Annotated in this window: 45 protein-coding genes and 4 pseudogenes (1 of these 49 running past the window's edge); 27 read left to right on the top strand and 22 right to left on the bottom strand. The window is 60.0% G+C overall.

Annotated elements, in window-relative coordinates:
• Nucleotides 1–308, bottom strand: partial view of an IclR family transcriptional regulator gene (locus GWG54_RS09900; RefSeq protein ID WP_167937607.1) — the 5' portion only. The gene continues 511 nt to the left of window position 1, outside the view; only the first 308 of its 819 coding nucleotides appear in the window; its start codon is at nt 306–308; its stop codon lies off the left edge, out of view.
• A 156-nt stretch (nt 309–464) separates the two neighbouring features.
• Here GWG54_RS09900 and GWG54_RS09895 point away from each other — a divergent pair, with 156 nt between their 5' ends.
• Both GWG54_RS09895 and GWG54_RS09890 read left to right on the top strand, forming a co-directional pair.
• The gene (locus GWG54_RS09895) at nt 465–1,868 is read left to right on the top strand and encodes a dihydroorotase family protein (RefSeq protein ID WP_209438377.1); all 1,404 of its coding nucleotides are present in this window, start codon (nt 465–467) and stop codon (nt 1,866–1,868) included.
• 151 nt (nt 1,869–2,019) lie between these two features.
• Nucleotides 2,020–2,439, top strand: coding sequence for a DUF3830 family protein (locus tag GWG54_RS09890; protein WP_167937606.1), 420 nt, complete (start codon nt 2,020–2,022; stop codon nt 2,437–2,439).
• A 52-nt stretch (nt 2,440–2,491) separates the two neighbouring features.
• On the opposite strand, the gene GWG54_RS09885 is transcribed toward GWG54_RS09890, so the two are convergent.
• Nucleotides 2,492–3,760 carry a M20 family metallo-hydrolase gene (locus tag GWG54_RS09885; protein ID WP_167937605.1) on the bottom strand — a complete coding sequence of 423 codons (1,269 nt, stop codon included), beginning with the start codon at nt 3,758–3,760 and terminating at the stop codon, nt 2,492–2,494.
• 251 nt (nt 3,761–4,011) lie between these two features.
• On the opposite strand from GWG54_RS09885, the gene uraD reads away from it, so the two are divergent.
• The 4 genes from uraD to GWG54_RS21350 all read left to right on the top strand — a co-directional run bounded on the left by uraD (nt 4,012) and on the right by GWG54_RS21350 (nt 7,050).
• Nucleotides 4,012–4,533, top strand: coding sequence for a 2-oxo-4-hydroxy-4-carboxy-5-ureidoimidazoline decarboxylase (gene uraD / locus GWG54_RS09880; RefSeq protein ID WP_167937604.1), 522 nt, complete (start codon nt 4,012–4,014; stop codon nt 4,531–4,533).
• 55 nt (nt 4,534–4,588) lie between these two features.
• Complete coding sequence (gene pucL, locus GWG54_RS09875; RefSeq protein WP_167937603.1) at nt 4,589–5,563, top strand: factor-independent urate hydroxylase; 975 nt, start codon at nt 4,589–4,591, stop codon at nt 5,561–5,563.
• Nucleotides 5,560–5,910 (top strand): hydroxyisourate hydrolase, encoded by a 351-nt coding sequence (uraH, locus tag GWG54_RS09870; RefSeq protein ID WP_167937602.1) that lies wholly within the window; start codon nt 5,560–5,562, stop codon nt 5,908–5,910. The genes pucL and uraH overlap by 4 nt, the downstream gene beginning before the upstream one ends.
• 139 nt (nt 5,911–6,049) lie before the next feature.
• Nucleotides 6,050–7,050, top strand: a protein-coding gene (locus GWG54_RS21350; protein ID WP_167937601.1) for an IS630 family transposase whose coding sequence is annotated in 2 segments (ribosomal slippage) — nt 6,050–6,542 and nt 6,542–7,050 — 1,002 coding nt in all. Because the reading frame shifts where the segments join, the coding sequence is not laid out codon by codon here.
• 122 nt (nt 7,051–7,172) lie between these two features.
• Here GWG54_RS21350 and GWG54_RS09860 read toward each other — a convergent pair.
• Nucleotides 7,173–7,811: an NTP transferase domain-containing protein gene (locus tag GWG54_RS09860; RefSeq protein WP_167937600.1), complete on the bottom strand. Its 639-nt coding sequence runs from the start codon at nt 7,809–7,811 to the stop codon at nt 7,173–7,175.
• A gap of 359 nt (nt 7,812–8,170) precedes the next feature.
• Between GWG54_RS09860 and GWG54_RS21345 the strand changes: the two are divergent.
• Nucleotides 8,171–8,617, top strand: a pseudogene (locus tag GWG54_RS21345) (cytochrome P450); the annotation flags it as partial.
• Between the two features lie 53 nt (nt 8,618–8,670).
• Here the strand turns inward: GWG54_RS21345 and GWG54_RS09855 are convergent.
• The 4 genes and pseudogenes from GWG54_RS09855 to GWG54_RS09840 all read right to left on the bottom strand — a co-directional run bounded on the left by GWG54_RS09855 (nt 8,671) and on the right by GWG54_RS09840 (nt 13,302).
• Nucleotides 8,671–9,304: pseudogene (locus GWG54_RS09855) on the bottom strand (IS6 family transposase).
• Nucleotides 9,305–9,971: 667 nt separating this feature from the next.
• Complete coding sequence (locus GWG54_RS09850; RefSeq protein ID WP_167937599.1) at nt 9,972–10,931, bottom strand: Gfo/Idh/MocA family protein; 960 nt, start codon at nt 10,929–10,931, stop codon at nt 9,972–9,974.
• Nucleotides 10,932–11,041: 110 nt separating this feature from the next.
• Nucleotides 11,042–12,892: an ABC transporter substrate-binding protein gene (locus GWG54_RS09845; RefSeq protein ID WP_209438376.1), complete on the bottom strand. Its 1,851-nt coding sequence runs from the start codon at nt 12,890–12,892 to the stop codon at nt 11,042–11,044.
• Between the two features lie 149 nt (nt 12,893–13,041).
• Complete coding sequence (locus GWG54_RS09840) at nt 13,042–13,302, bottom strand: hypothetical protein (protein ID WP_167937598.1); 261 nt, start codon at nt 13,300–13,302, stop codon at nt 13,042–13,044.
• A gap of 194 nt (nt 13,303–13,496) precedes the next feature.
• Here GWG54_RS09840 and GWG54_RS09835 point away from each other — a divergent pair, with 194 nt between their 5' ends.
• From GWG54_RS09835 to GWG54_RS09815, 5 genes are all read left to right on the top strand, one after another.
• Nucleotides 13,497–15,686 carry an ABC transporter ATP-binding protein gene (locus tag GWG54_RS09835; RefSeq protein ID WP_167937597.1) on the top strand — a complete coding sequence of 730 codons (2,190 nt, stop codon included), beginning with the start codon at nt 13,497–13,499 and terminating at the stop codon, nt 15,684–15,686.
• 44 nt (nt 15,687–15,730) lie between these two features.
• Nucleotides 15,731–15,955 (top strand): hypothetical protein, encoded by a 225-nt coding sequence (locus GWG54_RS09830; RefSeq protein WP_167937596.1) that lies wholly within the window; start codon nt 15,731–15,733, stop codon nt 15,953–15,955.
• A gap of 69 nt (nt 15,956–16,024) precedes the next feature.
• Complete coding sequence (locus GWG54_RS09825; protein ID WP_167937595.1) at nt 16,025–17,047, top strand: ABC transporter permease; 1,023 nt, start codon at nt 16,025–16,027, stop codon at nt 17,045–17,047.
• Nucleotides 17,034–18,149 carry an ABC transporter permease gene (locus tag GWG54_RS09820; protein ID WP_167937594.1) on the top strand — a complete coding sequence of 372 codons (1,116 nt, stop codon included), beginning with the start codon at nt 17,034–17,036 and terminating at the stop codon, nt 18,147–18,149. Before GWG54_RS09825 ends, GWG54_RS09820 begins: the two co-directional genes overlap by 14 nt.
• Before the next feature lie 253 nt (nt 18,150–18,402).
• On the top strand, nt 18,403–20,466 hold the full coding sequence (locus GWG54_RS09815) for a hypothetical protein (protein WP_167937593.1): 2,064 nt from the start codon (nt 18,403–18,405) through the stop codon (nt 20,464–20,466).
• A 184-nt stretch (nt 20,467–20,650) separates the two neighbouring features.
• On the opposite strand, the gene GWG54_RS09810 is transcribed toward GWG54_RS09815, so the two are convergent.
• The gene (locus tag GWG54_RS09810; protein WP_167937592.1) at nt 20,651–21,862 is read right to left on the bottom strand and encodes an aminotransferase class V-fold PLP-dependent enzyme; all 1,212 of its coding nucleotides are present in this window, start codon (nt 21,860–21,862) and stop codon (nt 20,651–20,653) included.
• Between the two features lie 192 nt (nt 21,863–22,054).
• Here GWG54_RS09810 and GWG54_RS09805 point away from each other — a divergent pair, with 192 nt between their 5' ends.
• Complete coding sequence (locus tag GWG54_RS09805) at nt 22,055–25,804, top strand: heparinase II/III family protein (protein ID WP_245242775.1); 3,750 nt, start codon at nt 22,055–22,057, stop codon at nt 25,802–25,804.
• 78 nt (nt 25,805–25,882) lie between these two features.
• Here the strand turns inward: GWG54_RS09805 and GWG54_RS09800 are convergent, their stop codons facing one another.
• From GWG54_RS09800 to GWG54_RS09785, 4 genes are read right to left on the bottom strand one after another with little or no spacing between them, the layout of a single operon-like run.
• Nucleotides 25,883–26,647: a sugar phosphate isomerase/epimerase gene (locus GWG54_RS09800; RefSeq protein ID WP_167937591.1), complete on the bottom strand. Its 765-nt coding sequence runs from the start codon at nt 26,645–26,647 to the stop codon at nt 25,883–25,885.
• A gap of 24 nt (nt 26,648–26,671) precedes the next feature.
• Complete coding sequence (locus GWG54_RS09795; protein WP_167937590.1) at nt 26,672–28,735, bottom strand: S9 family peptidase; 2,064 nt, start codon at nt 28,733–28,735, stop codon at nt 26,672–26,674.
• 46 nt (nt 28,736–28,781) lie between these two features.
• Nucleotides 28,782–30,494 (bottom strand): family 20 glycosylhydrolase, encoded by a 1,713-nt coding sequence (locus GWG54_RS09790; RefSeq protein ID WP_167937589.1) that lies wholly within the window; start codon nt 30,492–30,494, stop codon nt 28,782–28,784.
• A gap of 31 nt (nt 30,495–30,525) precedes the next feature.
• A complete protein-coding gene (locus GWG54_RS09785; RefSeq protein WP_167937588.1) occupies nt 30,526–31,692 on the bottom strand; it encodes a HEAT repeat domain-containing protein in 1,167 nt (388 codons plus the stop codon).
• A gap of 127 nt (nt 31,693–31,819) precedes the next feature.
• Here GWG54_RS09785 and GWG54_RS09780 point away from each other — a divergent pair, with 127 nt between their 5' ends.
• Nucleotides 31,820–32,911 (top strand): Gfo/Idh/MocA family oxidoreductase, encoded by a 1,092-nt coding sequence (locus GWG54_RS09780; protein WP_312854271.1) that lies wholly within the window; start codon nt 31,820–31,822, stop codon nt 32,909–32,911.
• A gap of 33 nt (nt 32,912–32,944) precedes the next feature.
• On the opposite strand, the gene GWG54_RS09775 is transcribed toward GWG54_RS09780, so the two are convergent.
• Entirely contained in the window at nt 32,945–33,838 is an 894-nt protein-coding gene (locus tag GWG54_RS09775; RefSeq protein ID WP_167937587.1) for a Gfo/Idh/MocA family protein, read from the bottom strand.
• Nucleotides 33,839–34,032: 194 nt separating this feature from the next.
• Nucleotides 34,033–35,181 carry a GNAT family N-acetyltransferase gene (locus GWG54_RS09770; protein ID WP_167937586.1) on the bottom strand — a complete coding sequence of 383 codons (1,149 nt, stop codon included), beginning with the start codon at nt 35,179–35,181 and terminating at the stop codon, nt 34,033–34,035.
• Nucleotides 35,182–35,334: 153 nt separating this feature from the next.
• Between GWG54_RS09770 and GWG54_RS09765 the strand changes: the two genes are divergently transcribed.
• The gene (locus GWG54_RS09765) at nt 35,335–36,813 is read left to right on the top strand and encodes a sulfatase (protein WP_167937585.1); all 1,479 of its coding nucleotides are present in this window, start codon (nt 35,335–35,337) and stop codon (nt 36,811–36,813) included.
• 9 nt (nt 36,814–36,822) lie between these two features.
• Here the strand turns inward: GWG54_RS09765 and GWG54_RS09760 are convergent, their stop codons facing one another.
• On the bottom strand, nt 36,823–37,686 hold the full coding sequence (locus GWG54_RS09760) for a sugar phosphate isomerase/epimerase (protein WP_167937584.1): 864 nt from the start codon (nt 37,684–37,686) through the stop codon (nt 36,823–36,825).
• 116 nt (nt 37,687–37,802) lie between these two features.
• Nucleotides 37,803–38,165 (bottom strand): alcohol dehydrogenase catalytic domain-containing protein, encoded by a 363-nt coding sequence (locus GWG54_RS09755; protein ID WP_209438375.1) that lies wholly within the window; start codon nt 38,163–38,165, stop codon nt 37,803–37,805.
• Between the two features lie 129 nt (nt 38,166–38,294).
• Between GWG54_RS09755 and GWG54_RS09750 the strand changes: the two genes are divergently transcribed.
• Complete coding sequence (locus GWG54_RS09750) at nt 38,295–38,669, top strand: RidA family protein (protein ID WP_167937583.1); 375 nt, start codon at nt 38,295–38,297, stop codon at nt 38,667–38,669.
• A gap of 79 nt (nt 38,670–38,748) precedes the next feature.
• Here the strand turns inward: GWG54_RS09750 and GWG54_RS09745 are convergent, their stop codons facing one another.
• Nucleotides 38,749–39,999, bottom strand: a complete 1,251-nt coding sequence (locus tag GWG54_RS09745; RefSeq protein WP_167937582.1) for an Nramp family divalent metal transporter — start codon at nt 39,997–39,999, stop codon at nt 38,749–38,751.
• Nucleotides 40,000–40,279: 280 nt separating this feature from the next.
• Here GWG54_RS09745 and GWG54_RS09740 point away from each other — a divergent pair, with 280 nt between their 5' ends.
• Nucleotides 40,280–41,287: an LLM class flavin-dependent oxidoreductase gene (locus GWG54_RS09740; RefSeq protein ID WP_312854270.1), complete on the top strand. Its 1,008-nt coding sequence runs from the start codon at nt 40,280–40,282 to the stop codon at nt 41,285–41,287.
• A gap of 1 nt (nt 41,288) precedes the next feature.
• A complete protein-coding gene (locus GWG54_RS09735) occupies nt 41,289–42,401 on the top strand; it encodes a Gfo/Idh/MocA family protein (RefSeq protein WP_167937581.1) in 1,113 nt (370 codons plus the stop codon).
• Nucleotides 42,402–42,634: 233 nt separating this feature from the next.
• On the opposite strand, the gene GWG54_RS09730 is transcribed toward GWG54_RS09735, so the two are convergent.
• The gene (locus GWG54_RS09730; RefSeq protein WP_167937580.1) at nt 42,635–43,369 is read right to left on the bottom strand and encodes a fumarylacetoacetate hydrolase family protein; all 735 of its coding nucleotides are present in this window, start codon (nt 43,367–43,369) and stop codon (nt 42,635–42,637) included.
• A 277-nt stretch (nt 43,370–43,646) separates the two neighbouring features.
• On the opposite strand from GWG54_RS09730, the gene GWG54_RS09725 reads away from it, so the two are divergent.
• A complete protein-coding gene (locus tag GWG54_RS09725; protein WP_167937579.1) occupies nt 43,647–45,089 on the top strand; it encodes a hypothetical protein in 1,443 nt (480 codons plus the stop codon).
• Nucleotides 45,090–45,288: 199 nt separating this feature from the next.
• Entirely contained in the window at nt 45,289–46,050 is a 762-nt protein-coding gene (locus tag GWG54_RS09720) for an IclR family transcriptional regulator (RefSeq protein ID WP_167937578.1), read from the top strand.
• Nucleotides 46,051–46,059: 9 nt separating this feature from the next.
• Here GWG54_RS09720 and GWG54_RS09715 read toward each other — a convergent pair whose 3' ends face one another.
• Entirely contained in the window at nt 46,060–46,758 is a 699-nt protein-coding gene (locus tag GWG54_RS09715; RefSeq protein WP_167937577.1) for a PIG-L deacetylase family protein, read from the bottom strand.
• Between the two features lie 293 nt (nt 46,759–47,051).
• On the opposite strand from GWG54_RS09715, the gene GWG54_RS21340 reads away from it, so the two are divergent.
• Entirely contained in the window at nt 47,052–47,345 is a 294-nt protein-coding gene (locus GWG54_RS21340) for a transposase (RefSeq protein WP_167937632.1), read from the top strand.
• 589 nt (nt 47,346–47,934) lie between these two features.
• On the opposite strand, the gene GWG54_RS09705 is transcribed toward GWG54_RS21340, so the two are convergent.
• Both GWG54_RS09705 and GWG54_RS09700 read right to left on the bottom strand, forming a co-directional pair.
• Nucleotides 47,935–48,699 (bottom strand): IclR family transcriptional regulator, encoded by a 765-nt coding sequence (locus GWG54_RS09705; protein ID WP_167937576.1) that lies wholly within the window; start codon nt 48,697–48,699, stop codon nt 47,935–47,937.
• A gap of 130 nt (nt 48,700–48,829) precedes the next feature.
• A complete protein-coding gene (locus GWG54_RS09700) occupies nt 48,830–49,993 on the bottom strand; it encodes an acyl-CoA dehydrogenase family protein (RefSeq protein ID WP_167937575.1) in 1,164 nt (387 codons plus the stop codon).
• A 180-nt stretch (nt 49,994–50,173) separates the two neighbouring features.
• Between GWG54_RS09700 and GWG54_RS09695 the strand changes: the two genes are divergently transcribed.
• The 4 genes and pseudogenes from GWG54_RS09695 to GWG54_RS09685 all read left to right on the top strand — a co-directional run bounded on the left by GWG54_RS09695 (nt 50,174) and on the right by GWG54_RS09685 (nt 55,031).
• Nucleotides 50,174–51,220: a TAXI family TRAP transporter solute-binding subunit gene (locus GWG54_RS09695; RefSeq protein ID WP_167937574.1), complete on the top strand. Its 1,047-nt coding sequence runs from the start codon at nt 50,174–50,176 to the stop codon at nt 51,218–51,220.
• A gap of 11 nt (nt 51,221–51,231) precedes the next feature.
• Entirely contained in the window at nt 51,232–53,382 is a 2,151-nt protein-coding gene (locus tag GWG54_RS09690) for a TRAP transporter fused permease subunit (RefSeq protein WP_167937573.1), read from the top strand.
• 111 nt (nt 53,383–53,493) lie between these two features.
• Nucleotides 53,494–53,714 (top strand): annotated as a pseudogene (locus tag GWG54_RS21295) (long-chain fatty acid--CoA ligase); the annotation flags it as partial.
• A 177-nt stretch (nt 53,715–53,891) separates the two neighbouring features.
• On the top strand, nt 53,892–55,031 hold the full coding sequence (locus GWG54_RS09685; protein WP_167937572.1) for an acyl-CoA dehydrogenase family protein: 1,140 nt from the start codon (nt 53,892–53,894) through the stop codon (nt 55,029–55,031).
• A gap of 196 nt (nt 55,032–55,227) precedes the next feature.
• Here the strand turns inward: GWG54_RS09685 and GWG54_RS09680 are convergent, their stop codons facing one another.
• Nucleotides 55,228–56,364 (bottom strand): thiolase family protein, encoded by a 1,137-nt coding sequence (locus tag GWG54_RS09680; RefSeq protein WP_167937571.1) that lies wholly within the window; start codon nt 56,362–56,364, stop codon nt 55,228–55,230.
• Between the two features lie 89 nt (nt 56,365–56,453).
• On the opposite strand from GWG54_RS09680, the pseudogene GWG54_RS09675 reads away from it, so the two are divergent.
• Together GWG54_RS09675 and GWG54_RS21335 are read left to right on the top strand one after the other, a co-directional pair.
• Nucleotides 56,454–57,254, top strand: a pseudogene (locus GWG54_RS09675) (3-hydroxyacyl-CoA dehydrogenase family protein).
• Between the two features lie 83 nt (nt 57,255–57,337).
• Nucleotides 57,338–57,616 (top strand): hypothetical protein, encoded by a 279-nt coding sequence (locus tag GWG54_RS21335; protein ID WP_394352922.1) that lies wholly within the window; start codon nt 57,338–57,340, stop codon nt 57,614–57,616.
• Nucleotides 57,617–57,671 lie beyond the last annotated feature (55 nt).

Genomic DNA, 57,671 nt, shown 5'->3' with positions numbered 1-57,671 from the left:
CCTGTTTCTGTGGCTAAGTTGTCGACCTCGCTGTTCCCTATCGTATAGAGAAGGCTTTGATTCCGGACGTACTCCCCAAAAATCAGCATATCGTATGATAGTCGGTAGCAACCATTATCATGCCTAACGAGACCGCCCTTTTCAAGAGATTTGAGATAGGTATACGTCGTACTCTTCGACTCACCAAGATGATTAGCGAGCTCTGTAACACCTGCTCCATCCAGATGCATGAGAGCGCGTATGATATCGATTGCATTGAGTACGGTTGTTAATGTACGTGGATTAGACTTCGTGTTGTCAGTTGGCATAACACAGTATCCAAGGCAAACCCTCTTCAATATTTTGTCAGCGTTCAATATATACGAACGCTCTATTCGATGTCTGAGTACGACACACCTGATGGTCCAATCCGAACTGTCTAATCAGTGCAATCGATTATATACTTGTGTATAGAAAAACAGGTCATGACCATCGATACAGTAATTAGTGGAGGTACGCTTGTTACCAGCCGGAACACCCTTTCTAGCGATCTGGCGATAGATAATGGAACTATTGTAGGAATCGGCGACAAAGACTGTATGCCGGAATCCGAGGAAACTATCGACGCTTCGGGGCTTCTGGTGATGCCCGGTGTGATTGACCCGCATGTGCATATCGATGACCATGTTTCTCTCGACACGTACGAGACGGCCACCAGCGCTGCTGCGCTGGGCGGTGTCACGACGGTCATTGACTTCGCTTGGCAGTCGTATGTCAGTGAAGACAATCCCTGGGAGGAAGAAAAGACATTGCGGGAAGGCGTCACGCGCAAACGCGAAAAAGGGGAAAAAGCGTTTATCGATTTTGGATTACATGGTGGAATTCTCCGCGAAGATCCGGCTATATTTGACGAGCTAGCGAGCCTCGTTGAGTTAGGGATAACATCGTTCAAGATGTATACTACCTATGAATTTGGACTTTCGAACGGATTCATTCGCGAAATTTTTGAAGAACTCCAGAAAGTTGACGCAGTTGGTATCGCTCACACAGAAGACGATAGCGTCTGTGAATCGTTGACTGCCGAATTCCAAGCTGCAGACCGAGACGAACCGGTGTGGCTTCCAGCCGCTCGACCAGATTATGCGGAAGCCATGGCGGCAGACGATGTCGCCAGACTCGCACGGGAAACCGGAACCAAATACTATGGAGTTCACACTTCGTGCCGAAAGGCGGCAAACGCACTCGCGCAACATCAACATGATGGGAGCCTTATTCGAGGCGAAACTTGTACACATTACACGACCCTTACGAGGGATATTTATCAGGAATTAGGAAATCTTCCGAAGATTGCGCCACCGCTTCGTACCGGAAACGACAACGATGCGATGTTCGAATACCTCCGAAACGGGACACTGAGCGTTGTTTCAACTGATCACGTAGCGCAAACTCGTGAACGGAAAGAGGCGAGTGAGTGGTGGGAGGATCCATTCGGTGCAAATAGTCTCCAAGCGAGTCTACCTGTGTTTCATGACGAAGCAGTGAACAAACGCGGGTTCTCATACCCGTCCCTTGTTCGTCTGATGTGTACGAATCCGGCCCAGACGTTCGGGCTTCCAAAAAAAGGGACACTCGAGCCTGGAACCGACGCGGATATCGTGTTGTTCGATCCTGATGAAAAATATACGATCTCGGCTCAAGATAACGCTTCAGTTGCCGACTACACGATCTACGAGGATCGAGAAGTAAGCGGAAAAGTAAAGCGCACGTACCTTCGGGGCGAACTCATCGCGAGTGAAGGTGAGATTATCGGCAAGCCAGGTTACGGAGAGTTCGTTCGCCGCGAACGACCTACATGGGATGACGATTATACAACCGTGATCAGTAGCTGAAATCGGACGATGAACAGCCTCTCCTTGTGATACAGCGTTCGAGTGCTTTCTGCTGGAGATATACCTACTGAATGTAGGGATCACAATTGAGGGTCCGAAAGAGATAATTACGATGGTGTGAGAATGAGATACGGACACACAGTCAACAACCATGAATTCACTAGAACTTGAAATCGAAGAGCGGACGTTTACAGCGGAACTACACGAGGATGAAGCACCTGAATCAGTTGCTGCGATGCGGGAATTCCTTCCCCTGGAATCGGAACTGATGCACGTCCGTTGGAGCGGGCATGCGACATGGGTCAATATTGACGAGATTGAGCTTCCGGAGCTTCCACGGGAGAACCATACGGTGTACCCTTCCTACGGGGACATTCTACTGTACCCAGGATACAGGAACGAACAGGAAATATTGGTTCCATGCGGTTCAACCTGCTTCAAGAGTCCAGCAGGCGAACTCGCCGGTAACCATGTTGCGACGCTAGATGCAGAGCGGGAAGAACTCCGAGAAATGGAACAAGAGACACTCCGAACCGGGATGAAAGACGTAATTATTCGTCTGGAAGAGTAGACCACCGAAGAACTCACCACCAGTACACGCGGATTGTTTGGCTACCTGAGTCTCATTCAGCCGCCAGGTCATAGAGTGCTCCCGCAAGCAACCGCGTTGAAATGGCACAGTCACTCCAGTCGGTCCACTCCGCTGCGCTGTGCGAATATCCACCCTCCGAGGGGGCAAAAATGAGCCCGGCATCAGTTGCTTTCGCGATATGCATCGTATCGTGACCTGCACCGGAATGTAATTCTATAGTACTGATTTCTGCTCGTGTGGCTGCGCTGTGAAGCGCTTCAATACAGCGTTCGCTCATCGAGATAGGTTCGATATCGTACGGGCGGCTGAATGTCGTTTCAACGTCGCGCTCGTCCTCTAATCGATCTAGACACTGTCGAACACTCGAGACAATCCGTTCCATATACTCGCATTCGATATCCCGGATATCAACGCCGAGATGTACGGAGCCGGGGATAACATTGATCGAGCCTGGTTCAACATCAAACTGACCCACAGTCCCAACAGCTGTCTCACTGTGTGTCTTGACGATTTCGTTCGTTACTGACTCGATCTCGAGCGCCAGTTCGCTTGCTGCGGTCAATGCATCGATGCGAGATTCCATCGAAGTAGTTCCCGCGTGATTTGCCTCGCCGAGGATATCAATATGACAGCGGACAGTTCCGGTGATATGCGTCACTATACCAGCAGAAGCAGGGGCCTCTTCTAATCGAGTGCCCTGTTCAACGTGTAGTTCGAGCCATGAATTCCATTCGGTCGCGTCCAAGCGCTGTTCGCCCTTGAAGCCAATCTCCTCTAGCGCCTCACCCAACGTTACACCAGTGTTATCAGTAGTTGCAAGTGCATCTGCTACACTGCAGTCACCAATCGCTACTGAAGATCCAAGTACGCCATCAGAAAATCGTCCCCCCTCTTCTTCGGTAAACGCTACGACTTCGAGAGGAAGACTAGGAGATAGTTCAGCATCTTGCATGGCGCGAATCGCTTCAAGACCAGCGTATACGCCGAGTACACCATCAAACATCCCTCCATCAATGACCGAATCGAGATGGCTGCCAGTTGCGACTGAACGAGTGACTGGATCGACATTGTCCGGCACCCATCGACCGGTGATGTTGCCAACAGCATCGACGGAAACCTCCAGTCCCCGTTCCTCAAGTTTCTCTACAAAATATTCCCGTGCCTGTTTGTTGGCTTCTGTCCCAGTTAGAACTGTCCGACAATTACCTTCCTCGACAGGAACGAAGCCGAATTCGGCAGTTTGCATGATATCAGCCCGAAGTCTATCCTCGTCAATGTATTGATAGAGATGTTGATCCATTGTCTGTCTGTGGTATGGTAAATCACGCCTTCTTTTGAAGTTATCGGAAGAATAGATCCTTAAGAGCACTCAGAAACCACATCCATCTGTTCCACAAAAAATAGTACGAGCGGACCAAAGTGATACCACAGAATGCCATGACGGATAGTGATTAAGATAGGCTGGTAGAATGTAGGAATATTGTGCGTAGCTTCCAACGGATACTGCCCAAAGAAAGTTTTAAGTGAAGAGTAGTCTATATTTGAGATGCGATGACGAGACTCACGGTCGAAGATCTCAACCAAGCCGATAAAGGGCGATTTGTTGACATTCTTGGTGGCATATACGAAGAATCTCCCTGGGTAGCTGAGCGAGCCTGGTCGGAGCAGCCGTTTTCTTCTACCGAAGACTTACGGCAGACCATGGCGGATGCCGTTCGAAATTCATCACAGAAGAAGCAGCTAGACCTATTACGAGCCCACCCTGACCTCGGAGAACGTACTGAAATGACCGATGAGTCCGAAGAAGAACAAGCTTCTGCCGGACTTGATCAGCTGACTCTTGAACAGTACGAGAGGTTCCAACAACTGAATACAACCTACCGAGACAGATTTGGATTCTCGTTTATCATGGCGGTAAGAGAAGAATCAGTTGATACGATCCAGAACGCCATGGAAGAACGGATTGATCACTCTAAATCCGAGGAGTTCCAGACCGCCTTAGACGAAGTCAACATCATCGCAAAACTTCGACTCGAAGAGCTAGTAGCATCGAATGAGGAACAATACAGTTGAGAAGAACCAACCATTCGAATACAATGGCGAACACTGAGATATCGAGATACCACACATGAGCGATAGCAACGAAACCGATACCGACACTCGGAGTACTGACCGACGAACAATGAACTACGGGAAAGAAAAGGTTGCAGTCTACCGAACCTACGCCAATCCACTGGAAGGCGTTCGTACTATTCCGGAATCGTCTTTCGACGGGCGGGATAACATACTCTTCGGACTAGAAGTTCGTGTCCAGTTCGAGGGTGAGGAATTTCTGCCATCCTTCAGCGAAGCAGATAACAGCAAAGTAGTCGCGACAGACTCGATGAAGAACTTTGTCCTTCATCAGGCAGGAGAGTACGAGGGAGCGACAGCAGAGGGCTTCCTCCATTTCGTCGGAAAAGAATTTTTGGACACGTACTCACACGTTGAGGCAGTTAAAATGTCGGCGACTGAGTATCCGTTCGACGAGCGGCTCGTTCCCGGAGAGGACGGGTTTGAGCCAAGTGACCTCGTTTTCCGGGTCTCAGATGACGAATCGGCATTCGGAGAGATATACCTTGAACGGGATGACGACCGGATTGAGGTCAAAGAGCAGACAAGCGGCGTTACAGGGATCGAACTCATCAAAGTTAAAGATAACTCGTTCACGGGTTACGTCCAAGATGAGTATACAACGCTCCCAGAACGGGAAGATCGTGCGCTCTACATCTCACTCGATATTTTCTGGACCTACGACGAGCCGAAAGACGCGCTGGGGGAAGAACCACAGCGATATGTTCCAGCTGAGCAGGTTCGAGATATAGCTCAAGTAGTATTCCATGAGGTTGACTCAAACTCAATTCAAGATCTCATCTACCAGATCGGCCTTCGAGTCTTGGAGCGATATCCAGAACTCGAGTCCGTTAGTTTTGAGGCAAATAACCGAACGTGGATTGAGGTGCGTGATGACCTAGAAGGTGATGCAAGGGTATTCAGAGAACCACCCCGGCCAACTGGCTATCAACAATTCTCAATGGATCATAGCGACCTGAAGGAACAATGAGTGCAGAGTTGACTACACATGTCCTTGATACCAGCCGTGAAGGCCCTGCGTCCGGTGTCGACGTGACACTTCAACGATTAGACGATTCGGGAAATGCAGAAACAGTTAGCCAGGGAACAACCAATCATGACGGACGGCTCGATGAGCCACTCTTGACTGAAGATGAAATGGAAACCGGTACGTACCAACTCCTGTTCGAGGTCGGGGCTTACTATCGTCAATCGGAGTCGGAATCATCGTTCTTAGATACAGTCCCTGTTCGATTCATTATCGATGACGTCGATGAACATTACCATGTTCCACTTCTGTTGTCGCCAGGAGGTTACACAACTTACCGAGGAAGTTGATCGTCAGACGCTATACAAGGTCTAAAACAGATTCTTGTTGATTCTATATCTCGACCATGGTAAGTGACGTTTCAAGCTAAACAAGTCGAGACTATAGTAGTCGTTAGAACTTTCAGCTCGGAAGGTGTTGCCGTATGTAATGGACCATCTCGACGAAATTTCCGTCGAAGAACTTCAAGACGCCCTCAACAATGTTGAGGGAAACAAGCCGACACAGCGGTTGTTAGCCGCGATTGCGTACAAGAACGGCGTCACGCAGACCGAACTTGCCGAGTGGCACGATACCGGGCGAAGAACGATCTATAGCTGGCTGATACGACTTGATACGGACGAACCACTTGAGCAAGCCGTCTCTGATGCTCATCGATCCGGAAGAAAACGAAAGCTCTCAGAATCACAGCAAGAAGAATTCGAGCAAACCGTTCACGAACCGCCCGAGGAAGCCGGGATCGACGCACCGGCGTGGACGCCGGCGCTCGTTCAGGAGTTTCTCGAAGAAACCTACGGCGTCGAGTATTCTTATCCGAGTTGTCGGCGGTTGTTGAAAGAAGCTGGACTCAGCTATCAAAAACCGCGCCGTACAGCCGCCGAAGCTGGCGAAGACGATCAAGAAGCGTTCCGCGACGAGATCAAAAAAAGCGAGCGGAGATGGACGCCACAATAGTCTGCATCGACCAAACCAAGAAATCCGTGCAGGTCGAGCCGCGTGCCGCGTGGTACCCGCGCGGTACGCGGCCCTCCGTCGAATTCTCCGGGCAACGCGATTGGACGTGTTTGCTCGGCGCGATCACCGAAGACGGTGATCGCTTTTTCTCTCGATTCACCGAGTACGTCACGGCCGAGCACGCAAAACATTTCATTTTAGCATCATGCAAAGAATTTGAAGAAGACTTGATCATTGTCCTCGATGGAGCGCCGTATTTTCAGGCGTCGGCCGTCACGGACCTTGCGGACCATGACGACCTCGCCTTCGTGACGTTGCCGTCGTATTCGCCGGAGTTGAATCCTGTCGAGGAATGCTGGAGACAGCTTCAAGCGTCTCTTAGCAACCGCTTCTTTGATTCGCTTGACGAGCTGACGACAGCGATTGATACAGCTCTCGATCAACTCTCCACACCAAAAATGAGCAACTATTTCTAACTACTATAGATACATAGAGTACACCGTGCAATCATCCAATCAGTAGAGATATCGGAATGGAGTTTGAGACGTTGATACTAAGGATGAGAAATAGTATATACACTTATAATTAGTATGCTCTCCTATTTCAAATCATCAGAAGTGTTAATATCCTGAATGACACCCGGGTCTTCGGTTTCGACGAGAACAGCATCATTGCTTTCTAGAATAAAATGGCGAGCACCAGTGTCTCCAGAGACCGACGCTAGCGACTCAAGATATGATGTGTCAAAAAGAACTGGGTTGCCTCGGCGTCCCTGATAACCAGCTACGATGATTCCAGCAGCATCTGACTGATAAGTCGCTATAAGATGGTTGATTGTCGAGGAGGTAATAAACGGCATATCACCGAGAGAAATTAAAACAGCATCAATAGAGGTATGTTGACGGACAGCTCTAACCCCTGTTCTAATTGATGTTGCTTGGCCTTGCCCATATGCCTCATTAGTGATAGTCTGAACATCAAGATGGCCAATAGCATCTTGTACCCGATGGTGCTCATTTCCAGTAACCACGTATACTATGTCAACTTTCGATTCAATAAGATTTTGTATAGACTGTACAAGAACTGTCTTTCCATTGATCTCGGCAAGTAGTTTGTTTTCGTCACCAAACCGAGAACTAGTACCTGCAGCAAGTACTATTCCTGCGATAGTTGTTGAGCCGAGAGACTGTTGACAGTCGGGTGGCGAGACTATAGGAAGCGCAGTTCGGTCGGACATAGCGTATTACATTATTTGATTAGACGTCAGTGGTCATAAGACTGTACGCCGATCAGGAGTTGAGAGGGTAGTATTGGAAATCAAAACAGTGTAACTCTCGTCTGATCTCCTCCCATGACTGGAGTCGTGGGATTCCCGTTACGGACGGGGGACCCACGAGCGGAGACGTTCGCGGGTCCGCTCTATCCGTGTCCAAGAGCGACCCGTGTTCTGGGTCGGGTCAGTACGACCCCTGGTCGAGATAGCGGACTTCATCTCCTCTCTCAGGTACGTACCCTTTCCTCGACCTCGGCACGTAGTAGTACGTTTCGAGGTCGTTTCAAACTGACACGCTTCCTCCCACGAATGAACTCGTGGGCTTGAAGACGATGATCACGACGGATCCATCGGAACACAATCGGCTTCGGGGATTCGTCGACGAGTGTTTTCAACCGGGATCGATACGGGAGTACCAACCTAGCGTAGAGTGGGTAACTGAAAACTAACAGGTACAACGGGAACGGCAATAGTCTCAACAGGAGATGGGGCGGTATTTTATGAAGTTACTCGCAGAACGCCAAGGGGGTAGTGGCGATGATCATATCACACTTGCAGCGAACACGGAAGATCTGTCCAGAGAAGAAAATTGGATTCTGCGTGTTACTGCTCCTTGCTGGAAATATTACGATAACCAATCTTCTCACGAACGCGATCTAGTTGTTCAAAGAACAGGGAATTACGGAGGATATTCGTACAGATCACAAGCAAGCTCTCGAGAAGGTTCTTCGTACCGGTTACCAATCCAGTCATTGAAGCGTATTGCTCTCGAGGCATGCGCTGCGGGTAATGCACGACGTTGACCGCAGTCGGATTATCGTGTTTAGTTAAGCGAATTCCACCAGATGGCAAAGGATTGGAGCCACGTTTCGGAGGTCGTCGGCTCGACAGGACTAAAGCTATTGCTGAGCGAGGAAGTTCGATGTTTTGTCTCTATAAAAATACGTTCGATAGCATTTCGATTTCCGTGTTGAACGGAACGAAATCGGAGCTCTGCTCGTTGTAGTGCAATCGCTAGATGCTGGGCGTGATCAACGAGAACACGGCGTCAGCAACGTCATGTTTCTCACGAAACTCTCGAAGGAACTGTTATGCCAGTGCCGTCGTCCTAGTCGTAAAGAGTCATACGTGCAAGAATTCGTCGAATGAGGATTGACGGCCGCGTACAGCCAGAACTGCTGACCATTGATTCGGATCACCGTCTCGTCGAGCGCGGCATGATCCGGACTCACACCGCTGGCAGGCTGTAGATCGGCCTTCTGCACCCAGTCGTGAACAGCTTTTCGCGATCGATCGACATCGAAGTTCTAAATTTAATTGATAGTATTCGAAAGAGGTAATTAGCGGAGGTGGAGTCGAATACCCAGCTCTATCAGCTGACGCGGTGTCTGCTCTCGTTCCACAAAATCTAATTCGTTCCAGTCGCTACAACCACTGAGGCGGGTGATCTCTGCCATGAACCAACTGAAAATCATCCCACCTCATCCTTCAGCCTTAACTAAACACGACCTCGTTCGTTCTCCCAACATTCTTCTAAATCCCCGTCGTAGCTCTCGCTGGGCAGGTCTGTGAGCATTTGATCCAACAAATTTAATGACATGCTCACTTCTCAAATGGGCTCAGCTAGACAGTGCCTTTCGTTTAACTTTATCAAACATAGTTATAGGTAGAATTATTTGGAAAGTTATATATAACTAGCTAGTGTGATAGGAGCAGATGTTTACATGAGTACGCTCGTAATTTAACGAATCAGTTACTAGTATTGCGATCAGATTTTAACGGAATTCTATTCAATAGTGTCGATAGACGATCAAGGGAATCAAAGAAGAATTTATATACTTACTATATAGAATCTATTAAGATTCACAACAATTTGAATGCAATTTTCTGGTTCAGCCTGTTGATTGCTCACAGTACATCGACTATAGTTAACATTCTATAAAATATATTCGGGTAGTTATTGAAAAAGAATCTGCTCAAATATGGAGAAGCCCGACTCGAGTATTACCGCTGTTTAACATCACCAAACAAGTATGAGAAAGTAGAAAGGGCCTTTCGCTCTCAGAGAGTGGAATTCGTATAGGGAGGGCATCGAAACGAGAAGGCGACAATTCGCGTACGAACCTACGATAGCGAGACCGGTTCGCCGGTTTTGATCGCTTCGTTTGCGGCCAGCGTTAGCTCGAGCGTCTTCGCAGCGTCCGCGTAGTCGCTTTTGATGTACGATTCGTTCCGATCGGCGACAGCAGCCACGAACGCGTCTACCTCTCGACGAAGCGCCTCATTCGAGTCGTCGGACTCATACTCGAAATGCTCGTCGTCGACTGTTCCGGTAAGCGTTCTGTGAGTGAAATCGAGTTCGAGATAGAATCCGTCGCCGGCTAGTTCGAGTTTTCGACCGACCGGTGTTACGCAGTTCGTCGAGACGTGGCTGACTATATCGTTCTCATGTTTCATCGTGGTCGAGTTCACGTCCTCGAAATCAATTGATTCAACGCCAACGCGCGACCCACCAAATGCAGCTACTGTCCGGACATCGCCGCCGAAGTAACGAATTAAATCGAAGATATGTGTCGTTAGTTGGACATTGCTGCCGCCGGACTTTTCCTTCTGCCGGCCCCATTTGTGGGCAGGAACACCACCCCAGTATCGACCCTCGATGAGACTTATCGTTCGATCACTGATCAATTCTTCAGCGCGGTCGACCAGACTAGAGTATCGAGACAGGTATCCAGACTGGGAGATGACGCCGTGTTTTTCGATTACAGTGGAAACTTTTGTGGCTTTCTCAGTCGTCCGCGCAACCGGCTTCTCGATGAATAGATCGAGTTCTCGCCTAGCGGCGTCGATTGCCTGATTAGTATGCGCAAACGAGGGGATCGCCAAGACAACGGCGTCGAGCGATTCGTTTCGATAGAGTCTCTCGTGATCCGTATACACTGCCGCGTCATGCTGCTCCGCTGCTTCGCGAGCGGACTCCTCATCGAGATCGCAGATCGCGGCGATACGAACGTCATCGTGACGGTCAAACTGTTCGAGCAGGCGCTGGCCCATGGTTCCGGCGCCGATGCAGGCAATATCCATATAGCTATTAACTGGTTCGAATACTAATAAGAGTGTCAACCGGTGATATCTACCGACTGCAAATCGTGACGATAGCGTGTCAGCGGCGGCGACGGATTACTACAGGCTCGCTATTCACCCGATGGAGAGATATGACCACGCTTCAGGCCACGGTACGCGCCGCGGTACGCCTGCCAGTCATTGGTATCCGTGTTATAATCGAAGTCCTGAGTGTTGCCGAAGGTTCCGGTCTGCACCTCGACGAGGTTGACTCCGGGCAGGTGGAAGTTCCAGTACCACGAGAACGTCTCAGCGATTTCTTGGCTGCGCTGTTCGTCCTCGACCACTCGCCACTCTTGGTCGAGTTCGAAGAGGTTGACTTCTTCGGTCGATCCGGAAAGGTCCTCCTGACCGACCTCCGTCGGCACCTCGACGACGATCTCACGACCGTTGTACGGTGATCTTGTCTCTCCGGCATCAAGTGCCTGTTCGATGTCGACGGTTTCGCCAAGTTCGTTGCTCGCCGAATGATTGTGCCGGAAGTAGTAGAACGGGTGCGCGATCTGTCCGCCGTGATTCTCGATCGTCATGTCGAAGTCGACGTTGTCCGACGTCCGATCGTTGTATGTCGCCGACTCGAGGACATTGAGATCGATTTCAAAGCCAAAGTTAATGAGCTGATCGGAGATTGTTCGACCAAGGTTCGTCCGGAAGTCCGGAATGACAAGCTGCAATGAGACGACATCGCCGTCCTCGTCGACCCACTCATCACCCTGAAGTTCGTATCCTGCCTGTTCCATTAGTTCATTTGCAGATTCCTCGTCGCTCTGAGCCGGATAGTTGATATAGTCTGCAACGTAGCTCTCATCGAGCCAGTTCTCGGTTACCGCCGACGGGAGCCCGGTCTGAGCCTCTCGTGGGACGCTCTCGGTATTGTAATTCGTCGAGATGTGCTCGAAATTCAGGGCATGCGTGATCGCTCGTCGAACCTCAAGTTGTTGAAGATGTTCGGCTCCCGGACCCTGCCCAAAGAACTCGAGTTTCCGCATGAACGTGTCGTTGTAGACGGTGATGTTGTCCATGTGGTCGGGTGCCGTCCCCTCGCCGACCCACTGCTGGAGCAGCCCGAAACCGAAATCGACGTCGCTACCCTGAATTCGCTGTGCGAGAGCGTCGTCCTGTGCGAGAACAAACTCGAACTCGTCGATCTCAATCTGGTCGGCGTAGGGGTGGTCTTCGAACAGTTCGCAGTAAATCCCCTCCGTATCGTAGTCGACAATCTCGAAGGGTCCGTTCCCGAGCCCTTCGTCCATAACTGTCGAGATGTGCAGGGGCATTTCCTCAGCCATCTCCTCTTGAATCTCTAGCCGTTCGTCCTGATCCGCTGCGTCCTGTAGTTTTTCTGCCCACGGCTTGAACTTGTCACGGTGGACGCGTTGCATCTCGCCGAGGTAGCCACCTAACTGGTACTGAACCAACTCTGGATTCTGGGGCTCCTTGTACACCCGAGTCAGCGTCATCTCGTCCTCAAGGATGAGTTCCTCGATATCGCTGCCGTCTCCTTGGAAAAGCCGGGCACATTCCTCATACCAGTACTTGTCCTCGGCGGTAATCTGATCACCATTCCACCAGTACCACCCATCTTCGAACTCCACGGTTACCGCCTGTTCATTCGGATTATACTCCCAGTCACTGATCTGCTCAAGCGTCATCGAACCGTCAGCGTAAAACCGCTGAACGGGCTCGAGGAGCATCCACGACTGCGACCACGGATATCCCGTCGCCCAGGAATTGAAGTTAATTTCATCCGGGATTGTCGGCTGCCACGAGGCGATCCCGTTTGTCTCGCTGTCGTCCGTTTCACCACCCATACAGCCAGCGAGCCCCCCCGCGACCATCGCCGAACTTGCGGCGAGCATCCGCCGCCGCGTCAGGAACTCTTCAGCAGAGTCCACGGTGCCGTGTCCGTCACTGTTTGGCATACGGAACTACCAACACATTCATAGGTTAAATATTTTTCTTGAATTTGCATGTTCAAATTGGATTGACTTCGACGAGACGTGGCCGCACTTCACGCTTTGGTACACGCCGCGGTACAGGTCCAGCTGCTCGTATCCGCATGGAACTCAAATCAGTCCCGGCGAATCCGCCACAGGGCCAGGTACACTGACCCCGCCGAAACGATCGACGAGACCCCGAATACACCCAGCATACCTGCGATGACGCCGTCTTGGCTAGTGAACTGAACGGGAAGTTCAAAGACGGCACCGATGAGCAGCAGACCAACACCGATCGCGATGGTCGACAGCAGGAGTGAGCCTCGAAGGACCTTGAGAAGCCTGTAGAGCGGTTCGTCTGTTCTAGATGACTCGCTCTTCGAAGTGGTTACCATTGTGTCTGCTCTACGTTCTGTAAGATTCAATATAAATGTTTGTACGGTAGTATCAGACTCGGGTAACCAGTGGAGACAGATCGTCACAAAGATTAATATGTGTGTTGTGACAAACCATCACTCAGAGACTACCGATGTGCCACTCTGCCGAAGAGTCAAGACATGAGAGGAGCGCGACGGCCAGTAGCTGAACCATGACGCGAACCGAAACAGAGCTCAAGACCACGCGCGACGGGAGTAGCTCGCAGGACGTCATTCTCGAGGTGCGTGACGTGGACGTGACCTTCGACATGGACCGGGGGACCTCTCGCGTTCTCGACGGCGTAAGCTTCGACGTCCACCGCGACGAGATGCTCGGTATCGTCGGCGAGAGCGGGAGCGGCAAGTCAATGTTCGCGTCGGCGTTGCTCAACGCTGTCGTTGATCCCGGCCAGACCTCCGGTGAGGTCATTTACCACCCGCCCGACGGGGACCCGGTCAACGTACTCTCGCTGAGCGAAGACCAGCTCGAGCAGTTCCGCTGGGAGGAGATCTCGATGGTGTTCCAGGGGGCGATGAGTTCGTTCAACCCGACCATGAAGATCCGGGAGCACTTCGAGGAGACGATCAGGGCCCACGGGAAGAACCTCGAGGAACGGATGGAACACGGACGTCAGTTGCTCGGAGACCTCTACCTCGACCCCGAACGGGTTCTCGACTCCTACCCGCACGAACTCTCCGGCGGGATGAAACAGCGGACGCTCATCGCCCTGAGTCTGATCCTCGAGCCGAAGGTACTTGTGATGGACGAACCGACCGCCGCACTCGACCTGCTCATGCAGCGGTCGATCATGAGCCTCCTCGGGAACCTCCAGGAGGAGTACGACCTGACGATTGTCTTCATCACCCACGACCTGCCGCTCGTCGCCGGGCTGGCCGATCGGCTGGCCGTCATGTACGCCTTCGAGTTCGTCGAGTACGGCCCGAGCGAACGGGTCATCCGCGACGCTGCCCATCCCTACACGCGGGCGCTGTTGAAGTCGGTTCCGAGCGTCGACGCGTCGCTCGAGGACATGCACCCGATCGAGGGAGAGAGCCCTGATCCCGTCGAGGCACCGAGCGGCTGTTCGTACCATCCCCGCTGTCCGCTCGCGACCGCGGAGTGTCGCCAGACTGATCCGGACTACCACGAGGTCGACGACGAGCGAGGGGCCGCCTGCTTCCACTGGGAACAGGCGAGCGACGAGATCGGGTACACGCTCGGCGTCGACCCGGACGATCCCGTGGAATCGGCCGCGGCGTTCGAATCCAGCGAGGAGACGGTCGTCTCGATGGACGATGTCGAGGTTCACTTCGAACAGGCGGGGCTCATCGACGAGCTGTTCGGCAAGGAGAGCGTCGTTCGCGCGGTCGACGACGTCTCGCTCGACCTGCGGGAGAACGAGGTCGTCGCCCTCGTTGGCGAGTCCGGCTGCGGGAAGACGACCCTCGGCAAGACCGCGATCGGACTCCAGAAGCCGACGGACGGCACCGTCAGCTACCGCGACCAGGATGTCTGGGAAGCGAAGGCCGGACGCGGCGACCGCGAGTTCGAGGAGATCCGGCGCGCGCTCCAGATCGTCCACCAGGATCCGGGGAGTTCGCTGAACTCCTCCCGGACAGTCCGTGCGAGCCTCTCGGCGCCGCTGAAGCGGTGGCGACCTGACCTCGGCCCAAGCGACCGGGAGACGGTGATCTACAACCTGCTCGAGCGTGTCGGCATGAAGCCGCCTGAGGACTACGCGGCGCGGTTCCCGCACCAGCTCAGCGGCGGCGAGCAACAGCGCGTCGTCCTCGTGCGCGCGCTGCTGATGAGTCCTGACCTCATTCTCGCCGACGAGGCGGTGAGCGCGCTCGATGTCTCGCTGCGGGTGGAGATGATGGACTTGATGCTCGAACTCCAGGAGATGTTCGACACGTCGTACCTGTTCATCTCCCACGACTTCTCGAACGCGCGCTATCTCACCGAGAAGTCCGACGGGCGGATCGGCATCATGTACCTGGGTAACCTCGTCGAGATCGGTCCGGCACAGGAGATCATTCACGACCCGAAACACCCCTACACCAAGGTGCTCCGGTGGGCGACGCCGCCGCTCGATCCCGACGAGGCTCAGGAGGCGAACGCCACCGAGCCGCCGATCCGAGAGATCGACATCCCCGACCCGACGGATCCGCCGAGCGGCTGTCCGTTCCAGACGCGGTGCCCCGAGGCCCGCGAGGTCTGTACGCGGGAGGCGCCCGACCTGAAAGACACCGAGGGAGCGTCGCGCGTCGCCTGCTTCCGCGAGGACGACGACCACGAGTACTGGGACAGCGAATCGATCGGTGGCGACTCCATCTCGCTCGACGAGGCTGAAGCCGACTGAACCGTCCGAAGGTTTTTGCTATCGCGACGAAACCTCGAGGATAGATGGGCAGTAAGTACAACAAGACCTACCTCGATCACCTCTGTGACTACGAGAGCGCGTGGCGGATGCTGTTTACGTTCTCGGTCGGTCTGCTCGGACTCATGATCATCTGGCTCGTCGCCGCCGACTCGGGCTCAGAGACGTTCGTCGTCGCGCTCATGAACGTCGCGGGATTGTCCGTCCTCGCGGCGCTGAGCGGCGGCCTCCTCTGGCGCTGTCGCTGGTGATTCCGATCGTGAAATTTCGTCACAGGGTAAAATATATTAACATTGGAACGAGACACCATACCACTGTAGATGAGATACTTTATCAAGCGAGCGGCCCACGCAGTCGTTACACTTGTCTCCGTGGCGACGATCACGTTCGCGCTCTTTCGGCTCATGCCGGGCAACCCCGCTCAGGCGATGCGTGCACAGTTCGAGGCGGATATGGAGGCCGGCGGCGGGACAGCTGACCCTGAAGTGCTCGACGCGATGGTTGAACAGCACACCGGGTTCGACCCGGAACAACCGTGGTACGTCCAGTACGGCGAGTACCTGCAGGATATCATCCTCTACCAGGACTTCGGCCACTCGTACTTCTACAACGAGCCCGTATTCGACATCCTGTTCACGGCGATGCCGTGGTCGGTGTTCATCAGCGTCTACGGACTGGCGCTCGGATACACGACGAATATCCTCCTCGGGGCGGCGATGGCCTACAAGGAGGGATCGCGCTTCGACAACTACACGACCCTCCTCGCGACGTTCCTGAACTCGGTGCCGTACTACGTCGGCGCGATCCTCTTCCTGGCGTTTTTCGGTTACGAGCTCGGGCTCTTCCCGACCGGCGGCCGGTACAACACGGACCTCCAGACCGGCCTGAACGTCCGATTCATGGCGAGCATCTCCTACCACGCCGTCCTGCCGATCATGTCGAGTTTCATCGTCGGATTCGGCGGCGGCGCCCTCTCGATGCGAGGGAACTCCATCCGCATCCTCGGAGAGGATTACCTCCGTGTGGCGCGGCTTCGTGGCATTAGTTCGACGCGGATCGCAACCCGCTACGTCGCGCGCAATGCGATCCTGCCGCTGTACACCCAGATGATGATCGGTATCGCTGCAGTGTTCTCGAGCAGCGTCCTCCTCGAGTTTATCTTCACGTATCCGGGCGTCGGCTGGTACACCTACGATGCAGTCATGCGACGGGACTATCCGCTGTTAATGGGATCGTTCCTCTTCTTCACGATCGTTACGCTCATCGGCATCCTCATCGCCGAATTCACGTACGGACTCGTCGATCCACGGATCGGTTCGGGTGATCACAGTGAGTCATACTAACGAATCAGGACTGGAGACGGATGAACAGCTCAGCGATGAACAACTGTTCGGTAGCCTCTCCGAGGCCGACGCCGTCACCCTCTCGAGACGGGAGCGCCTCGGGCGGATCCTGGACGCGTACCTCCTCGCGCCGGGGCGGGTCGCCTGGAACGACTGGCGAACGCGGATCGGGATCTCCGTCGTCGCCCTGTTCGTCTTCTTCGGAACGCTCGGGCCGCGTCTGGTGACCTCGCCGGCGACGAACCAGGCGCCGAACAACCTCCAGCCGTTCGACGGCGGCGTCGCCGCCTTCTGGACGGAGGGCGGCTGGATCGACATCGGGAGCGCTCACCAGCTGTCGCTGGGTCCGATCTCCGTTCCCGGAATCGACATCCAGTACCCGCTCGGCGCCGACAACTACGGGACGCCGATCGGTCGGAACCTCGTCCACGCGACGCCGGACATGCTCGAGATGGTGATCGCCGGGGCGATCGTCTCCGTTGGTCTCGCCGCGATCTTCGGGATCACGGCCGGCTACAAAGGCGGCAGGACGGACGAGTTCCTCATGTTCGTCACGGACATCGTCATGACAATGCCCGGCCTTCCGCTGCTCATCGTTCTCGTGGCGATCTGGTCGCCACGGCAGGCGTGGCTCGTCGGCGTCGTCCTGGCGATCGACGCCTGGCCCGGACTGGCGCGCGCGCTCCGATCGCAGGTCCTGACCCTCCGCGAGGAGTCCTACGTCGAGGCGTCCCGGACGATGGGGCTGTCCTCGCGAACGATCCTCGCCCGGGACATCTCGCCGCAGTTGATGCCGTACATCCTCATCAACTTCGCCAACGCGGGCCGCCAGGTCGTGTTCGGCTCGGTCGCGCTGTACTTCCTCGGTGTCCTCCCGTTCACGGCCGCGAACTGGGGGATCATGATGGACACCGCGTACTCGGAGGCCCACGCGCTGGTCAACCTGAGTAACTTCTACCAGATCTTCTGGCCGATGGCTGCGGTCGTCGTTCTCTCGTTCGGGCTGATCCTCTTCGCACAGGGGATGGACCGCGTGTTCAACCCGCGCATCAGGGCTCGACACGCCAAGAAGGTCGGAAGTGACGACGAACAGATCAACTAACCGTTTGGGCGTGTGAATCACCAGACAGCGGTTGAAGTCACTGTCTAACGGCACGCCCATTCGAGGTGTATATACGCATACGTCTCGGTGGTGCATTTCTCGGTTTCGGCACCCGAATCTCAGTTCAATCAGTTGGCGTTCACCTGAAGCGTTCTGCAAAAGCGACCCGTTAAGAGAGACGTGGTAGAAACCACCCAAGCATTTAATTGCTTGTAGATATATAATTTATTTAGGAATGTGTGAGAGAAATAAGATGACAGAAGAGGCGAGTACAGATTGGAGGCATCGACTACCACTTCCGCGACGAAGCGTACTCGCTGCCGGTGCTGCGGGAGTGTTGTTCACGGGTAACGCGCTTGGAGCCCCAAGCGACGAGAGTAGCGGTAACGAACGCAACGGCCCACCATTTGCTCCCGAAGACCACGACCACAGCGGTCAGAACGGCGCCGCCGCGCGTTTGGGCGATACAGCGCCCGTCGAGTCGATCATCACACGCTCGATTGACGCACGAGTCGTCAACGACGTCCGTCACGTCCATGCCAGTACGTGGGATACCGATCTCCAAGCCGAAATCGACGCCGCTGCAGAGAACGACGAGCGCAAACTCGTCGTTCACGGTGCGGGTGTCTTCGAACCGACGACAACCGTCCGGATCCCCGATAACTTCACGCTAAAAATCGACGACAATGTGCGGCTCGTCCCGCCGACCGAGCACGAATTAGACGAACTCGAGACTGCGAGCCGAACGTACCGGGCACTCATTACGAACCGCGACCACGACACCGGTAACGAGAACGTCGCTGTCGAGGGCGGGTACGTCTCGTTCGAGAACCTCGAGTGGGAGCAGTTCAGTCACGCGCCAGTGTGGTTCCACAACTGCGAGTCGCCGCGCCAGGAGGGAGTCACCGTCACGAACGTCATGCGCGACTACGGCTCCGAGGCCGGAACCCGTCAGTTCGGCACGTATATCACGAGTTCCGAACACGGAGTCCAGCGGAACTGCGTCGCTCGTCGCGTCGGATACGACGGAATCGCGAACCGCGGGACGCGCACCGGCGGGAAGATGATCGGCTGTGAAGCGTACGATATCCCGGGCACTGGGATTCAGTTCGCTTGGGACGTTCGGGAGGAATCTGTCAACCCCGAAGACATCGTTATTCGAAACTGCATCACGGACGAGTTTATTACCGTCCATGTAGGTGGCGGCGGACTACGGGATGTGTTAATCAAAGACAACGAATGCCGAATCGTCTCGCTCATTGTCGACGGCCCACTCGAGAATGCCGCACTTCAAGACAACCGAACGGACTGCCAACAAATCGCGATTCGTGATTCAGTCAAAAACGTTCAACTCCGGGGCCAGCAAGGCCGGTACGGAGAACGGTACCAGCCGGGCTTTGACTCGGCGGTGCGGCTGATCGGGTACGACTGGTCGCCCGAAGGGAGCGTGGAGACGCTCACGGTCTCGGATTGCTACAGCCGCGACGACGTGTTCATCTCTAACGAGTTAGTCGATGGCGTCGAGGTTTCGCAAGTGCGGGTGCTTAACAACATTTTTGACCCCGACGGAGACGCCAGGACGGCGTTCGTGGACGGGGCAGACGCTGAGAACGATATTCGGATGATGGATATCGCACAGAATACGGTTCACAACGCTCCGATCATCGACGGCGGCGTCGATACCGTTCGTCTCGAGAACAACACACAACGGCAATCCCGGCCCCCTGGCATCAACTACGACACGAGCGACCTGTTCGCTGAGGCGTCAGCAGAAGTCGATGATACTTTCCCCGAAGCAATCCAGCTGAACGCCGACGGCGACGGCGATTGGTGGGAATTCGAATTTGACGCTTCTGACTCCGGCGAGTTCGAAATCAATCTCGACGCTCTGTTCGGACCATCGACGTACGGAATCTATGATATGGAGATCAACGGCGAGCACGTCGACACACTCGATTTCTTCGCTGACGGGGACGGCCGCGAAACCATCACGTACGATCTCGATTTGCAAGCGGGAACCAACTCGATGCGATTCGAGGTTATCGGAAAGAACGGGGACGCAAACGACTACAACATGGCACTGTATTCGCTCGTTCTCAGAGACGAACACACGAGCGAGCGAGAGCGGTACCCTGTCACTACTGGCTCGGTTACGCGTGTCCTCCGCAACGGACGGGGAACGAACGACGGCGATCCGTCTAACGGCGGAGAGTGGCACGACCGTACCGAATTCGCTGAAGCGTCGAACGCCCTTATCCGGGATACACAGAACGACAACTGGTATCGCGCCCACGACGGACGCTGGATCCGCGCTTGAGCGGAATTAAGCGTCTCGAGACTATGGACAAAAACTCGAGTACACGCAGACGGACTCCAAAGGGCGGATCGAGGAAAGCCCGAAGAACTAGTTATTTTGTCATTCAATTTTGGACGGCTTTTTGGCGCGCGACGACCATAGCCACATCAGTGGCGCGGATCGTGCTAACGAGTGTCTCCTCATCCTACGAGAGCGTTGCCCGGATCCGGTCGACGACGTAATCGGCCTCGTCGTCCGTGAGACACATCGGGTTGATCGTGAACTCATCGTCGTCCAGTCGGTCGGCGCCGACGAACACACGCGGGGTCTCCCGCCGGAGCGACCCGACGAGCCCCGTCGCGTCGGTCGCCGCGTAATCGGGGTCGACGGTCCCGACGACCTGCGTAACGGCGTCCGTCTTGTCGCCGCCCTCGAACCGAGTTTCGAGGCCGGTGACGGCGGCCAACCCCGCTTCGATCCGCTCCGCGCGCTCGTGCCACTCCAGGAGCCGAGCGTCGTGGTCCTCCTCGATGAACAGCTCGAGCGCACGGATCAGGCCGACGATCTCCTCCTTGCCGATCTTCATCGAGCGACCGATCCCCTGGCGCGGGACGCCGGGCAGTTCGTCGGCGGCGACGAGTTCGACCGGCGGGTCGTATACCGCCTTGGCCGCGTGCATGTCGAGGTGCTGGCGGGCGACCGACCGGATCAGCTCCTCGTTGCCGGCGAGGATACCGGTCGACTGTGGACCGCGGATCGCCTTCCCGCCACTGTAGGCGACGAGGTCGGCGCCCTGCTTGAGAAAGCGCGAGAGGTTTTCGACCGGTGGGAGTTCCGCCGCCGCGTCGACGATCACCGGGATGTCGTTGTCGTGGGCGATTTCGCAGACCGTCTCGAGGGGCGGTTGCGTGTAGGGTTTCTCCATGTAGGCGACGGCGGCCGTCTCCTCCGTGATCGCCGCCTCGATCTCCCAGAGCTCGACGTTCTCCGAGCCGGTACCGAGGTGGTAGTCGTTCGTCCCGACGTCGACGATCGTCGCCCCGGGCAGGCGGAGGGCGTGGTCATAGCCGTTCCGGTGCGTTCGCGGCATGACGATCTCGTCGGCCAGACCCTCGGTGTCTGGAAGTTGGGCCATCGCCTCGAGGTCGTCGCCGGCGAGACAGGCCGCGGCGGCCATCGACAGCGCGGCGCTCGCGCCGCTGGTGACGTAGCCCGCGTCGGCGCCGGTCGCCTCGGCGACGAGTTCCGAAGCGCGCTGCTGGAGGTCCGAGATGCGAACGAACGACCGCGCGGCGTCGCGCATCGCATCTGCGGCCTCCTCGCGCATCAGTGACCCGCTGATCCGGGTCTTCGTTCCGGTCGCGTTGACGACGGTCGGGACCTCGAGGTCGTCGTAGACGGTCGCTTCGTCAGGCACGCCGAATCACCGACTGCGATCGAACGGTCATGCCGAACCGGTTCGAAAACGGGCCGGAAAAACGTTCCGCCGTCGAGCGTGGGCCGACGCCACGGTCGGGACGCGCTCCGGATCGGTTCGACGGGCCGCGAACTTTATCCATACTATACAGTACCGAAACTTATTTTATCGGTTTCACCGATGTGTTCATTGATGTCACGAGACACGCACGGCCAGGCCGACAGCCCCTGGTCCCAGGCGGAGTTGTGCTCGATAATCGACGCCGACGCGTTCGACCTGTCGCGACGATCGGTGCTGGCGACGACCGGTGCCGGCGTGCTCGCCGGCTTGCTCTCGACCGACGACGCGGCGGCGGCGGAGGACGACGATCGGTACCACCGAAAGACCCGGCCGACGATGTGGACCGAGGAGATGCGATCGAACGCCCAGGCGAACATCGACCGCTACGACTGGGCCGAGAGCGAGCGGGACAACGCAGTCAGCCAGGCCGACGCGCGCCTCGAGCAGTACGGGCCGGACCTCGACGGTCTCTGGAGTCTGGTCACGTCTCAGGGCGTCCCTCGCGGGGGCGGCGAGACGTTCGAGCGCCAGATCCTAGGCGGGCACAGCCAATCCGGGACGGACCGGTTGTGGAAGATCGAGACGACGGTCGAGAACCCCCACGGCGAGGGGAACCTGGTCGTGCCGACGAACGACTTCGGCGCCTACCGTGAGAGTGGCCTCGACGACCGCGGGATGTTCGACCCCGAGTTGGCCGACGACAGCCTGCTCGTCAACGAGGAACACCCCGAGATGGGCGAGGGCTGGGGCGTCGATGACGGCTGGGGCTGGCACGACGAGAACGACGACCTCGGCGGCGGCGCAGGGAACCGCTGGAACTTCGTGGCGTACTACAACCACTGGTTCACGTGGCGACCCGGCGGAATCAGGCGGCTCGTCGACACCCTGGTCGACGCGTACCTGCTCACCGAGGACCCCGAGTACGCGACCGCCGGTCTGGTCGTTCTCGACCGGATCGCCGACGTCTATCCCGAGATGTCGACCTGGGACTACCAGCGCGGGGAGCACGGCTTCTGGAACAACTCCGGCGGCCGCCAGACCGGTCGTGTCATCGGCTCTCACTGGGAGGGGAACCTCGCCCGCAACCTACTGGTCGCTTACGACGCGTTCTTCCCCGCGCTCGACGACCCCGAGGTCGCGGACGCGGTGATCGACTTCCTCGAGACCAAGACCGACGAGTACCCCGGACTGTCGGCGAAAGACTCGGTCGGGAAGATCCGCGAGAACATCGAGAAGAACTACCTCCAGGAGATGCTGCCGGCCGCGAAGGAATCGGATATCGCGCCGGGCCGTGGACAGCTGCCGGCGGTCACGATCTCCGCGCGCGTCCAGGACGACACCCGTGAGGGCGGCTACACGCGGGAGGCACTCGAGTGGGTGTTCCAGCCCGGTGACGAGTACTTCGACGGCGACCAGTGGGACGAGGAGCCCGAGAACTGGTACACCACCGGCGGGAACGTGCTCGCCCCGATCGTCGACGAGTGCGACCGCGACGGCTACTGGCACGAGGGATCGCTGGGATACAACCGGATCCGGATGTCGTCGATCCGGCAGGTGGCCGAGAACCTCCAGGGGTACGACGGGTTCGACGGCGCCGACCTCTACCGGCACCCGAAGTTCCAGAACGCGCTCAAGATCAACGGCGACCTGCTCCTGCTCGACGAGTTCTCGCCCGCGCTCGGCGACACGCACCACCCCTCCGGGACCGAGTGGAGCCAGACCGCGGTGGCCGAGGGGTACGAGGTCACCGGCCGATCGATCTTCGCCAAGCTCTGGCACTACTCGAACGGCTACTCCACGGCGGGCATCCGCGGGTCGATCTACGACGCCGAACCCGAGGGAATCGCCGACGAGATTCAGGCGGTCATCGACGCCGAGGGGCCGCTCGACCTCTCGAGCCAAAACCTCGCCGGCTTCGGCTTCGCTGCGCTTCGCGACGGCGAGAACCACGAGATCGGGTCCATCGGCGAGACCCACGATACCTCCACGCTGTTCGCCGACGCCTCTGCACCGATCGATGACAGCTTCGAGGAGGCCATCCAGTTCGAGGCCGACGGGGCCGGCGAGTGGTGGACCTTCGAGTTTGACGTCGAGGACGCCGCGGAGTACGAAATCGAGCTCGAGGCGCTGTTCGTCGACACCTATGGCGTCTACGAGCTGTACGTCAACGACGAGTACGTCGACACCGTCGACTTCATGGCCGACGGAAGCGGGCGGGAGACGGTGTCGTACCTGCTGGACCTCCCGGCGGGCACCAACGAGATGCGCTGGGAGTGTGTCGGCCAGAACGACGACGCGGGCGGCTACAAGATGGCGCTGTACTACCTGACGGTGCTCGACGAGGACGACCGGGAACAGCGCGACGACGCCGACGAACTGGGGAACGCCAAGCGCGCCGTCTGGATGTACTACGGCCGCAACGGGAACGGGGCCGGCGGAACGACCCACGCCCACCGGGACGCGTTACAGATCGGCGTCGCGGCCAACGAGATGGAGCTCTCCCGCGACCTCGGCTACCCCGAGGCGACCGGCAGTCACCCGCCGCGGCTGTTCTTCACGGACAACACGATCAGCCACAACACGGTCGTGGTCGACGAGCGCGGACAGGACCACCACTGGGTCGGCGTCCCGCGCCACTTCGACGGGACCGACGAGCGGGTGAACCTAGTCGACGTCGAAGCGCCCCACGTCTACGAGGAAACCGACGAGTACCGGCGGACAACCGCCACGATCACCGTCGACGAGGAGCACTCCTACGCCGTCGACCTCTTTCGCGTGGACGGTGGCGACTCCCACCGCTTCGGTTTCCACACGACGGAGGCGGACGTCTCCACCGAGGGACTCGAGTTGACCGCCCAGAACCGCGGCACGCTCGCCGGACCGGATGTCCCGTACGCCGACGACGACTACGATCAGGCCCGCTCGCCGACCTCGTCCGGCGCCGGTTTCAACTACTTCGATACCGTCGAGCGCGACGACGATCCCGACTCGAAAGTCGTCGTCGACTGGGACGTAAGGGACCACTTCGGCCGGCGCGACGACGACGACGAGGGCGTCCACCTGCGCCTGACCTCGTTCGGCGAGTTCGACGATGTCGAGCTCGCCGACGGCTACCCGCCCCACAGTTCGGAAAGCGCCGCCCCCGAGGATAGCCTGCGCTACGCGTTCCTCAACCGACGCGGGACGAACCTCGAGACGACGTTCACGTCCGTGATTGAGCACTACGAGGGCGACCGCGTCGTCGACTCGATCGAGGACGTCCCGGTCACCGGAGGCGAGGGTCGCGCCCTCAAGATCGAACTCGCGGGCGGTCGCACCGACTACGTCGTCCACACGGACGGGAAATCGAACTCGGTCACCGTCGACGAGACGTTCGTGTTCAAGGGATTCTTCGGCGTCTACTCGACCAAGGACGGCGAGCCCGAGTACGCCTACGTCCACGACGGGACGCGCCTCGCTCCCGTCGGCGACGGGCCGCTCGTCCAGGAATCGACCGCCTACGTGCGAGGGTTCATCGAGGACTTTACGCGCGGAATGAGCCTCGAGAACGAACTCGAGCTTCGAATCGCGACCGACCAACGCGAACTCGATCGACACGCGGGGTTCGTCTACGTCGACAACGACGACTCGAACCCGTGGCGGGGACGGCCGGCCCCCGAGATTCCGATCATGGAGGGGCCGCGAGCGCCCGACAACGGCGCGTATCCGATCGAAGAACTGGAGGTTGGCCACGGGAACACGGTGACCGTCGATGTCGGCGAACGAACGTTCGTCCGGCAGTTCGAGGATCCGGACGAACTCGAAGACGGGGGCTACGAGCACATCGTCGCGGAGAACGACGACGTCAGAATTCCGCTGACGTCGACCTGGTCGCGGGAGTAGCCCCGCTCCCTGGCGGCTCGGGACGCACTGTTTCGCGGTCCGGTGACGGGCAGCGTCGCGCTCGAGCGGGGGAGGAACCTACGAGGAGATCCGCCGAAGGAACGCGAGGTCGGCCTCGATCGCCTGCCCGTACGGACGGTCGTCGTCGACGAACTCGACGTTCACGAAACCGTCGAAGCCGGCGTTCGCGAAGATTCCGAGCAGTTCCTCGAGGTCGAAGAAGGCGTCCTCGAGCGGGCAGCGGTTGCGGGAACCCCGCTCCGGGACCGCCTGGACGTGGACGTTGTTCGACAGCGGTGCGAGGTCGCGGGCCTCCGCGACCAGCGCGTCGGGGTCCATCGAGAACGCGGGCTGCCAGTTGAGCCGACAGTTCTCGCGGTCGACCGCCTCGAGCAGCCGTCTGGCGCCCTCGCCGTCGTTCGTGAGCGTGTTCGCGTGCTTCTCGACGGTGACGCCGAGCCCCCGGTCAGCGGCGAGGCGACTCGTCCGCTCGAGGTCCGCGACCGCCTGGTTCCAGTGATCGTCGTCGTAGTCGCCGTACTCCTGGCTGCCGGCCCAGACGCGAATCAGGTCCGCGTCCAGCCGATCGGCGATCTCGAATTCGCGCTCGATCGCCTCGTCGAAGTCGGGCGCACCGATGCGCAGGTACGAGCCGTAGACGGGGATCTCGACGCCCGCCTCACGGGCCGTTTCGCGGATCGATCGACACGTCTCCGGGCCGCCGTCGCCGACGTGGTCCTCGCCCCACAGTTCGACGCCGTCGTAGCCCGCCTCGCCGGCCTCGCAGATTACGGTGTCGACGCTCGCGTCCCGGTTCGAGATCGTACAGAGTCCGATCTGCATGGGAAACGCGTGAGAGCGAGCGGGCTAAACTGTTTCGCCGACCGACGGGTGGCGGTACCGCGAGAGGTCGCCGTCCCAGTCGACGTCGCGGTCCTCGAGGGCCGGCAGCAGTTGCGGAACGTCGAACTCGCCGACGATCCCGTGGACGTTCAGCCGGTGGTCGACCGGAATCTCCGCGGTCGTCGCCTGCTCGTGGAACGACGGAAACGGGTCGACGGCCGAGACCGTCCGGATCGACGGGTCGACGACCGCCGCGAGCAGCGCGTGAATGCTCCAGGGGCCGCGCCCTTCGATCGCGAGTTCCGGGTCGTCCTCGATCCCACCCTCGTCCTCGAGCCGGGAGCAGAGGTATTCGACCGCGCGGAGGACGTCGAACGTCTGCAGCGCGAGCAGCGACGTGCCGACCATCAGGGCGTCGGAGGCGAGCTTGTAGACGGTGCCGTGGTAGTCGTAATACCCGCCGCCGTTCTGGAGCCGCGTGTTCACATTCCGCGCCTGCACCCCGCCGACGCCGCGGGGGTCGGTAACGACGACGGTCCCGTGTTCGCGCGCGAGCGCGGCGACCTCCCCGCGGCGATCCTCGATCTCGTCGGTCCCCTCCTCGAGCAGGAGGACGAGCGGCGCCTTGGGCCCGCCGTCGTCGGCGGTCGCGACGATCGCCGTGACGACGATCTCCCGCTCGCTCAGAAAGAACACCTTCTCCCACGTCACGTCCCCGTTGCGCTCGGTCTCGATCGTCCGCGGGTGGAAGGCCGGTCGGTCGCGCTCGAGGTCGAACTGGTCGACGAGCCGGCCGCGCAACCGGTCGGCGTAGGCGTCCGCGTCGTCGATCGTCGGCGCCGTACCGGCATCCGGAGCGGTCTCCGCGAGGTACTCGCGGTTGAGGTCGACGACGGTCCGCCCGTCCGGGAAGGCGTCCCTGACCTCGCCGGCCCCGGTGCACCAGAGCCGTTCCGGGTCTTCGGTCTCGGGATCGCCCGTCTCGAACGTCAGCGGCTCCTCGAGCAGGTGGCGCCGGAACCAGTTGACCGTCGCCTCCCGGAGCTCCGGGCCGAAGCCGTGGGTCGAGTCGGCGACCGTCAACTCGAGCGCGTCGCCCGCGTCGTATAGATCGTACACGCTCGAGGCGCGCTCGTAGGACTGGTGGGCACCCTCGATACAGAGGAAATCGGACTGCGCGGCTCCGATCATCACCGGCTTCGGCGCGAACGCCAGCAGGAAGTCGTCGTACCGCGGCCCGCGGTCGATCGCGCGGTGGACGATCTGCTCGCCGTCCTGGCCCTGTCCGGTCCGCATGTAGGCCTCCTTCGAGGTGATAAAACAGCATGGCGCGGCGGCGGCGATCCGGTCATCGGCCAGCATGAGGTAGCTGGTCTGCATTCCGCCTCCGGAGTTGCCGGTCACGCCGAGGCGGTCGGCGTCGACCTCGGGGCGGGCCTCGAGGTAGTCGATCGCGCGGATCCCGTCCCAGACGAAGTACCGCGCGACGTTCGTCCCGGCGAACATACACTGGCGGGCGAGGTAGGTGTGCTCGAGCGTGTTCGTCCGCGGGTAGCTCCGCGAGTCGTCGGAGATCGGGATCGCGCCCGTCTCGGGGTCGTAGAACTGGTGGCGCTCGCCCTGGCCGATGGGGTCCATCGCGAGGACGACGAACCCGTTACGCGCGAGGTCGATACAGCCCTGCTGGTAACCGTCGGCCGTCTTCGCGGTGGCCGCGTGACCGCAGACGAACAACACTGCGGGGCGAGGGTCATCGGCAGACGCTCCGTCGGGAACGTAGACGTTCGTCGTCACGTGGAAGCCGGGCAGGCTCTCGAAGATCACCGTCTCGACCGCGTAGCCGTCGTACTCGAGGCGGTCGGTGCGCGTCGCGTTCAGGTCCGTCCGCTCGTCGGGCAGGCCGCCGAGCGCCTCGAAGAAGTCCTCGCGGACCCGTTCGCGGTGGCCCTCGGCCGCCGCGACCGAGTCGATCGCCTCCCGTCGCTCGTCGCCGCGCTCGAGTTGCAGTTCGGCCAGCCGCCGGAGATAGCGCGGCAGCTGGTTCTCTACGTCGTAGTACCCGTCGACGTTCTCGTCGAACTGTCGCATTGAACGGTCCGATACTAGCAGCAGGACGGATTATAAGTTCGGGTCGTTACGGACGGTCGATCACGCCGCGGGCCTCCCGATCTGCGACCTCGAGGAGCCACTCCAGACACTCTTCGTACGCCGCGGCCGTCTCGGGATACACCGCCTCGCCCGTTGCGGAGAGAGAGCGCAGCGTCTCGAGCGCGTCGTCGTAGTCGTCGCGGGCCTCGCGCGGGATCCGGTCGCCGAGCGAGCGGTGCGCGTGGGCCGGCGGTGAGGGAACGTTCTCGCCTTCCGTCGGGAGGATCGTTCCGCCGAGTTCACGGTAGACATCGAAGCCGTCGGGGACGAACGGGCCGAGCGCGTGCCGCGTCAGCGCCGTCGCGAACGACCGGCGGTCCGTGATCGAGTTGGGGTTCCAGAGCCGGTCGGCGAAGACGGGGATCGCCGACGGAAGCGCGCGCTCGAAGTACTCACGGGTCTCCTCGGCCTCGGGCTCCCACGCCAGGAGTTCGCCGCCGATCACCCCCTCGGCCCAGTCGTCCGGAACGGACGGCCGACTCCGGGGGTCCCAGCCGAGCACGTACTCCTCCGAGATCCAGCCGTTGACGTAGGCCGCGTAGACGTAGGAGTTTACGACCTCGAAACCCTCCTCGAGGAAGCGTTCGAGGCTACAGCCCTCGACGGGGCCGCGTCCCTTCCCGGCGACGCGCCAGAACTGCACCAGCGCGTCCCGCGGGAGGTCCGGCGACGCCGAGATATCGATCTGGTCGTTCCAGCACATCAGCCGGCGGTCGCGGGCCTCGAGTGTCTCGTGGAGCCGCCGGACGAACCCGTAGAAGTGCTCGGCGACCGTCTCCGACCCCTCCCGCTCCATCCGCTCTCGGCAGCGCGAGCACTCGTCCCACGAGTAGTCCATCGCCCACTCGTCGCCGCCGACGTGGACCGTCTCGAAGGGGAACAGCTTGATCACCTCCTCGAGCAGCGTCCGGACGAACTCGTCGGTCTCGGGCGTGCCCAGACACAGCGTCCGGTCGCTGGGGTCGCCGTCCGCGACGGTACACCGGAGTTCCGGGTACGTCTCGAGGACGTGCGTTGCGTGGCCCGGGGTGTCGATTTCGGGGAGAATATCGATCCCGCGACGGCCGGCGTACGCGATCAGCTCCTCGATCTCGTCGGGGGAGTAGGCCGGTCGCTCCTCGCCGTCCGGGCCGCGGTTGAGTTCGGGAAAGGCCTCGGACTCGAGGGCGTACGATTCGTGGTCGAGCAGGTGGAGGTGGAGCCGGTTCAGCTTCGCCCGCGCGGCCTGGTCGATCCGTCGTTTGACGCGCTCGAGCGGGAGGTAGCCGCGCGCCGGGTCGAGCATGAACCCGCGCCACCGCGTTTCGGGCCAGTCGCGGACCTCGCCGGCCGGGAACCGCCACGCGCCCGCGTCGCGCTCGAGACCGCTCACGACGGTCTGACAGCCGTGGCGCAGCCCGTCGACCGTCGGCGCGTGGACGAGGATGCCACCGTCGCCGGCCTCGAGGACGTATCCCTCCGGATCGTCGACCGGGCTCGAGGGGCCGTCGTCGATTCGCAGCCGAACGTCCGGGTCCTCGGCCGACCGGACGACCCGTTCGTTCGTCTCGCGCTCGAGGAGTTCCGACGCCAGCGCCGCGACTGAATCGGCCGCTTCGTCTTCCGTTCTGACCGTGAACGGGCCCTCGAATCGAACCGTTTCGTCGTTCAGATCGACTCGACGCAGTCGGGGAACGACCGCGAGTTCGAGCGGAGGCATATGGTACGTGGTGGCAATGAAGACGGCCGCCTTAACGGTTGTCCATGGGGCGATCCGCGCGGGAGGGATCGTCCTCGAGCCGATCGAGCGCCCGCGCCGCGGCGTCCCGAACCGCCCCGTCGGGATCGTCCGCCGCGAGCGACTCGAGGTCGTCGACCGCGCCCTCGCACCCGGCCAGTCCGAGCGTCAGCGCCGCGTTCGCCCGGACCGGCGCGTGATTGCTCGCGAGGAGTTCGCGAACGCAGGGGAGCAGCCCCTCGACCGACGCCGGATCGACCTGCGCGACGTAGTTGAGGAGGCCGATTCCGACGCCCCGGATTCCGGGGTCGCGCCTCTCGAGGAGCGCGCCGACGTCGTCGACGGCCGGTTCGAGCGCCGTCCCGACGCGCTCGGGATACGCGCCGCCGACGGCGTTGAGCGCGTCCGCCGCGCGCCACGGAACGGGATGGTCCGTGTCCGAGACGAGGCGGTCGACCAACGCCGGGACGAACGGCTCGACCGCGGCCGGATCGCGCTCGGCGAGCGACTCGAGCACCTCGCAGGCCCCCGACCGCACGAGATGGTGGTCGTCCTCGAGCAGGGCCGCGACCCGCTCCGCGCCGTCGACCAGCACCGCGGGCCGCTCGGCAGCGATCCGTGTGAGTCCGGCCACCGCCTGGACGCGGGTCGCCGACCGACGGTCGCGCTCCGGGCCGACGGGCGACGGCGCTCCCGGCAACGCGTCGGCCGCCGGCTCCGCCGGAACGACGCGAGCGTGACAGACCTCGAGCAGCGGATCGGTCGCACCGGTCGCCGATTCGGGCCGCTCGAGCGCGATCGCGGCCAGCGCGCGGATCGCGGCGTCGCGACCCGGTTCCGCGGGATCGTCGCCGATCGGCTCGAGCGCCGGGACGAGCCCTTCGAACGACGCCGCGTCCGTTCCCTGGATCGCCGCCCCGGCGGAAAGCGCCGCTCGGCGGCGGACGTGCGCGTCGTCGTCCGCGAGCAGGCGTTCGAACGCGGTGACGGCGGCGTCGGTCGCTTCGGGTCGGGCCTCGAGCGCGGTCTCGAGACATGCCATCGCGAGTCGGCGCGTCTCCGGATCGCCGAGTACGAGCAGTTCGACGACGTCCCCGAGCGGGACCCGCTCGGGATCGGCGGCGGCCGTATCGCGGAGTTCCCTCGCGCGGTCAGTCGCGTCTTCTCCGGACGAGATCATGCCATCTTCTATCACTTCCGATCGACCCTTATAGTTGACGTCGTCGCTCGAGCCGCCGGCGGATTTCGGCGACGGAACGGGGGGTCCGATATTTATTTAGTGATACGTTCACAATCAGACAGGCACCGTGTCAGACTACAGCATAGCGTTCATCGGAACGGGACCGGAACCGGACAACCCGGTGTGGGGCGAGAGTGCGGCGATGGCGTACCACCACGCGAGCGCGTACAACGGGGACGACCGGTGCTCGCTCGTCGCCTGCGCCGACATCGTCGAGGAGAACGCGGCGGCGTTCGCCGAGCGCAACGGCATCGATCTGGCGAACGTCTACACCGACTACGAGCGGATGCTCCGGGAGGCCGAGCCTGATATCGTCAGCGTCTGTACGCCGGTGCCGACGCACACCGACATCGTGACCGACTGCGCGAACGCGGATGGCGTTCGCGCGATCCACTGCGAGAAGCCGATGGCCGACACCATGGCGGACAGCCGACGCATGGCGGAGGTCTGTGCCGACCGCGGCGTCCAGTTGACGTTCAACCACCAGCGACGGGTGGCGACCCCGAGCCGGCGCGGCGCCGAGCTGGTCGCGGCAGGCGAACTCGGCGAGGTCACCCGCGTCGAACTCGCGACGAAGAACCTCTTCGACGCCGGCACCCACCTCGTCGACCTCTGCAACTCGATTCTCGACGATCGCCCCGCGGCGTGGGTGCTAGGCCAGATCGACTACCGCGAGGAGAACGTCCGCTACGGCGTCCACAACGAGAACCAGGCGTTCGCGCGCTGGCAGTACGAGGACGGGACCGACGCCGTGATCGACACCGGGGACGAGGAGCCATTCATCGACTGCGACGTACGGGTGATGGGTACCGACGGCGTCCTCGAGCTCAATCCCGACGGCGACGCCCAGCTCCGAGTTCGAGCGTCCGACGACGCGACCTGGGACGAGATCGACACGGGCGAGCCGATGGCCGATATCCCAGCGGCGGTCGACGACATTATTCGCGGGCTCGAGACAGACGCGGAACCGCAACTGAGCGCGCGGCGGGCGCTCGCGACGATGGGGATCATTCTCGGCTGCTACGAGTCGGTGCGCCGGCGCGAGCGCGTCGAACTGCCGCCCTCGATCGACGATAACCCGCTCGTCTCGATGGTCGAGTCAGGCGACCTCTCGCCGCGTCCGGCTCGCGACGAGATCGCGCCGGACGCGGACTCCTGATCGATCGAAATCGAGCCCGGGCCGAACCGTTGTTCAGTAGTACGGTTCGTAATCGGCGAGGAACGACTCGCTTGCGACCTCGGTCGTCTCGAGCGCGCTGGCGTCGGGCGTCACGGGATCGTCGGTCTCGAGGGCGGTCTGAATGCCGACCAGGAGGGTTCCCGCGTCGGCGAGCCGGTTTCGATCGTCGCGCTCGCCTCGAGCCGCCGCGAGGAACTCCTCGAGAAACGGCTCGTACATCCGCTCGAGTTCGTCGCTCGAGCTGCTGATCTGGACGGTTCGAGTGCGGTCGCCGACCGTCAGGAAGCCGAACGTGCCGTCCCCGTCGGGGCCGTCGAACCGGAGCGTCGCCGCGGAGCCGTCCGCGAAGTCGATTGTCGCGACCCGTCCCGGACCGTGGTTCGGCGTGACCCGCGTCCAGTCGGTCCCCGCGAGCAGGCGGACGCTGTCGACGAGGTGAACGCCGTAGTAGAACGTATCGCCGTAGCCGACGGAGAACGCGGTCTCGAGCATCGTGTCGGCGAGCGACGAAACGGACGGGTGGAACGGAAGCGCCGAACCGCCGAACAGCGGCGCGCCGCCGCGGGCCGCCGCCCGCTCGATCGCGTTCACGTCGTCGACCGATCCTGCCACCGGTTTGTCGATCATCGTCGGGACGCCCGCCTCGAGAAACGGCGTTGCCAGATCACGGTGCTCGTTCCAGTCGACTGCGAGCACCATCGCCGCGTCGACGTCGTCGATCATCGCGTGCGGATCGTCGTACCGCGTCGCGTCGTACTGCTCGCAGAACTCGCGCTCGTACCCGTTCTCGCGGACGGCGCCGCCGTCCCAGACGGCCGCGATCGAGGAGTCGGCGCGATCGTCGAGGATCTTCGCGAACGTCTCCGGGTGACTGGTATCTAGCCCGAGTACCCCTAGCTCGATCATCGCCAACACCTCTCTTCCCGTGATATATAATTCTGATTACCGCTCGTCGAAGACGGAGCACCGCCCGTCCCACCGGCGTCGCGTCGCTGATCGTACTCGAAGCTCATATCGCAGCGTGGTCTGCAGTACGACGGTGGCCAGACTAAAACTATCGGTGAAGAGCACGGCCGCCCGCGACGAAAGGAACGGGCGTGTCAGACGTGTTCCGTCGGCCAGATGTAGAACTGGAGCGGCAGCGTCGCCTCGAGGAACGGATCCCGCCGACGAACGTCGCGCTGTCGGTCGTGAAACCCGAACAGCAGCGCCGTCATCGAGAGCCGATCGAGCGCGACGTCGGGCTCGCCCGTGACGCGCTCGACCGCCACCCGGTCCGGGCCGTACGAGAGCCGGACGGCCGCGTCCTCGCTCTCGAGGGCCAGCGTGACGTCGCCGCGCTCGGAACGGCCGCAGTCGAGCCAGCGCCCCTCGAGTTGCCCCTCGAACGCCTCGAGGAGGGCGGGCAGATCGCGGATGTTCAGCTTGCGGTGCGGGCGCTGCTGCCAGAACCGGCTGTGGCGGTGGAACACGTCGCCGAGCGGATGGCGGGGGTGGACGCGGGCCGTGAGGTCGTTCAGGTCGTACATCGCGAGCACGTGGCCGAGCAGCGCCTCGACGCCGCGCTCGGACCCGCCGAACTCCTTGATCGTTCGGCTGCGGCTCTCCCGCGTGAGGCTGAGATAGGCCGGGCCGTCCGCGCCCTCGTAGACGAGCGTCTCGAGCCCCCGTTGACCGAACGTGATCCGACTGCGTTTCCTGTCGCGCCGGACGCGGTACGGTTCCCGGCCGTGAATCTCGCGGAGCACCTCGAGTTGCGCGTCCGAGCCGTCGTAGATCGCGACGGCGTCGGCCGCGGGCTCGGGCGTCCCCGCGAACGACCGCTCCGAGATCGTGTACCGGAGTTCGGCGCCGGCGTTCTCGTACCCAAAGTGGTTGTAGCGCTGGCGGTTCCCGCTGAGTTCCGACAGCGGGACGTCGGCGTCGTCCATCCGGTCGAACCAGAACTCGAGCAGTTGACTCATGTAGCCGTCGCCGCGGTACCGCTTGTCGGTCGTCACGCCGCCGATCCCCCAGCATTCAACGGTGTCGCCGCCGACGACGAGCGTCTGCGGGACCGCGGCGATGTGGCTCACGATCGCTCCGTCCCTCTCGATGACCGCGTGGCGGTCGCTGCGCTCCGGATCGTAGCAGAACGGCAGTCGGGCGGCCATCCCATAGCGTTCGTAGGCGAAGTATCGATCGAGCAGTGCCGTCATCTCGGGGAAGTCGTCCTCGGTTGCGAGGCGCGGACTCTCGGTGTCCGTCATGCGATACCGAGCCAGAGGCAGTCCTGTCACAAAAGCTTTGGCAGCCCCGCGATCGACGGGCGAACGACCGCGAAATTCGCCCCCGGCGCTCGAGGGGCGGATCTGATGCCGACCGGCGAAACGTATTTCACCGCCACTGACAGCTATCGAGGCATGCGGATACTGTACATCGACTGCGACTCGTTGCGGCCGGATCACCTCGGCTGCTACGGCTACCACCGCGAGACGTCGCCCAACGTCGACGACATCGCAGCGGACGGGCGGACGTTCACCAATGTCTACACCTCGGATGCGCCCTGCTTGCCCTCGCGGACGGCGTTTTACACCGGCCGATTCGGGATCCACACCGGCGTGATCAACCACGGCGGCCGCAACGCGGATCCCCGGCGCCACGGCTCGAGCCGGCGCGCGAACTATCCGGATCGGTTCAGGACGCTGGGCTCGGCCCTGAGCGACGCAGGAATCCACACGACCATGATCAGTCCGTTCCCGGACCGCCACGACGCCTGGCAGGTCGTCGAGGGGTTCCGGGAGCTGTACGACACCGGCGGCAACGGCGGCGAGCGCGCCGACGAGGTCTACCCCTACGCTCGCGACTGGCTCGAGGAGCACGCGGCCGAGGACGACTGGTACTGTCACGTCAACTTCTGGGACCCGCACACGCCCTATCGAACCCCCGAGGAGTACGGGAACCCGTTCACCGACGAACCCGCCCCAGAGTGGCTGACCGAGGAGTTGATCGAGCAGCACTACGGAGAGTCGGGCCCACACAGCGCGCAGGACCTGAAGGGATGGGTCAGAACGTGGGACCGCCCGCGAATGCCGCCTGAGATCTCCTCGCGGGCGGAGTTCGAGACGATGGTCGACGGCTACGACGTCGGCGTCCGCTACATGGACCGCTACATCGGGAAGCTGTTCGACCTCCTCCGCGAGCAGGGCGTCTTCGACGAGACGCTCGTCGTGATCAGCGGCGACCACGGCGAGAACCTCGGCGAACTCAACGTCTACGGCGACCACCAGCTGGCCGACGACAAGACGTGTCGGGTTCCCCTCGTCGTTCGCGGTCCTGGCGTAGAGCCCGGAACCGACGACGCCCTGCGCTACCAGCTCGATCTCGCGCCGACGCTCGTCGATCTGGTCGGCGGCGACGCGCCCGGGGGATGGGACGGCCGGTCGTTCGCCGACGCGGTCACCGAGGGCACGGAGGGCGGACGCGACGAACTGATCCTCAGCCAGGGGGCCTGGACGTGCCAGCGGAGCGTTCGCTGGGACGACTGGCTGTTGTTCCGGACCTACCACGACGCCTACCGGAGCCGCCTCGAGGACGTCATGCTGTTCGACCTTGCGAGCGATCCCCACGAGACGACCGATCTCTCGGCGGAGGAGCCGAGCGTCGTCGACGATGGATTGGCCAGGCTCCAGTGCTGGCACGACGACCGGCTGCTCGAGGCGGCCCGCGGCGAGCGCGGCGGCAACCCCGACACCCCGAACGGCGTCACCGACCCGATGTGGCAGGTGCTCGCCGAGAAGGGGCCGTACTACACCTGGGACCGGCTGGAAGACTACGTCGATCACCTAGAGAAAACGGATCGCGAAGAACACGCGGCGGCGCTCGCCGAGCGACTCAGGTGATCAGGCTAATCAGCCGAGCAGTCTGTTCAGCTCCGCGAACTCGTGTTCGGCGACCTCGCGCTCGTCCTGGAGGCCGTCCCGTGGGACGTGACACTCGTCGGTGACGTACCCGTCGTAGGCCGTTTCGGCGAGCGCGTCGAACAGCGGACCGTGATCGACGCTCCCCTCGCCGAGCAGTCGCGGCTGGAACGTCTCGAGCCCGTCGTCGGTCTCGAGTTCGAACGCGCCCGGCCGGTTCGGGTCGTCGATTCGCTGCTCGTCTTTGACGTGGACGTGGACGAGGTCGTCGCCCAGTTCGCGCACCGAGGCCGGCCCGTAGTCGTCGAGCGTGATGTACATGTTCCCGGCGTCGTGGATCACGCCGACGTTCTCGCGGTCGATCTCCGCGAGGAGCCGCTGCGTGGACGCCACGGTCTCGGTGATCGTGTGGGCGTGAATTTCGATGCCGATCGTGATGTCGTACTCGGCGGCCCGGTCGGCCGCGCGAGCGAGCCACGACGCAGCGTGCTCGTAGTCGTCGTCGGTCGCCTCCCGGACCGGCGGGCCACCGGGGCCGTGCCGGACGAGGTCGCACTCGAGCGCGTCGGCGAACTCGAGGAACCGTTCGAACTCCTCGAGTTCCGCCTCGCACTCCGTCCTGGACTTGCCGACGTAGTGGCCGGTGTAGGTCGCCAGACACGGCACCTCGAGGCCGAGGTCGTCGAGGCGGTCGCGGAACGCGGTCACGTCCTCGAGCAAGCGGTTCGCGTCGAGGTGGGGTTCTCTGCACATCGGCTCGAAGCCGTCGTAGCCGATCTCCGCCGCGAGTTCGGCCGCCTCCTCGAGCGAGCGGTCGCGAAGCACCTTGCTAAACAGGGCCGTCCGTATCGCCATTGCGACTACGGTTCCGCTGCTGAACCTTAAAGACTGGTGTCCGATCGCGCCGACCGCCGATCACGGACGGAGCACGGCCTTGATGACGCCGTCCCGTCGCTCGGTGACGGTCTCGATCACCGTCTCGTACCGCCGGCGACGGTGAAGCCGATCTCCCGGAGGTCGTCGCACTGGTAGTACCGGCCCTCGCGACAGGCGGTGCAGGTGCCACAGTAGACGAACCCGTGGAGGGCTACCCGGTCGCCGACCGAGAGCGACTCGACGTCGTCGCCGAGTTCGACGACCTCGGCGCAGACCTCGTGGCCGGGCGTGAGCGGGTACTCCGTCCAGGGTGGTCCCTCGCCGTGGATCAGTCCGATGTCGCTTCCGCAGATGCCGACGGCCCGGATCCTGACCAGCGCCTCACCGGGGTCCGGTTCCGGCCGCGGTCGCTCTTCGTCCCAGATATCGCCCTCTCCGTTCGTGACAATGGTTTTCATGCTAGCCCGAGCGAACTCCGATCGCCGCCTCTGTAGAGGCACCGGGATGCCACGCACTTATATCTAGCCTCGCGTGAAGATCGCGTCGAGGGGAGGGTTTATCTTCTCGTCGCGAAATCACCAGCACGCATGGACGCGATCAACACGGCAGACGCACCCGAGAGTATCGGCCCGTTCTCCCAAGCGATCGTCGACGACGGTACCGTCTACGTCTCCGGACAGGGTCCCGTGAACCCGGACACCGGCGACGTCGAGGTCGAGAGCATCGAGGACCAGACCGCACGAACCCTCGAGAACATCGACGCGATTCTCGAGGAAGCGGGCACGTCGCTCGAGAACGTCGTCAAGGCGGACGTCTACGTCACCGACATGGGCGATTACGACGCCGTGAACGAGGCTTATGCCGAGTACGTCTCCGAGCCGTACCCGGCTCGGTGTGCCGTTGAGATGTCGGACCTGCCGATCGACATCGGCGTCGAGATCGAAGTCGTCGCGAAGCTGTAGCGGGGCTACTCGTCTCGTGAACGGTCGTGTTTCCGCGAACAGCGGACGAAAACGCGGGAGGCGAGTTGTCGGCCGGGAGTCAGAGGTACTGGAGGAGTTCGGAGACGACCTCGTAGAGGTAGTTGCCGACGATCCCGACGATCGCGAGGTAGCCGACGACGCCGAGGGTGGTAGCGATGCGGCCGTTCGAGTGGGCACCCATGACGTCATCGCTGCTGGCGAGCGCGAGGATGAGGAAGCCAAGGATCGGGAAGGCGACGACGGCGGCCGCCTGGGCGACGCGGAGCAGTTCGACCGGATCACCCTCGAAGATCAGGACGATGACGAGCCCGAACAGGACGGCGACCGTCGACCACACTTTGACCGGCCGGCCGTCCATCGAGGGATCGCGACCGAGGCCGTCGACCAGCAGGGTCGCGCCGATGAGCGCGTTAACGACGAGCGAGGAGAGGCTCGCGAAGAAAAAGCCGAGCGTGAACAGGTAGAACGCACCCGAACCGGCGACCGGCTCGAGCTGGGCCGCCATCCCCGTCGCCGAGAAGGCTGCCTCGCCCGTGTCGGAGATAACGCTCGCGCTGGTCAAGAGGATGACCGTGACGATCAGCCCCAGCACGGCGATTCCGAGGATGCTGTCGGATCCCTTCTCCGAGAGCTGGTCGACGCCCCACTCTTTCTCGCGCACCAGGTAACTCTGGTAGGTCGCCGCGGCGATCGAGAAGGTCGTCGCGGCCATCCCGAGCGCGAGCAGCGCGGCGTCGACATCCGGTACGGTTGGAACGATGCCGCTCGCGCCAGCCCGGACGTCGAAGCCGACGGTCGCGAGCGTCCCAACGAACGCGAGCAGCATGACGCCGACGACGGCTTTCACCAGCAACTCGATCTTGTCGTACAGGTCGGGCAACCAGAGGAAGCCGATTGCGGCGAGCGAGAAGACCGCAGCCCACAGCCGAACGTCGTAGCCGACCAGCGCGTTGGTGGCGAAGCCGATCCCGGCGTTGTTCCCTGCCTGGAAGGCGAGAATCGCGAGGAAACCAAAGAAGCCGCCGGCCGTCGCGACCGTCGACCCGTACCGCTCTCTGGTCTCCTGGAGGATCGTATTTCCAGTGACCAGCCCGATTCGGGCGGCCATCCAGGTGTAGACGATCATGAACGCCGTCGCGGCGATCGGCACCCAGAGCAACTGATAGCCGTACAGACTGCCGGCGATCGTACTGAGCGCGATGCTCCCGGGACCGACGACGACCGCCGCGAGCACGAGCGCCGGACCGACCGTCCGGAGCTGGTTCCACGCCGTCCTCCCTGATACCGCCCTCGAGATTCGTGTCGCCATGTGTCTACTACGTTATCACACGCCATAAATAACCACTGGCGAGATAGTCAGGATCTGAAACGGGGACCGGTGACCGCGGCCGTACGACTCGGTATCGAGCCCGACACTCGCCAGCTCCGTCGATTCGTGAGGATTGGGAAGTGGTCACAGCCACCAGAAGTTACATTAGGAACTAGTCCGTCAACGCAGACGAACGAATGCCTGCTAGCAGCCTTGTACGCGTAGAGATGCCAGCGTCTGTCTCCCGTACCGACGGCGGAATCCGCGGCACCGTGTCCGAGTGGTCCGAGAACGGGGTGACGAGGTCGTGAAGTTCGGTGTCTTTCTGAACCAGTACTACACGCCTGACGGCGACTTCGAGGCCTCCGACCTGTACGAACAGGCCGAACTGATCGAGGACGTCGGCTTCGACGGCGTCTCGCTCGGCGAACGACACGTCCACGACGAGGGCGTCGTCGAGCCGATCACGGGGCTCTCCGCGATCGCGGCGCGAACCGAAACGCTCGATCTCTCGACGATGGCGATGCTGCCGATGCTGTACAATCCGCTCCATCTCGCGGAGTACGTCGCGATGATCGACCGGCTCTCGGGCGGCCGCATGCACTTCGGCGCCGCGGTCGGCTACCGCGAGCGCGAGATCGAGCCCTTCGGCGTCGACATGGAGGAGCGGTCGAAGGCGCTGATCGAGTCGCTGCACGTGCTCAAGCGGTTGTGGAGCGAAGAGCACGTCTCTCACGACGGCGAGCAGTGGTCGTTCGACGACGTGTTCGTCAGTCCCCGTCCGGAGGGCGAACTGCCGGTCTGGATCGGCGGCCACGCCGACATCGCGATCAAGCGCGCGGCCTACCGCGGCGACGCCTGGATCGCCAGCGCGTCCTCGACGACCGCCGACCTCGAGGAGCAGATCGACGTCTACGAGTCCTCGCTCGAGGAGTTCGACATGAATCGCGAGGACAACCAAGTCGTACTCATGCGCGATTGCTTCGTCGCCGACTCCGTCGAGGAGGCCCGGGAGACCATCGAACCCTACCTGCTGAAGCTCTACGAGATGTACGCCCGCTGGGGCCAGACCTACATGGACGAACACGAAGTCGAGGTCGACTACGAGGAACTCGAAGAAAAGTTTGTCATCGGCTCGCCCGACGACTGCATCGAACAGCTGCGCGAGTACGAGGCCCTCGGCGTCGACCAAGTGTACGTCCGCTGCCAGTTCCCCGGCCAGCCCCAGGACACGACCCTCGAGACGCTCGAGCGCTTCGGCGAGAAAGTTATTCCAACCTTCAAGTAAGATGGCTAGATCCGACACTCCTGCCTCCGGCGTCGATATCAGCGACGAAACGGACGCGTCGACCGTCGGCTACGTCGGCCTCGATCACCACCACGCGGAACCGTACCTGCAAACGCTCGAAACGCTGCCGGCGACGGTGGCCTGCGCCTGCGAGCCGAACGACGCGTTCGACGTCGACGCCGTGGCGAGCCTTGGCGACGTGCCCGTCTACGGCGACCTTGAGACGATGCTCGACGAGGTCACCGTAGACGCGGTGGTCCTAACGCTCCCGAACCGGGACACGCCGGCGGCGATCGAACGCGCGCTCGAGCGCAATGTTGACGTCTACACGGAGAAGCCGGCAGCCCGCACTGCCGCGGAACTCGAGCCGCTGTTCGAGGCCGAGGCGCGTGCGGACGCGACCGTCTGCGTGTCCTACCCCTGGCAGGGCCACCCAATCGCCGCGCAGCTGAAGTCCCACCTGGAGGATGGGTTCTTCGGCGACTTGCGGAGCTTCGAGGCGCGGTTTGTCGCCTCGCAGCTCGCGTACCGCAACACCGACCATTTCATCTTCGACGCGGACGCGAGCCGCGGCGGCATCCTCCAGTGGCTCGGCATCCACTGGATCCAGCTGCTCTCGTGGCTGCTCGAGTCTCCGGTCAGTCGGGTGAACGCCAGCACCACCGCCGGGTTCGACGGCGTCGACGTCGAGGACGGTGCGACGCTCCAGCTCGAGACGACCGACGGCGCGCTCGGAACCGTCCACTGCGGCTACTACCTGCGCGAGGGAATCTACGACACCCAGCTCAACCTCTACGGGAACGGCGGCCGGAGCAGTTGGGATCCGATGGGGCGCACCTTCGGCTTCGACGGCGAGACCGAACTCGAACTCGAGTCGACGGACGACGATTGGTCCGCGACGCCCCACCGGACGATCACGCACGACTACGAGTCCGAGGCCGGCTACGGCGGCGCGTGGGGACGAGAGTTCATCGAGGGGTTCTTCGAGGCCCGCGAGACGGGAGCGGAGCCGCCCGTGACGCTCGAGAACGCCCTGACCGTACTCCGGATCCTCGACGCGGCCTACGAGTCGGCCGCGACGGATCAGTGGGTCGCGGTCGAAATAAGACAGTAAGTAGTACGCGTTCGTATTGTGCATAAAGAGTGAAAAACATCAAAAAGTAACCAAAGACGGAAACGAATCTGCAAACGTAATTCGGAAACACGGCCGAGGAACCAGTTATCAACTGACCACTGAGGAACTCGACGACGTCGATAACAGACTCTGCGTACCGATTCGTCCGGCTCGAACGCAGTACTCAGACCGAATACAAAAACGGTATTACCGACTATTAGTACGATTCGTTCTTAGCGTTCGACGACATGGTTCTCGAGTGTACCGACGCCCTCGAACTCGACCTCGACGACGTCGCCCTCGCTGAGCGGTCCCGGCCCAAACGGCGTGCCGCTCGCGATAACATCCCCGGGCTCGAGCGTGATGAGTTCGCTCACCTCGGCGACGAGTTCGGGGACGGAGAAGATCATCATTTCGCGGGTCGTCTCCTGTTTCACCTCCCCGTTGAGCCGGAGTTCGAGGCGGGCATCGTCGGTTACCTCGTCGGGCGTCGCCAGCACCGGACCCATCGGGAGCGAGGCGTCGAACGCCTTGCCGCGGACCCAATTGCGCTCCTCGGCCTGGTCGTCACGATTGGAGACGTCGTTGACGCAGGTGAACCCACGGACGACATCCATCGCCTTGTCCTCGTCGACCCCGCGGCACTGCTCATCGATGACGATGCCGAACTCTGCCTCGAACTCAACCTCGTCCCGACCGGGCGGGAGTTCGATCGCGTCGCTGTGGCCGACGATGCAGTTGGGCGTCTTCAGGAACAGTTCGGGCCGGTCCGGAAGGTCCTCGAAGCCGGATTCCTCGCGGTGATCCATGTAGCCGCCAGCCTGGCAGACGATCTTCGTCGGCTCGCTGGGCGGGAGGATCGCCACCTCCGCGGGGTCGTAGCGTCGGTTGCCGGTCTCGATACCGCTGTCGGTCCACGTCCCGGTCCGAGTGAGGCCGGACGGGTCGCTAAATCGGACTGTGCGCATCCTTGTTCAAGTATTGATCTACTGGAATAATGATCTTTCGTTCGTAACAACGAATTGATCGAGTCAGTTTTAACTAATCAATGATAGGATCGACGGATAACTATCCCGGCTGATGGGTGACGTCACTCGTTTTCTTCTTTAGGTCGTTGTCCGCATATCGACAGCCCATGTGGTACCAGATGCATGGCTTGGTTTGTGGATAATCGCATAACGACGGCAGATCGGAGTGAGTATGTCTTCCACAGAAATTAAGAGTAATCAATGAATATGATAGCATATGCCCATCAGTGTTGATTCTCTTGATCAGTACGTACTGGACATGGAGCTACGAATGCCGTTTCACTTCGGAAACACGACCCTCACGGAGCTGCCACACCTATTCGTCCGGATCGAGGGCGGCGATGAACTGGCCGGACAAGAGGGCATCGCGGCTGAAGGACTGTCTCCCCTATGGTTCCTCAAGGAGCCAGGTGTTACCTTTTCGGACGGACTCGATCAAATGCTTGAGGTAATCGACGAGGCGACCGCTCGCGCTAAAGAAATCAAGGCAGACACTGTCTTCGACTTTTGGATGTCGCTCTACGAACAACAACGGAAATGGGCTGCGACAACCAATCATCCACCGTTGCTTTGGTCGTTTGGCGTAAGCCTCATTGAGCGCGCGGTGATCGACGCGTTCTGTCGGAAGCGTAGGACGACGTTCCATCGAGCCGTACATGAGAACACGCTCGGGATCGATCTCGGTGAGATCTACCCACCGCTGACAAATACCGTTCCCGCGGACTACCTTCCAACCGAACCTCAGCGAGAAATGGCAATTCGTCACACGGTTGGTTTTACCGATCCGGTCACTACCGATGACCTTGATGCGGAAAGCCGGCTTCAGGACGGTCTTCCCCAAACGCTCGCCCAGTACGTTGAGCGACAGGGTGTATCATTCTTCAAAATCAAACTTAGTGGCGATGTCGAGCGCGACTCGGAGAGATTGGTACGATTGGCTGACGTTTTCAGTGATCTAGATAGATATGCTGTGACCCTCGACGCGAACGAGCAATATGGCGACGCAGACTCGTTCAGGGCGGACTGGAAGCAGTTGACAGATACACCGGGGACCGGCCCGCTGCTCGAGCACTTATACTATGTCGAGCAGCCGCTCGCTCGGGGCAACGCTCTCACCGATGCTACCCAAGAGACATTCACTGACTGGGACAATCGACCGTCGATGATCATCGATGAGTCGGATAGTGAACTTCAGAGCCTCGCACGGGCACTCGAGTGTGGCTACGTCGGTACTAGTCACAAAAATTGTAAGGGTGTGTTCAAGGGTATCGCGAACGCATGCCTGATCGAACACCACCGTCACGAGAAACAGAACAAGGAGTACGTCATCAGCGGGGAAGATCTCTCGACGGTCGGGCCGGTGTCACTACTACAGGATCTCGCCGTAATGGCGACGATAGGAAAAAAACATGTCGAGCGAAACGGCCATCACTACTTCCGCGGCATGGCGATGCTTCCCAATGGACTCCAGGATGACCTCCTCGACGCTCACAGCGATCTATACCAAAAACACGAGCGCGGCTTCCCTACACTCGACATCGAAGAGGGTCGGATTTCGCTTAACACAGTCGACGATTCCCCATTCGGGTACACTCCCGACCTCGATCTCGAGCAGTTTATTCCGAGAAGCGATTGGACGTTCGCACCGAAAACCGAGTAACGCTAAAATTCGGTTCTGTTTACTCCTCCAAAACACGGATCAGCTAGTAGTGCGCGACGAACTTTCATCTCACGGCAGAAACTGGGCTTCGTGCGTACAAAATATACCACACGGGATTAATCATGGATAGCATTGTCAAGAGTTTGTTTAACGCACCCAAACATTTAATCTGGTGTATCTTCTCTTACTGAGATAACCGATGAACTCGGCAAAACACCCCATACAAGCGGTTCAACGCACGCTCGATATCGTCGACGTGCTCAAAGAGCAGCAAGAGGCACGCGTGACCGATATCGCCGACGAACTCGATCTTTCGAAGGGAGCGATCCATTGTCACCTAGCGACGCTTGAGCAGAATGGATACGTGGTCAAAAACGGTCAACGGTACGCTCTTGGACTCCAGTTCCTCGACCTCGCCCATTACGCGAAAAGCCGTGTGGATATCTATGATATCGTACAGGCCGAAGTCGACACTCTCGCGGCCGAATCGGGCGAGATGGCGTTGTTCACTGTCGAAGAACACGGTGAAGGTATCTGCCTTTATAAGTCTAGGGGGGAAGATGCCGTACAGACGGAACTGTATGTCGGCTACCGGAATGGACTCTACCACACCGCCGTTGGGAAAGCACTGCTAGCGTTTATGCCGGAGGAACGACGTGAAGAGATCATTCAAGAGACTGAGTTCGAGGAAATTACGCCAAACACAATCACAGATCCAGATGAACTCCGTGAACAACTAGCCGAGATCCGCGAGAGCGGCATCGGGTATAATCACGAAGAGACGATTCAGGGACTTGTCGGCATCGGAGCGCCAATCCGTGATCAAGACGGAACACTTTACGGTGCCATCTCGCTCATTGGACCAGTAAGTCGGATGGAAGATGAACGGCTCACAGAAGAGTTGCCGAAACTGATTCGCCGTGCAGTCAACATTATTGAGGTGAACATTACCTCGTTGTAGCTCAACCGGTTACTCAAGATACTCGACTGACGTCGTGTGAAGCGAAGTAAAGCCTTCTGCGAATGGGACACCGGCCTCCTGACCGAGTGTGCGTGCTCTGGCACGCACGTTCGCGATGAAGTCGTCAAATTCGCTATCGATACCGCCGTGATCGTTCAGCCACTTGATCTGTGACTTGTGGCGTTCAACAGCACGCATCTTTCGATCGATCTGCTCAGAGATATCCACGTATGTCTCCGGCTCAAACGATGAGGTGGGCTTCCCGAAATAGTAGACGTTCGATGGGTCGCACGGTGCCGATACCGTTTCGACGAGTGGCAGCGACACCATATAGTAGGCATCCGTGACTAGTTTCGACGTAACGCGGTGATCTGGATGCATATCGTCCTGGAAATGAGTCAACACGAGCTTCGGATCGTGCTTACGAATCGTCTCAACGATTTCTAACCGATTCTCCATCGAGTACGTCACCCGGCCATCCTGGAAGTCAAGGAACTCAACCGAGGCGCCGAGTTCCTTGCCCGAACGGCGTGCCTCTTCTTCCCGAACAGCAGCAATTTCTGCTTCATTGTTGTCCGCTGTGCCGAGCTCGCCGCGAGTCATGTGAATAATGGTAACGTCGTCACCACGGTCGACATGTTTGGCAAGCGTTCCGCCACAGAAGATATCGGCGTCATCCGGATGTGCAACTATCACTATGATAGACATGAGAGAAAGAATCCACCGTGCTACTAAAATACTTTCGGCTTTATCTGTGATTACAAAGGTGTTTAATGAGATAAAACATCGCTGTTGGCCATTGTGGGTAGTGTGATGTTGATATCATCACGTCCATCACCTTACAACAGTACCGATGTAAAATATTTGGAGATGTTGCTACATTGATGATTAGTTTAATCTAATATCTTTATCCATGTCGTTCCTGCCGATGAGTTCGAGGACACCGGTGATAATGTTCTCTCCAATTTAGTAGCGGGCCCGACGATAGAGACGGCAACTTCCTGGAAGTCGGTGACAGCTTCTTCTGCTGGACAGAAGAGAACCTCACACGGAAGCACGGGATTCGGCTGTTAGAGGCATTGACCGACAAGTTCGGCGAGGCGCTAGTGGTGTTCCTAGAGCGAGTTACTGCTACACGAGGGATCTCTGGGAGCATGCGAGAGGTAAGCGTGAGACTGAAACTGTCTCCGACAGTTTCGGTCTCGTACGTACGTGGAAAGGATCTCGAGATCTGGTACTTTCCGTCAAAATTCCCCGAATTGAACGCCATCGAAGGGTTCTGGGATCAGCTGTAAGAGTGGTTCAAGTATCGGCTCGTTCCCGATCTCTCAGTGCTGAAAGACTACATTCCACGAGGACTGAGCGCGATCACCGAGCCAGACATCTGGCCGTATCTTACTGGTAAGACTCGTCCTAATCACTATCAGCGTGATTGTCGAAAACGGTGATTCGATTCGAAGAGTACGCGACCGACGAATACACGATCTCCTTACGTTAATGTGGACGTGTGCGCTCCCAAGAAGTTCCCTCTCATAACCGATGTCTGATGCGTGATCCACCACTATCACTTACATCAGTACTTCCGTAAAGCTAGTTCCTGACCGTCGTGCGATTCAGCTGTATTGTGGCCTATTTTCTTGATGTTACGTCGAACGAACCGTATTAACGGTTTCACTGCTGTTGTTCGATAGCTTCCGCGTACCGCCCGACTCGGCCGTTCTCCCGAGCGATGACATCGACCCGAGAATTGATGTGGAAAAACCCGCTCGTCAGATCTGGATTCCACACACCGAAACGACGGATATGTTCGGTCGACACTCGAGGGCTGGATGACTGCTATTGACGTCTTCCATATTTGATCTATTCCGCACTGCGGATGATCAGTTACCCGTACGCCAAGGTGATCTTGATCTCACCGGCTTTGTCCCACAGTTTTTTTGCGAAGTCTTCGTGGATATACTCGTCCCTGAACCGGCTCGTCGGGCCGAACAGCGCCAGCGCACCCAACAGCTCTTCATCGGGTGTATAGATAGGGACAGCAATACCACAGAGACCGTCCATGTACTCTTCCTCATTGATTGCGTAGCCGCACTCTCGGATTCGTTCGAGCTCAGCAAACAGCGCATCGGAATCCGTAATCGTGTTTTCAGTGTGTTTCTCGAGTCCCTTCTCGTCGATGAAACGCTCGACGCGTTCATCGTCCCACTCGGCGAGAATCGTCTTCCCAGCCGCTAGTGAGTGTAGCGGACGGCGGCTACCGATCATCGTATCTTGAAGGCTCCCATACCGGTGAAGGTAGACTCCCTCGAACTCTTCCTCAACGAGAAACACGGCACGCTCGTCGGTCTCTTGGCCCAGTTCGAACACTTTCCGTTTCGCGGCAGTGTATCCCATCTTCCGATTTCTGGTCTGCTCGCTAATCTCAAGCAGTCGTAGCCCGACAGAGTACTCGGCATCGCGTTCGATCACGTACCCCATATCGGTCAATGTCTGTAAGTGACGGTAGACGGTACTCTTAGAGAGGTCAGTTCGTTGTGAGAGCTCAGTAATAGAGTTCCCCTCTTCTGCTTTGAGCGCCTCAAGAATCTCGAAACTTTTGCGGGTCGTTTCGACCCCCGACTTAGATTCGGCGTTGCGGTCTGTATTCATATCTGAGGCATTCTCAAGCACGCTAATCAATATTCCGAAGAGCGGAACGGGATATACGAGAAGCGAAATAAGATCCATGAAGGTCGGCCGAGATCTCTGTCGTTTCGCTATGTGCAACAGCGTCGTCGGACTACTGGTAGGCCTGAAGCCCGGTGAGGTCCTCACCGAGGATCAGCGTGTGAACATCGTGAGTCCCTTCGTAGGTGTAAACGGTTTCCATGTTGGCCATATGGCGCATCGGAGAATAGTCCGTGGTGATCCCGTTGCCCCCGAGCATTTCACGGGCGATCTGCGCCTGATTGCGGGCCATCCGAACGTTGTTTCGTTTGGCCATCGACACGTGTTGAGGGCGCAAGTCATCCCGTTCCTTGAGTTCAGCGAGCCGATAGGCCAGTAGCTGGGCGAGTGTGATCTGCGTCGCCATCTCCGCGAGTTTCTCCTGCTGAAGCTGAAAGCGACCGATCGGACCGCCGAACTGCTCGCGGTCGGTCGCGTAGGATCGAGCCTCCTCGAAGCAGTCTCGTGCCGCTCCGACAGCGCCCCAGGCAATCCCGTACCGAGCCTGTGTGAGGCAGGACAGCGGCCCTTTCATACCCGAGACTCCTGGAAGAACGTTCTCCTCGGGTACATAGACGTCGTTGAGTCCGATCTCACCCGTAACGGACGCGCGCAGGGAGAGCTTCTCAGTGATCTTGTTCGTCGAGACGCCGTCGCGGTCGGTCTCGACCAAGAAGCCGCGAACAGGATCGTCTTCGCTCGAGTAGTCGCGTGCCCAAACGACCGCAACGTCTGCAATGGGCGAGTTGGTGATCCACGTTTTCGCCCCATTGAGGACATAACCGGCGTCGTCGGCCTCGGCATGGGTATCCATCGCCGACGGATTCGATCCGTGCTCGGGTTCCGTGAGCCCGAAGCAACCGATCGTTTCACCCCGTCCCATCGCCGGGAGCCACTTCTCTTTTTGGGCCTCGCTGCCGTAGGCGTGGATCGGATACATCACCAGTGCGCCCTGAACGGAGGCCATCGAGCGTAGTCCCGAATCGCCCGCCTCCAGCTCTTGCATCAGAAGTCCGTACGCAGTTTCCGAGACGTTCGGCAAACCGTAACCCTCGAGATTCGGCGCATAGAATCCGAGTTCGCCCATCTTTGGGATGAGATCCGTTGGAAACGTACCGGCCTCGAAGTGCTCGCCGATGTCGGGCTTGATGTGTTCTTCCACGAACTCGCGGGCCGTATTCCGAATGAGTTGCTCCTCTTGGCCCAGATCCGCCTCGAGCTGAACGAAATCGAGCATATCGGGTAGTACAGAACTACGGGTATAGCTATTTTGGTCCACGGGGCGGCTTCGTTCTTTACTGTCGTTTCGACTGACAACCTGAGTCATCGCGAATCCGTCGTTTGAGATGGGGTATGTCCCGGTGTGATTTTCTTCGAATCGAAACAGTTATTGTGCCATACCATGAGTGGAATCACCATGGGAATGCTCAGCAGCACGCATAGTACGAGCCGTCGATCGTTCCTTGCTGCCGCCGGCGTCGGGGCAACTACAGCAGTAGGCGGCTGTCTCGATTCGCTCAGCGCGGGTCTGGGGAGCAGCGACGGCTCGCAACTCGTCATCGTGACGGCCGAATCGGAGACGGGAACGTACGCAGCGAGCCAGGGAATCGGGGCCGTCGTCGACGAACACGCGGACACGATCAGCGTTGAGGCTCAGCCCAGCGAGGGAACCGAGGACAACCTCGGCCGTCTCGGTCGCGGTGAGGCAGATATCGCGATGATCCAGCACCGGTCCGCGCGGATGATCCAGAACGAAGAGGAGCCGTACGATGACCTCGAGTACGAACCGCAACAGCTCGTCCACTACAACGACCTGCCTTGGCTGTTCGTTACGAACCACGACTGGACTTCGATCGACGACATCGAACCCGGTAGCACGATTTCGCCAACACCTGGCGAGTCGGGAACATCGAGGACGCTCACCGACGCACTCGACTACGCTATCGACGGCTACGAACAGATCAGCATCAGCTACGGCGAGCAGGCGGGTGCACTTGAGGAGGGCCAACTCGACGTTGGCGTCGTGACGATTTCGAACTTCGACTTCGAGGCTTCTTGGGTCCAGGAGATGAAACAGACGCTGGACCTTAACGTCCTCGAGTGGCCCGACAACGCGCTTGCTGAAATCGAAGGCGACGACGGTATTCCGATCGAATCGATCGACATGACACAGGACGGACTTGAGGGCTACGCGCACGCACCAGACGAAGCGATGACGATCAACATTCCCTACAATTTCGTCGTTCGCGGCGATCTTGATAGCGACTACGCCAGTGCGTTCCTCGAGACGATGTACGAGCAACGCGACGAGATGGCTGACGATCACGCCTACCTCGGCTACTACACCGATGACGAGTGGTGGACGACGAGGATGTACGACGATATGCCGTTCCACCCCGCGGCAGCGGACTTCTACGAGGACCTCGGTGTCTGGCGTGACGAGTTCGTTCGGGGAGACGAGTAGTCCGTTCTCCCATGAGTCGAAACACCTCTTTCACGGCACGAATCGGCACTCGGCTCCCCTCGCGCAGTGACGCCACCGTGGCGAACGTGCTGTCGAGCTTGGTGACGGTCTTTGCCGTTTCGCTTACGCTGCTGACCGTCTACTACGCCTACGCGCTCCCGTTCTCCGAGCCGACCCAGTACGCGAACATCTTCCTCGGTATCGGCATGGCCCTCTACTACCTCTTGCAGGCTTCGGAAGCCCTCGGTGAAGATCCGTTCATTGACAGCCGGCTGAACACGTACGTCGCGGACGGATCGCCGCTCCGATCGATCAGCAGTCACGTTGTTCCGTCGGTCGCCGTCTTCCTCGCGGGAGCGTCGCTGCTTGCAACCGGCTACGTTCACCTCAACTTTGGACGTCTTCAGGCCGCCTACACCGTCGGCTACACGACCGCCGACATCCTGATCGGTCTGCTCATTATCCTCCTCGTGACCGACGCGACCCGCCGAGCGTTCGGTTACATGTTTACGTCCGTTGTGATTTCCTCTCTCGTCTACGCATTTGTCGGACCGCTTCTCCCCGGGTTCTTCAACCACAGCGGAATGAGCCTCGAACGCATCGCTCGTGAGGGCGCAATCGGCCTTCAGGGTACGTACGGGTTTATCCTCGAGATCGGCTCTACCTGGGTCGCTATCTTCATCATGTTTGCGGGAATCGCGAAAGCCTACGGTGCACTCGATTACGTCCTCGAGGTCGGTCGTGAGGCGGGCAAGAGTCTCCGTACGGGGGTCGTCCAGGTTGCCGTTGTGGCCAGCATGATCATGGGGTCGATCACCGGTAGCGCCGCCGCGAATACCGCGACAACCGGTAGTTTCACTATTCCTATGATCAAGGATCAGGGCATTCGCGACGATTTTGCGGCCTCAATAGAGGCCGTCGCCTCGGCCGGTGGACAGATGCTTCCTCCGGTGATGGGTGTCGCCGCCTTCCTCATGGCGGACATCCTCGGTATCGAGTACCTCACGGTCGTCCAAGCAGGCGTCATTCCAGCGGCGCTGTTCTACCTCAGTGTTGGTGTTGCGGTCTACCTCATTGTGCTCAAGTTTGGCTGGATCACGGACGAACTCGAACCGTTCGATCGCAGCGTCCTCCTCGACGGCCTCCACTTTCTGGTTCCGCTCGGCACGTTACTCTACACGCTCGTCGTTCTCCGTTACACGCCACTCGGCGCGGGACTGTACTCAATCGGAGCTCTCGTCGGTGTGATGTATATTCGGCGGATCGCGCTCTGGATGCGCGACGGTACCCCGCACACAGCGTTCGACGCCGGATCGTCGAGACGCGACGGAGTTCCGGGAACCGTCCTTGGTGTTGTCTGGTTGATCGGCTCCGGCGCTCGTGCCGCCCTCGAGACGACGCGACGGACGCTCGACGGGTTCCGACAGGGTGCCATTGAGATGGCGCCGCTCGTCGGTATCCTGGGCTCGCTCGGACTGATTCTTCAGATGATTCAGGGAACGGGCCTCTCGGGGAAGATCAGCCAGCAAATAGTATCGCTTGCTGGCGGCGTCCTCGTCTTGCTCCTGATTATGGCGATGCTCGCAAGTATCCTCTTCGGGCTCGGTATGCCGACACCGGCGGCGTACATTCTCGTTGCGATGCTGATCGTCCCCAGCATCACGGCGATGGGTGTCGCAGACATCACGGCCCATATGTTCGTCTTCTACTTCGCGATGCTGTCTGCGATCACGCCGCCAGTAGCCGTCTCCGTTGCGATCGGTTCGAGCATCGCTGGTGCGAGCTTCACGAAATCCTGCCTCCAATCGATACGGATCGGCGCGCCCGGTTTCGTCATCCCCTTCGCGTTCGTCGCCAACAATAGTCTGATCTACTGGTCGGTTCCCGACACCTTGATCGCGTTCCCCGTCGCCCTGGCGGGTACCCTCGGACTCGTCGTCGCGACGATCGGCTTCGACGGGGCCCGTGAGCTCTCATACCTCGCTCGAGGGTTATACGCTGTCGCCGCGTTCGCGGCACTGTTCGGATCCGTCGTTACTGTCTGGCTTCAGATCGCATCGGGTACGGCTGTCGTGTTGGCGCTCCTCTATGCGCGGACGGCACTTACCTACGAACCAATCCGGGACGAATCCGACCGTGATCTCGAGACGGCGACGGACTAGCATCTGGATGCGCTGACCGCTTCGCTCGAGGCCTCAGCGTAGTGTCGCCGAGTGTGACTGTGTCGGTGTTTTTCTGAACGCTCCGCAATTAATAGTGGGCGGGACCAAATGCACGTCTACCTGTGCGAGGTCGAGGAATTTCTATTCGAACACCGAGGCGTTGCCGACGCTGTTATCGTCGCGGCGAGACGGTGAAAACCTTCGTTGTACCAACACCCGATCCGGCGGCGACACCCGAACGGATCCGGGGCTACTGCCTGAAGCACCTCGTAGCGTACAAACGCTCTTACGAGGTCGAATTCGTCGATGAACATCCACGAATGACGAAATGAACGGTGCGGAAGTCTGAACTCCCCGACGATAAGGTAAATTCGCTCCGATCGCAGTCGAATCCTGAGTAGAATTACGGCTAACATATCGCCTCCACAACGTTACCAAGGATTATCGGTCTCGACACCCTCACTTGCAGCGTTCGAAGCTATTTTGTGAGTTGATACCGACCATCAGACATGGCTTTCATGCTGTCAGCCGAGCAGGAAGCGATTCGAGAGGCCGTTCGGGAGTTCGGTGAAAACGAGATCGAACCCGTCGCCGAGGAACACGATCGAGAGGGAGAGTACCCCGAAGCGATCCGCAAGGAAGCGGCGAAGTACGACTTCGTCGCCCCCGGGATTCCACTCGAGTACGACGGAGCGGGGATGGACAAGATTTCGTCGACGATCGTCACCGAGGAATTGTGGCGCGCCGACCCCGGAATCGGTTCAGCCGTTGGCTCCGCTGGTTTCGGGTCGAACATGATCATCAAGTTCGGTGACGAGTGGATGAGAGAGAAATGGCTCCCAAAGATTGCCAACGGCGAGACCGCCTCCTGTTCGATGATTTCCGAGCCCGCACACGGCTCGAACGTCGCCGGTATCGAAACGATCGCCGAGGAGGACGGCGATGGCTACGTCCTCAACGGCAACAAGATGTGGATCACCAACGGCACCGTCGCCGATGTCGGCGTTCTAATGGCGAAGACGAGTCCCAGCGACGGTCACCGTGGCATCACCGCTTTCCTCGTCGAGATGGACGCTGATGGCATCCAAACCGAGAAGATCAACAACAAGCTCGGTATTCGAGCCTCCGATCTCGCGGAGGTCGTCGTCGACGACGTTCGTGTTCCCAAAGAGAACGTTATCGGTGAAGTCGACGAGGGATTTTACCAGTTGATGGAGTTCTTCGCCTCCGGGCGCACCAGCGTCGCCGCCCAGGCCGTCGGCGCCGCCCAGGGTGCGCTAGATTCGGCCCTCGAGTACGCGACTGAGCGTGAGCAGTTCGACCAGCCGATCTCGGACTTCCAGGCGATTCAACACAAACTTGCGGAGATGGCGACAAACGTCGAGGCCGCCCGGTCGCTGACCTACCGTGCTGCGACTCAGGTCGAACAGGGGAACCAGGAGATCGCCGCCCGGTTCTCGAGCATGGCGAAGTTGTTCGCCTCTGAGCACGCCGTTGACGTCGCCGACGAGGCGATTCAGGTTCACGGCGGGTCGGGTTACGTCACCGACTATCCCGCCGAGCGATATTACCGAGACGCTCGAATCACGAAGATCTACGAAGGAACCAGCGAGATCCAGAAAAACATTATCGCCGACCAACTGCTGTAACCACGAATCGGCGACGGTTCGCGGTTCGGCACGTTCCCACAGACCGTAGCCAAAATCTCTCAAAATCAGCACGATACAGCGGGTCTTCTGGGGTGCGCGCCACGCGGATCGTACTGTTCGAAGCCATCACCTACTACGGATACACAGGACGGTTTTCGAGACAAAATCGAACTTGGGAGTCGCGGCTCTTGCTTAGTTACAGCACTCGGAACTCGGTCGCGATCCCCTGGCCGTACCCGACGCACATCGTCGTGAGGCCGAGACCGCCGCCACGTCGCCGAAGTTCGTGAACCAGTGTTACCGGCAGACGCGCTCCGGAGGCGCCAAGCGGGTGACCGATAGCGATTGCGCCACCGTTGACGTTGAAGATGTCGTCGCTGAAGCCGAGTTCGTCCTGACAGTACAGCGTCTGGCTTGCGAACGCTTCGTTGAGTTCGACCAGATCGTAGTCGTCGGCCGATCGACCGTTTTGCTCCCAGAGATCTCGGACTGCCGGTACCGGTCCGATCCCCATAACGCGAGGGTCGACACCGGCAACAGCGTGATTTTCGACCTCAGCCAGGATCTCGACCCCATGGTTCTCAGCGACTGCCCGCGAGGTGAGCAGGAGGGCTGCGGCACCGTCGGATACCTGTGAGGCGTTTGCAGCCGTGACAGTGCCGCCCTCTTCGAATGCGGGCTCCAGGTCGGCAATCTGTTCTGCAGTCGTGCCGGGGCGCAGCCCCTCGTCAGTGTCGACCAGTTCCGATCCAGTCTCAATGGGGACGATCTCGTCGTCGAACCGGCCTACCTCAGTTGCCTCAAAGGCACGCTGCTGACTCCTAGCACCGTAGGCGTCCTGACGCTCGCGCGAGACGTCGTACTTGCGAGCAACAGTCTCGGCGGTCTGACCCATCTGCAGATTCGCAACGTCGTACTGCTCGGCGATACAATCGTAGGCATCGACTCCCTTCCGCCGTTCCGTACGGGACATGTTCTCGACGCCGCCGGCGACAATAATCTCGCGTTGGCCCGCGCGAATCGCGTCGCTCGCGCTTGCAACCGCCTCAGCCGAGGAGGCACAGAGCCGGTCGATTGTCGTTCCCGGTACCGACTCGCCGAGGTCGGAACAGAGCGCGATCACGCGGGCGACGTTGTTGCTCTGTTCGTCTACCTGTTTCGCACAACCCCAGCGGACGTCGTCAACGTCGGCGCCGTCGAACCCGGTTCGTTCGAGCAATTCGTTGACGAGCGGCACAGACAGCTGCTCGCTGCTGACGTCGCTGAAGACGCCGTCGTACTTGCCCTGTGGCGTTCGCACCGCTCCGACGACTACCGGTTGCCGATCGGTCATGGGAGTAGATCCCACTCGAGGGTCAAAGGCGCTCCGCTCTCGGCACGTGAACGGGAGCGCTTTTGACTATCTATCGGAAGTGGTAACGCATGTACGTCGCAGTTCTCGGAGCGGGGAGTATGGGTCACAAAATCGCACAGGTGTCCGCGATGGCGGGCCACGGCGTCGTCCTTCGCGACACCGAGCGCGAGTTCGTCGAAGACGGCCTCGAGGGAATCCACGAGAACCTCCAGGGCGAGGTCGACCGGGACAAGGTCACCGAGGCGAAGATGGAGCAGACCCTCGAACGGATCGAGGAGACGACCGACCTCACCGAGGCCGTCACGGACGCCGACCTGGTAGTCGAGGCGATTCCGAGGACATGGACCTGAAGAAGGACGTCTTCGCCGACGTCGAGGCGGCGGACGAGGGGACGATCATCGCCTCGAACACCTCCTCGCTGTCGGTGACTGAGATGGCCAGCGCGCTCGAGCATCCCGATCGCGCCGTCGGCCTCCACTTCTTCAACCCGCCACACCCGGTGTGGACTTGGTCGTGATCGTGATCGCCGAGCAGACCAACGACCGGACCGAGAAGTTCGCCGTCGACTACGTCCGCGAGATCGGCAAGGAGGACGTCGTCAGCGCCGAAGACATCGACGAGGCGATGAACTCGGCTACGGGTATCCGATGGGACCGATCGAACTCGGCGATCACGTCGGGCTCGACGTCCGCCTGCATATCGCCGAGCACCTCCGCAAGGAGTTAGGTGAGCGGTTCAAACCGCCACAGGCGCTGCGCCGGAAGGTCCGAGCCGGCAAGCTCGGAAAGAAGTCCGACGAGGGCTTCTACGTCTGGGAGGATAGGGAGCGCGTCAGCACGAGCAGCGATCGGGGAGAGGGCGGTGACTGAACTCGCCGACGAGTACGACCTGCTATCCGTCGAAATCGGCAAGCGGGCCGACCGGGTCACGACGGTCGCGATCGAGCGTCCCAATGCCCGCAACGCGCTCAACGGCCAGGTTCCGCACGGAACTGAAAGACGCCGTTCGCGCGGCCGACACGGACGACGACATCTGCGTGCTCGTGCTCACCGGCGGCGAGGGGTCGGGCGCGTTCGTCGCCGGCGCGAAGGCCAGCATCATAGAGCAGTGCGACGGTCGCCTCATTTCGATCCTGAAGGTATCTTACCAGTCCCTCGTGGAGGGCCTGTCTATAGTGATCGTTAGAATTTTCTTCCCACAAATTGTTGTTGTTTGGGCACTGTCTAGTTGAGCCAGTTTGAGAAACGAGCAGGTCGTTGAGTGAATTGGTTAGGATGCTCGCAGAC

Origin of the sequence: Natronococcus sp. JC468, assembly GCF_012163165.1 — an archaeon.
GTDB classification, from domain to species: Archaea; Halobacteriota; Halobacteria; order Halobacteriales; family Natrialbaceae; genus Natronococcus; species Natronococcus jeotgali.
The sequence above is the reverse complement of the archived record's forward strand: the minus strand, read 5'-3'. Positions and strand labels throughout refer to the sequence as shown.

Coding starts and splice junctions, on each gene's coding strand:
- GWG54_RS09705 (WP_167937576.1), bottom strand. CDS start 48,699: ATGAATACAGACCGCAACGCCGAATCTAAGTCGGGGGTCGAAACGACC.
- GWG54_RS09850 (WP_167937599.1), bottom strand. CDS start 10,931: ATGGATATTGCCTGCATCGGCGCCGGAACCATGGGCCAGCGCCTGCTC.
- GWG54_RS09735 (WP_167937581.1), top strand. CDS start 41,289: ATGGCTAGATCCGACACTCCTGCCTCCGGCGTCGATATCAGCGACGAA.
- GWG54_RS09750 (WP_167937583.1), top strand. CDS start 38,295: ATGGACGCGATCAACACGGCAGACGCACCCGAGAGTATCGGCCCGTTC.
- GWG54_RS09755 (WP_209438375.1), bottom strand. CDS start 38,165: ATGAAAACCATTGTCACGAACGGAGAGGGCGATATCTGGGACGAAGAG.
- GWG54_RS09835 (WP_167937597.1), top strand. CDS start 13,497: ATGACGCGAACCGAAACAGAGCTCAAGACCACGCGCGACGGGAGTAGC.
- GWG54_RS09825 (WP_167937595.1), top strand. CDS start 16,025: ATGAGATACTTTATCAAGCGAGCGGCCCACGCAGTCGTTACACTTGTC.
- GWG54_RS09770 (WP_167937586.1), bottom strand. CDS start 35,181: ATGACGGACACCGAGAGTCCGCGCCTCGCAACCGAGGACGACTTCCCC.
- uraH (WP_167937602.1), top strand. CDS start 5,560: ATGAGTGCAGAGTTGACTACACATGTCCTTGATACCAGCCGTGAAGGC.
- GWG54_RS09760 (WP_167937584.1), bottom strand. CDS start 37,686: ATGGCGATACGGACGGCCCTGTTTAGCAAGGTGCTTCGCGACCGCTCG.
- GWG54_RS09795 (WP_167937590.1), bottom strand. CDS start 28,735: ATGCGACAGTTCGACGAGAACGTCGACGGGTACTACGACGTAGAGAAC.
- GWG54_RS09805 (WP_245242775.1), top strand. CDS start 22,055: ATGTCACGAGACACGCACGGCCAGGCCGACAGCCCCTGGTCCCAGGCG.
- GWG54_RS09685 (WP_167937572.1), top strand. CDS start 53,892: ATGGCTTTCATGCTGTCAGCCGAGCAGGAAGCGATTCGAGAGGCCGTT.
- GWG54_RS09680 (WP_167937571.1), bottom strand. CDS start 56,364: ATGACCGATCGGCAACCGGTAGTCGTCGGAGCGGTGCGAACGCCACAG.
- GWG54_RS09895 (WP_209438377.1), top strand. CDS start 465: ATGACCATCGATACAGTAATTAGTGGAGGTACGCTTGTTACCAGCCGG.
- GWG54_RS09800 (WP_167937591.1), bottom strand. CDS start 26,647: ATGCAGATCGGACTCTGTACGATCTCGAACCGGGACGCGAGCGTCGAC.
- GWG54_RS09745 (WP_167937582.1), bottom strand. CDS start 39,999: ATGGCGACACGAATCTCGAGGGCGGTATCAGGGAGGACGGCGTGGAAC.
- GWG54_RS09840 (WP_167937598.1), bottom strand. CDS start 13,302: ATGGTAACCACTTCGAAGAGCGAGTCATCTAGAACAGACGAACCGCTC.
- GWG54_RS09845 (WP_209438376.1), bottom strand. CDS start 12,892: ATGCCAAACAGTGACGGACACGGCACCGTGGACTCTGCTGAAGAGTTC.
- uraD (WP_167937604.1), top strand. CDS start 4,012: ATGACGAGACTCACGGTCGAAGATCTCAACCAAGCCGATAAAGGGCGA.
- GWG54_RS09730 (WP_167937580.1), bottom strand. CDS start 43,369: ATGCGCACAGTCCGATTTAGCGACCCGTCCGGCCTCACTCGGACCGGG.
- GWG54_RS09890 (WP_167937606.1), top strand. CDS start 2,020: ATGAATTCACTAGAACTTGAAATCGAAGAGCGGACGTTTACAGCGGAA.
- GWG54_RS09885 (WP_167937605.1), bottom strand. CDS start 3,760: ATGGATCAACATCTCTATCAATACATTGACGAGGATAGACTTCGGGCT.
- GWG54_RS09715 (WP_167937577.1), bottom strand. CDS start 46,758: ATGTCTATCATAGTGATAGTTGCACATCCGGATGACGCCGATATCTTC.
- GWG54_RS09830 (WP_167937596.1), top strand. CDS start 15,731: ATGGGCAGTAAGTACAACAAGACCTACCTCGATCACCTCTGTGACTAC.
- GWG54_RS09690 (WP_167937573.1), top strand. CDS start 51,232: ATGAGTCGAAACACCTCTTTCACGGCACGAATCGGCACTCGGCTCCCC.
- GWG54_RS09775 (WP_167937587.1), bottom strand. CDS start 33,838: ATGATCGAGCTAGGGGTACTCGGGCTAGATACCAGTCACCCGGAGACG.
- GWG54_RS09765 (WP_167937585.1), top strand. CDS start 35,335: ATGCGGATACTGTACATCGACTGCGACTCGTTGCGGCCGGATCACCTC.
- GWG54_RS09860 (WP_167937600.1), bottom strand. CDS start 7,811: ATGTCCGACCGAACTGCGCTTCCTATAGTCTCGCCACCCGACTGTCAA.
- GWG54_RS09815 (WP_167937593.1), top strand. CDS start 18,403: ATGACAGAAGAGGCGAGTACAGATTGGAGGCATCGACTACCACTTCCG.
- GWG54_RS09725 (WP_167937579.1), top strand. CDS start 43,647: ATGCCCATCAGTGTTGATTCTCTTGATCAGTACGTACTGGACATGGAG.
- pucL (WP_167937603.1), top strand. CDS start 4,589: ATGAGCGATAGCAACGAAACCGATACCGACACTCGGAGTACTGACCGA.
- GWG54_RS09790 (WP_167937589.1), bottom strand. CDS start 30,494: ATGCCTCCGCTCGAACTCGCGGTCGTTCCCCGACTGCGTCGAGTCGAT.
- GWG54_RS21335 (WP_394352922.1), top strand. CDS start 57,338: ATGCCCGCAACGCGCTCAACGGCCAGGTTCCGCACGGAACTGAAAGAC.
- GWG54_RS09785 (WP_167937588.1), bottom strand. CDS start 31,692: ATGATCTCGTCCGGAGAAGACGCGACTGACCGCGCGAGGGAACTCCGC.
- GWG54_RS09695 (WP_167937574.1), top strand. CDS start 50,174: ATGGGAATGCTCAGCAGCACGCATAGTACGAGCCGTCGATCGTTCCTT.
- GWG54_RS09720 (WP_167937578.1), top strand. CDS start 45,289: ATGAACTCGGCAAAACACCCCATACAAGCGGTTCAACGCACGCTCGAT.
- GWG54_RS09700 (WP_167937575.1), bottom strand. CDS start 49,993: ATGCTCGATTTCGTTCAGCTCGAGGCGGATCTGGGCCAAGAGGAGCAA.